The following is a 46,499-nucleotide window of genomic DNA, read 5'->3' as shown; positions in this document are numbered from 1 at the left end:
ACCGGCCCCGCAGGCCGCCCCGGCCGCCGTCGCCACCGCCCCGCAGCCGCAAGCGCAGCCGCAGCCGCACGGCACCCTTCCGCAGCCCGGCGCCACGCCGATGGCCCCGGCGCCCGCCGCGCCCGCGCCGCCCTCGGCCTGGCAGCAGGCGATGGCCAACGCGTACTCCTCGCCCATCCCGATCAAGAAGACGAACCTCGGCCACGCCCTCACCTCGGAGTGGACGAAGATCAAGTCGGTCCGCTCCACGATGTGGACGCTCGGCATCTTCCTGCTCCTGGTCATCGGCATCGGCCTGCTCGCGGTCGCGAACACCGACGCCGAGGACTACCGGGACGTGCCCTTCACCATCCCGGCGTTCTTCGGCCTGATCCTCGGCCAGATCTGCCTGATCACGCTGGGCGTCCTGGTGACGTCGTCCGAGTACGGCACCGGCATGATCCGGACGACCTTCACCGCCTCGCCGCAGCGCTACCGCGTCCTCGCGGCGAAGGCCCTGGTCTTCTTCGTGATCGCCTTCGTGGTCTCCGCGGGCTCCATCTTCTTCGTGGGCCTCGTCGCCTCGGGCGCGCACAGCGGGCCGGGCGTCGGTGAGGTGTCGTGGATCGACACGGTGTTCAAGGGCGGCCTGTACGTCTCGCTGCTCGGCGTGCTGGCGCTCGCCGTCGGCTCCATGCTGCGCCACTCCGCGGGCGCGATCACCACCATGCTCGGCGTGGTCCTCGTCCCCGCGATCCTGCCCGCGTTCCTGGGCATCTGGGACAGCACCCGGAAGCTGGGCGAGAAGATGACCGACTACAACGCGATCAACTCGCTCGCCGAGATCTTCAAGATCGACGCCTCCTTCGCCAACGGCGGCGGCACCGCGCAGCTCGTGCTCCTCGTCGTCGTCACCGCGGCGGCGCTGGGCGGCGCCTTCGCCCTGCTGGAGAAGCGCGACGTCTGACCCGGCACCCCGGCGTCCCTGTACGACGACGGCGCCCCGGCCTCCTGGGCCGGGGCGCCGTTGCCGTAGGGGCCTCACGCGGCCTGGGACACCGTCTCCTGCGACACCGTCTCCCTGGACCCCGCGTCCCGGGACACCGTCTCCCGCAGGGTCGTCCTGCGCGGGGCGAGCTGCGGCTGCCCGAACAGCAGCGCGTACCCGTCCGGCAGCCGGTCGAGGACGCGCTCGGTGAGCGCGGGCCCGGCCAGGCGCGCCACCGCGGGCAGCACCGCCCCGACGTCCCAGCGGGCGGTCGCGGGACTGCCGCCGGTGCGGGCGGCGTAGTCCTTCACGAACCCCCAGCCGGTGAGCGGCTCGACCCGGGGGAGCTCCGCGGCGAACGCGCGCGCCGCCTCCTCGGGCAGCGCCCCCGCGAGCGCCACCCGCTCCTCCCCCGTGACCTGCCGCCCCAGGGCGGCGAGCACCCCGCGCGTGACCTCTTCGGCGCGCTCCCTGGTGGGGTAGGCGCCCTCGTACCGTACGGTCTCCACAAGGCGTTCGAAGCTCATCGGGCGGCTCACGAGGCGATCGAACGGGCCGTGTTCGCCCCGCCTGTGACCTTGATCTTCCGCGGCTTGGCCTTCTCCGACACGGGCAGCCGCACGGTCAGCACGCCCGCCTCGTACGACGCGTCGATGGCGTCGGTGTCCAGGGTGTCGCCGAGGATGAGCTGCCGGGTGTGGACACCGGCGGGGCGCTCGGAGGCGATGGTCTCGGCGCCCTGGGGCGCCGGGGAGCGGCGCTCCGCGCGCACGGTCAGGACGTTGCGCTCGACGTCCAGGTCGATGGTGTCCGGGTCGACACCGGGAAGGTCGAAGTGGGCGACGAGCTCGTCGCCGGTCCGATAGGCGTCCATCGGCATCACGGCCGGATGCGCGGCGGTCCCCAGCATCTGCTGGGCCAGCCGGTCCAGTTCACGGAACGCGTCAGTACGCATGAGCACCACAGGACTCTCCTCTCAGCTCCGCTGCGTGTGCTGCCCTACGGCCTTTTTATATAGCGCGACGACACAAACTTGACAAGGCCGGGCTCAACTCGACGCCCGGCGCCTCCTTGCCGGAAGCGGGTCCTCAGTAGCGCGGCGCGTTGCGGGAGCGCCGCTCCGTGAGGCGGCGCCGGTCCTTCGCCCTCCAGCAGCCGGTGTGCCAGTGCCGCCGCTCGTCCACGCCGGAGTACGCGGACCACGCCACGACGTGCGCGAGACCGGAGGGGATCTCCTGGTCGCAGCCCGGGCAGCGGTAGGTCTTGCCCGCCGCGCTCGCGCCCGCGACGTGGCGCACCTGCCACTCCTCGCCCCGCCAGTCCTCGGAGCGCTGAAAACCGCCGTAGCGGCCGGAGGGTTCCGCGTCCCGGTCCGGCCTGGACTCTCCGGCTCCCTTGGGGCGGTTGCGACGGGGCGACACGGAACAACACCTCACGGAATGGACAGGGGTCGGGGAGGTGCCAAGCCTACGCGCCACCCCTCGGGCCGCCGTCCGTCACCGGCGCCCGCACACCGCCCGGCGGTCCGCTGAAAATCTGCCAATCCGCCTGGCAAGCCGTTCCCTTGGCACGTGTCACGCGTTGTTGCCGGTAGGGGGCAGTGCCCGCGTCGGCGCCAAGGAGGCAGGAAGTTCGATGCGCTTAGGAAGCTTTGTGCTGGCGGCCCAGTTCCCGGGCCAGGGCCACGGGGAGGCGCTGCACCGCGCGGTGCGGTCCGCGGAGGTGGCCGAGGAGGCGGGTCTCGACAGCGTCTGGATCGCCGAACACCACTTCGTGCCGTACGGCACCTGTCCCTCCGCGATCACGCTCGCGGCCCTGCTGCTCGGCCGCACCCGGCGCCTGCGCGTCGGCACCGCCGTGAGCGTCCTGCCCACCGCCCACCCGGTGGCGCTCGGCGAGCAGGCCGCGCTGCTGCACCTGACCACCGGCGGCCGGTTCAGCCTGGGCGTGGGGCGCGGCGGCCCCTGGGTGGACCTGGAGGTCTTCGGCGCCGGCACGGAGGCGTACGAGCGGGGGTTCCCGGAGTCGCTCGACCTGCTGCTGCGCTGGCTGAGCGGCGAGCCGCGGGTCGGGGGCCCCGGCGGCCGCTACGACTTCCGCGAGGTCGCGGTGGTACCCCGGCTGCGCCCGGCGGAGGCGGAGGCGGCGCCGGGGGTTCCGGACCCGCCGCGCGCCCCCGAGGTGATCGTCGCGTGCACGTCGCCGTCGAGCGTCCGCCTCGCGGCCGCCCACGGCCTGCCGATGCTCCTGGGCATGCACGTCGGCGACGAGGAGAAGGCCGAAATGGTGGCCCTGTGGGGCAGGCACGCGCGGGCCGCCGGCCGTACGCCGGACGAAGTGGCCGCCGCCGCCCATGTGTCGGCCGGGGTCGTGCAGATCGCCGACCGCCGCGCGGAGGCGGCCGAGACGCTCCAGAAGGCGATGCCCGGCTGGCTGCGGCAGGGCCTGGAGGCCCACGTCACGGTGGACGGCCGCGCCCGCGCCATGCGCGACCCGTCCGCGTACACGGAACTGCTGTGCGGCATCCACCCCGTGGGCACGCCCCAGGTGTGCGTGGACCGCATCACCGCCACCGCCGAACGCACGGGCATCACCCGCTTCGCGTTCCTGGTGGAAGGCTCCGGAGACCTGACCACCACAGAAGAAAACATCCGCCGCCTGGGCACAGAGGTCCTCCCCCACCTCCCCTGACACCGAGCCCACCCACACAGGAGCGCCCCGAAAGGCCCACGAGAAACAAGCCACCCCAGCACAGGAGCGCCCCGAAAGGGGCGCGGGGTACAAGCCGCGCCAGCACAGGAGCGCCCCGAAAGGGGCGCGGGGAACTGCGCGCCCCCCCCCCCCCCCCCCCCCCCAAAAACCCCCCCCCCCCCCCCCCCCCCCCCCCCCCCCCCCCCCCCCACACCCCCCCCCCCCCCCCCCCCCCCCCCCCCCGGGGGGGGGGGCACCCCCCCCCCCCCCCCCCCCCCCCCCCCCCCCGGGGCCCGGGGAACTGCGCGCCCAGCCCACCCCAACCCGCAGCAAAAAACCCACCACAGAAACGCCCCACCACAGGCACGCCCCACCACAGAAGCGCCCCACACCAGGGAATCGCTCCCCGCCAGGGGAGGCCCCCCGCCAGGGGAAAGGCCCCGCCCCGCCAGGGGCACCCGCACAAGGCGCCCACGCCAGAGAAGAGCTGCCGCCCCGCACCAACACACCTCCCGCGGCGGAGCGGCAGCAACTGCCTTCAGCAGTCCCTGAGTTCGGGCGACTGGTTCAGCAACTGGCCGCGGATCGACGTGAACTTGGCCAGCCTGTCGTCCACCGAGGCGTCCAGTGGGAAGACCGCCACACGGTGGCAGTTCTGGAACGCCAGGCGTACCCCGAAGTGGCGCTGCAGGGCACCGCGGATCGCGTCACTCGCGAGCGCGCGCAGCAGTTGGCCGCGCGCCTGCTCGTCCGGCGGCGGCGTCTGGTTGTCGGCGAACTCGCCGCCGTCGACCTTCAACTGGGCCACCAGGGAGCTGATCAACTCCCACGCGTAAGGCAGGGAGGTCCGGACGCAGTCGACGAAGGCGGCTTCGTCGACCTCGCCTCGCTCGGCCTGTTCCAACAGCGCCGGTGAGACGTCGAGCGACATGGGTTCTCCTCTCGCACCCCCAGAGGGCAGGGGCCTACGGGCAGGGAAGGAGCTCGTATACGCAGCGTGCACGCGCGACGACCTCCCGCTTATACGGTAGGCAACGCCGGTGGAGGGCACCAGGAGATTGGGCGGATAACTGGCCAGGTTCGAAGGGGTCCATCGGCGGACAAGTGGTGCGCCCCCGGGCCGTGCCCGAGGGCCGGGAACGGGTGAATTCGCTGGACCGTCCCGCCGTCGAGTAGCGTTGCCGACCATGCGTCTCGTCATCGCCCGCTGCTCCGTGGACTACGCGGGCAGGCTCACCGCCCACCTCCCGTCGGCCCCCCGCCTGATCCTGGTCAAGGCGGACGGCAGCGTCTCCATCCACGCTGACGACCGGGCCTACAAGCCCCTCAACTGGATGTCGCCGCCGTGCACCCTGAAGGAGGGCACGGGCGAGGACTCCGCCGTGTGGACCGTCACGAACAAGGCGGGCGAGAAGCTCATCATCACGATGGAGGAGGTGCTCCACGACTCCACGCACGAACTGGGCGTGGACCCCGGCCTCATCAAGGACGGCGTGGAAGCGCACCTCCAGGAGCTGCTCGCCGACCGGATCGAGACACTCGGCGAGGGATACTCCCTGATTCGCCGCGAGTACATGACGGCGATCGGACCCGTCGACATCCTCTGCCGCGACGCCGAGGGGCGGACCGTCGCCGTGGAGATCAAGCGCCGCGGCGAGATCGACGGCGTGGAGCAACTCACCCGCTACCTGGAGCTCCTGAACCGCGACCCGCACCTTGCGCCGGTCAGGGGCGTCTTCGCCGCCCAGGAGATCAAGCCGCAGGCCCGCGTCCTGGCCACGGACCGCGGCATCAGTTGCGCCGTCCTCGACTACGACGCGCTGCGCGGCATCGAGGACGACAAGCTGCGGCTGTTCTGACGCCCGCCCGCACGCGCACGGCCGGGCAGCCGTACCCCCGCGCACGGCCGAGGAGCCGTACCGCACGAGGAAGACCAGCCGTACCCGCACCTGTACGAGGAGGGGGCGGGCCCTGTGCAAGGGCCCGCCCCCTCCTCGTACGCCCGCAGATCCTCGTACGCCTCAGATCGCCGGCGAGCCGGGGCCGGTCCCCGAGCTGTCGCTGTTCGCCGGGCTGGACGGGCCGGGGCGGCTCGCGGAGTCCGACGTGTTGGGGGTGGTCGGCGGCCGGGTCGTGGGCGGCACGGTGGTCACCGGCGGCTGCGTCGTCGGCGGCCGCGTGGTCGGCGGCCGGGTCGTCGGCGGCCTGGACGTGGGCGGGTGCGTGGTGGGCGGCCGGCTCGTGGGCGGCCGCGTCGTCGGCCGCTCGCTGGGCTTGCCCGAGGGCGTGCCGCTGGGCGTGGTGGTGGGGCCCTTCGTCCCGTCGCCGCCCTCCGACGGCGTGCTGCTGCCGCGCGGCGGTGTGGGGTCGTCGGAGGTGCCGGGTACGCCGTCCGCGCCGGGGCCGGTCTGCCGCTGCGAGGAGCTCTCGTCCGGCTCGTCGGCGCCGAGGCCGCCGCCGTCGTCGTCCGCGCTCGCCGACTGGTCGGTGCGGACCTTGTCGGGGCGCCCGCCGTCGTCGCCGCGGGAGGTCGCGCCGTGGGGGACCACCGTGCCGAGCACGGCGACGAGCAGGGCGCCCGCCCCGGCGGCGACGAGGTTGCGCCGGGTGCCGCGCAGGACGGCCAGGCGGCCCGGCCGACGCCGGGGCCTCGCGGGCGGGACCGGCGGCGGCGCGGGCGCGGCCTGCGGGGTGACCACGGTCTCGGCCTCGTCGGGCGAGGGGACCGGCGCGGCGGGCGCGGGCGGCACGAACGGGGCGGGCACCCCGCCGGCCGGCGAGGCCGACTCCTCCGACCGGGCGTCCGGGACCTCTTCGCCCGCCGCCGTCCGGCCCCCGGGCAGGACCCCGCCGGAGCGGTCGGCGACCAGGGCGAGCGCGCGGCGCCCCGCGATCATGCCGCGCTTGTCGGCGAGGGCGCCGCGCAGGCCGATGGAGGCCTCCAGCTCGGCGCGGGCCCGGTCGAGCCGCCCGCCGCACAGCGCCAGGATGCCCAACTCGTGGTGGAAGTAGGCCTGTTCGGCCACCTCGCCGGCGGTGCGTGAGGCCTCCTGGCCGGAGCGCAGGGCCCGCTCCCAGGCGCCCCAGTCGAGCCCCGCGGCGAAGGCGGGCGCGACGGTGCGGGCGAGCAGCACCGCGGCCGACGGCTCGTCGGCGGCGCCGGGCCCGGCCGTCCCGCCGCGGGCCGCCACCAGGGCGGTGAGCGCCGCGAGGATCGCGTCCGCCTCGGCGACGACGCGCTCGGGGCCGACCGACGGGTGCCCGGACCACCAGGCGTAGTGCTGGGCCGCGGACTGCGCGTGCGCGGCGGCGTCGTCGGCGTACCCGGCGGCCTCCAGTTGGACGCGGACCCCGGCGGCGAGCCGGTAGTGCCCGCCGACCGGGGTCACGAGGGCGCTGTCGACGAGCTCGGCGAGCGCCGCGTCGGCGTGGGTGTCGCCGACCAGGGCGGGCAGGTGCGCCGGGTGCGGCAGCTCGCCGCCGAGCGCGACGGCGAACCGCAGGGCGGCGCGTGCGGACGGGCTCAGCCGGGCGGCGAGCGGCGCGGCCGGCGCGACGCCGTCGGCGAGGGAGGGCGGCGACGCCTCGGTGGATATCTCGTCCGCGGCGGCGAACGGCGCCGGTCCGGCCGCGGCGCCCCGGCCGTCGCGGGCGGCGTCGTCGAAGGCGGCCGGGTTGGCGCGCAGTTCGTCCTGGAGCCGCAGCAGGGCTCCGGCCTGCGCGAAGCGCAGCGGCAGGCCCTCGGACTCGAACCACAGGTCCCCCGCCCAGTCGGCCTCCTCGTCGGTGAGGACGCGGCCGACGGCGCGCTCCAGGAGCTCCAGGGCGTCGCCGCGGCCGAGGCCGCCGAGGAAGACCTCTTCGAGGTGGGACTCGGGCGCGGGCGCGGCCACGTCGGGCGTCGCGGCGAGCAGGAAAGCGCACTCGGGCGTGGCGTCGAGGAGGTCCTCCAGGGCGGCGCCGCCGAACTCGAGGTCGTCGACGACGACCACGGCGCCGATGCCGCCGACGAGTTCGCGCAGCAGGGCCCGGTCGGGGCGGTGCTCGCGGGTGTCGTGGACGGCGGCGCACAGGTCGTACAGGAGGTCCGTCGGTGCCCGGTGGTAGCCGGAGAGGCGGATCACGCCGTCGGGGGCGAGGTCGGCGCAGTCCTCGGCGACGGCGTCGATGAGGGCGGTGCGCCCGGAGCCCGCCGGCCCGGTCAGGCGGACGGAGCGGCCGCGGGCGAGCAGCCGGACCAGGCGTTCGCGCTCCTCCCGGCGGCCGAGGAGCGCGGTGCGCGGCAGGGCGGGGCCGGGCGGCACGGGCGGCAGCGCGGCGCGGCGCCGTTCGGCGCGCTCGGCGGCGGTGTACTTCCGCGGCGGGTCGGGGTGTTCGCCGGGCGGGCAGGGCTCTATCTCGCTGCCGTCCACGGGGTTGACCGTGAGGAGCAGGTCGCCGGTGACGAGCCGCACGGCGCGGACCGGCGCGGGGGCGGGCTCACCGAGGCCGGGTGTGCCGGGCCCGTGCCCGCCCGCCGGTCCCGGCGGGGGGTCCTGCCGCGGCGGGCGGCTCTCGCGTCCGGTGCCGTCGTGGCCGTCGTGGGCGTCGGGCCGGGCGGCACCGTGGCCGTCACGGCCGTGCCCCTCCGGTCCGTACTCCTCCGGCCCCCGGGTCGTCGGGTCCATGGTCCAAGCCCCCCAGATGCGTCGTGTGCGAAGCCCCCTCCGGCCTTGGGCACACCGCGCTGTCGCTTCTGATCCGGTGCCCCCGTGCGGGTTCGTCGATATTCGTCGGGCGACCGAACCCTAAACCGTCTTCAGTATCTCCGCGGAGGGCGGGGTACCACCCCGCCCGAGACGTCACAGTCTCGTGAGGATTGCGGGTGAAGATCACGTCCCGCACCGCTTGCGCCCCTTGGCCCGCGTGCCGCCGTCGGCGCGCGGAGCCGGGCGTCACACGCGAGGAAGCGATTCGACTCCGATGCCGCCCTCGATGGCGAGGATGCGGTGCAGCCGGGTGGCCACGAGGAGGCGCTGCATCTGCGGCGGCACACCGCGCAGGACGAGCCTGCGTCCGCACCGCCCGGCGCGCCGGTGCGCGCCCATGATGACGCCGAGTCCCGTGGCGTCCCACGAGTCGAGTTCGGAGAGGTCGAGCACCAGGTCGCCGGCGCCGTCGTCGACGGCCGAGTGCAGGACCGTACGGGCGTCCGCCGCGCTGCGTACGTCGAGGCGTCCCCCGACGACCAGCTGGGCCTGGTCGCCCCTGATGTGCATATGCGCTCCCAAGAGTGCGGTGTCGTGTGTGACGCCCGTGCCTCCAGGCGTCTGTGTATGTCACAGCAACTGACTGTCACGTGGGTGAGGAAGTTGCCGTCTGTAAGCGAACCGATACCGAAATCACTCCGAGGGGTGATCCTCGGAGTGATTCCGCACGTCCGCGCCCGTCGTTCCGTCGGCGTTCAGTACCGGTGGAAGCCTCAGTACCGGTGGAAGCCTCAGTACCGGTAGAAGCCCTGGCCGCTCTTGCGGCCGATGTCGCCGGCGTCCACCATCCGGCGCATCAGCTCCGGAGCGGCGAACTTCTCGTCCTGCGACTCCGTGTAGATGTTGTCGGTGGCGTGCAGCAGGATGTCGACGCCGGTGAGGTCCGCGGTGGCGAGCGGGCCCATGGCGTGGCCGAAGCCGAGCTTGCAGGCGGTGTCGATGTCCTCGGCGGTGGCGACGCCCGACTCGTGGAGCCTGGCGGCCTCGACGACGAGGGCGGCGATGAGGCGGGTGGTCACGAAGCCCGCGACGTCGCGGTTCACGACGATGCAGGTCTTGCCGACGGACTCGGCGAACTCCCGGGTGGTGGCGAGGGTTTCGTCGCTGGTCTTGTGGCCGCGGACGAGCTCGCAGAGCTGCATCATGGGCACCGGCGAGAAGAAGTGGGCGCCGACGACGCGCTCGGGGCGCTCCGTGACGGCCGCGATCTTGGTGATGGGGATGGCGGAGGTGTTGGAGGCGAGCACGGTCTCGTCCCGCACGAGCTTGTCGAGGGTGCGGAAGATCTCGTGCTTGACCTCCAGCTTCTCGAAGACGGCCTCGACGACGACGTCCGCGTCGGCGGCGGCGTCCAGGTCGGTGGTGGTCGTGATGCGGCCGAGGGCCGCCTCGGCGTCCGCGGCGTCGAGCCTGCCCTTGCTCACGAACTTCTCGTACGAGGCCTTGATGCCGTCGGTGCCCCGGGTCAGCGCCTCGTCGGTGACGTCGCGCAGGACCACGTCCCAGCCCGCCTGGGCGGAGACCTGGGCGATGCCGGACCCCATGAGTCCGGCTCCGATGACGGCGAGCTTTCGTGCCACGTTACGACTCCCCTTACCTGGCGTCTGTAGGAGCGCTTACCCGCTGTTTACGTATCGCTCCGAACCGGACACTAGCGGTCGCGCGGCGCGCTGTGGCGGTGAAGAGACGCACGCCACGTGCCATTTGACGGACATCACACCGGGGCGCGGGACGAGGGGGGCCGCAAGGGGTCAGGAGGGCTTGCGGACGGCGTAGTTGAGGACCCGTTCGCTCAGCAGCTCCTCCGTCTCGTCGATGAGGACGAGCGCCTCGCGGGAGACCTCGGCGGGGTCGCGGCGCTTGACCATCTCGGCGCCGATCCAGCCCATGACGGTGGCGTGCAGCCAGGCGAGCTGGCCCGCGACGAGGTCGGGCAGGTGGCCGCCGGGGCCCGCCTCCTCGCGGAGGGTGGCCTCCAGGCCGCGCAGGCTCTCCTGCTGCAGGGCCCAGAGCCGGGAGCGCAGGGCGGACGAGTCGGCGATGACCCGCATGAAGTCGGCGTAGCCCGCGAAGAGCCCGACGGTGGGCGAGACGCCCTCGACGAGGGTGCGCAGCTCGCGCAGCACCGCGTCGGCGGCGGACTCGCCGGCGCGCCGGCCGCGTACCCACCGCGAGAGCCGGTCGACCATGTCCTCGCCGCGGTCGAGGAACAGGTCCTCCTTGGCCGGGAAGTAGTTGTAGACGGTGTTGACCGAGACGTCGGCCGCCTCCGCGACGTCGGCGACCGTCACGGCGGCGAAGCCGCGCTCCAGGAAGAGCCCGGTCGCGATGTCCGAGATCCGCTGCCTGGTCTGCCGCTTCTTGCGCTCCCTCAGTCCCTCAGCCATGCGCCCATCGTAGGCCCCCTCCCTATGGCCACTTAAAACTTGGGTGCATTGCAAAGTTTCAGTGGATCTGTTTTTGTGGTCTCCATGGCAATCATCAGTACGGCCGGGCTCAGCCGGACCTTCACGACCAGGAGCGGCCCGGTGCGGGCCGTGCGCGGCGTCGACCTGACCGTCGAGCCCGGGGAGATCCTCGGCTTCCTGGGGCCGAACGGCGCGGGCAAGACCACCACCCTGCGGATGCTCACCACGCTCCTGCCGCCCACCGGCGGCGCCGCCACCGTCGCGGGCCACGACCTGCTGCGCGACCCCGCGGGCGTCCGCTCGAAGATCGGGTATGTCGCCCAGTCGGGCGGCGTCGACCCGCAGGAGACGGTGCGCGACGAGCTCGTCCTCCAGGGGCGGCTCTACCACCTGCCGCAGGCCGAGGCCGCAGCCCGCGCCGAGGAGCTGGCGGACGTCCTCGGCCTGACCGGGCTGCTGCACCGCAGGACCGCCGCGCTCTCCGGCGGCCAGCGGCGCAGGCTCGACCTCGCGCTCGGGCTCACCCACCGCCCGGCCGTCCTGTTCCTCGACGAGCCGACCACCGGTCTCGACCCGGGCAGCCGCGCCGACCTGTGGGACCTGGTGCGCCGCCTGCGGGACACGTACGGCACCACGGTCTTCCTCACCACGCACTACCTGGACGAGGCCGACGCCCTGGCCGACCGGATCGTCGTCGTGGACGAGGGCGTGGTCGTCGCCGGGGGCACGCCCGCCGCGCTCAAGGAGCGGTACGCCGGCTCGCCCGACGCCACGCTCCAGGACGCGTTCCTCGCCATCACCGGGCGCGGCCCGGCCCCCGCCGACACCACGCCCGTCGCCGTCTGAGGCCCGCTCCCCCGCCCCACCCCCGCCCGTCGCCGCCCGGCCCTCCCGTCCCCTTCCGGCCCCGACCGTCCCCTTCGACCTCCGGACTTCGCCATGCTCCTGCACGACACCGCGCTGCTCTTCCGGCGCTACGCCCGCCAGACCCTGCGCTCCCGGTTCCAGATGCTCTTCGGGGTGCTGATGCCGCTGCTGTACCTGCTGTTCTTCGGCCCGCTCCTCACCGACCTGCCGCTCGCGGCCGACGGTGACTCCTGGCAGGTCCTGGTGCCGGGGCTGCTGCTGCAACTCAGCCTGTTCGGCGCCTCGTTCAGCGGTTTCGCGCTGATCCTGGAGAACAACTGGGGCGTGGTCGAGCGGACGCGCGTCACCCCGGCCAGCCGGCTCGCGCTGCTGCTCGGCCGGCTGCTCAGGGACGCCGCGCTCTTCGTCTTCCAGGCGGTGCTGCTGGTGCTCGCCGCCCTGGTGATGGGGTTGCGGGCGCCGCTCGCCGGGATCCTCATCGGCTTCGCCTTCGTGGCCCTGCTGACCGTGGCCCTCGCCGCCCTGTCGTACGCCCTCGCCCTGAAGGTGCGCACCCCGCAGGAGTTCGGCCCGACCGTGAACGGACTCGCCATGCCCGCGATGCTGCTGTCCGGCCTGATGCTGCCGATGTCGCTGGGGCCCGACTGGCTCGACGTGCTCTCGCACCTCACGCCGTTCCGGTACCTGGTGGACGCGGTCCGCGACGCGTACGTCGGCGAGTACGCCACCGCGCACATGCTGTACGGCGCCCTGGTCGCGGTCGGCTTCGCGCTCGCGGCGGTGGCGGTCGGCACCCGGGTCGTGCGCGGCGCCGGGTCCTGAGCGCCCGCGGGCGGCACGGGGGGCGCGCCGGGGGCTCACTAGGCTGGCGGCATGGTCAATCTGACGCGCATCTACACCCGTACCGGCGACCGGGGCACCACCGCCCTCGGCGACATGAGCAGGACCGCCAAGACCGACCTGCGGATCGCCGCGTACGCCGACGCGAACGAGGCCAACGCCGTCATCGGCACGGCCCTCGCGCTCGGCGACCTCGACGCCGAGATCGCGGCGGTCCTCACCCGGGTCCAGAACGACCTCTTCGACGTGGGCGCGGACCTGTCCACACCCGTGGTCGAGGACCCCGCGTACCCGCCGCTGCGGGTCGAGCAGTTCTACGTCGACAAGCTGGAGGCGGACTGCGACCGGTTCAACGAGCGCCTGGAGAAGCTGCGCAGCTTCATCCTGCCGGGCGGTACGCCGGGCGCGGCGCTGCTGCACCAGGCGTGCACCGTGGTGCGGCGGGCCGAGCGCTCCACCTGGGCCGCGCTGGAGGTGCACGGCGAGACCATGAACCCGCTCACCGCCACGTACCTCAACCGCCTCTCCGACCTGCTGTTCATCCTGGCGCGGACGGCGAACAAGGAGAACGGGGACGTGCTGTGGGTGCCCGGGGGCGAGCGCTAGAGCCCGCCCGGGACACCGGACAGGCCCGTCGCGACAGGGCGCGGGACGGGCCGGGGGGGCGCCGCGCCCGGGGCCTCACACCTTGGTGAGCGGGTGCCGCTCGTCGGAGGTCTCGCCGCCCGGTCCCGGCGCGGGGACCCGCTTGGGGAACAGCGTGTAGCTCGCCGCGATGATCACGTTGATGCCGACGGCCCAGAGCATCCGCTGCTGCCAGGCCCGCAGCGAGTCGGTCTCCCCGTCCGGGCCGACGTACCAGATCGCGCCCTGGAGCAGGGCCATGGCGATCGCCGCGGCCAGTATCCAGCGGGCGGCGAGTTTCCACTCGTGCACGGCGCGCGCCCGGCCGTACCTCGGCGTGCGCGGCTTCGGCCCGCCCGCGAAGCGGTGCGCGACCCGGACGTCCACCCACCTGATCGTGTAGTGGCCGAGCGCGACCGAGTAGCCGATGTAGACGGCGGCCATGCCGTGCTTCCAGTCCGGCTCGGCGCCGTTCTTCAGGTCGATCGCGGTGACGACGAACAGGACGACTTCGAGCAGCGGCTCGCACAGCAGCACGGCGACACTCGTCCGGGGCATCTTCGCCCAGTACCGCAGCGCGAGGCCCGCGGCCAGGATCAGCCAGAAGCCCACCTCGCAGATGATGATCAGTGTGACGATCACGGCTCGTTCCTCCCGGGCCCGCTGGTCTTTCCGGTCACTCCCCCAGGCTCGCCCCCCGGCGGCCCGGGATCGTCGTCGCCAGTGACGAAGCGGGGCTGCATCCTTCGATGTACTCGCGCTTCACCCGGCGTAGGGAGGCCGCGGCGGCGCCCGCCGTGTTGGATGGAGTCATGCCGCTGCCGCTCGCCCGCCCCGACGTCGTCGACGTCCGCATCGCCGTCGCCAGCCTGGCCAGCGGCGTGCTCTTCTGGGCGCTGGGGCTGCGCATGCAGACGGACCGGCCGTTCGGCAGCGCCTGGACGCTGCTGCCGCTTGTCGTCATGGCGGCCCTGGAGCTGCTGCGCCGGACCGCGCCGCAGTTCGCCCTGGCCGCGGGCACCCTCGCGCTCGTCGCCGACCAGTTGACGCCCGGGAACCTGGCGACGGTCGTGATGTTCACCGACCTCGTCTACGCCGCCGTGCTGTACGGCACCCCGGCCGCGGCCCGGCGCATCCCCGTCACCACCGGCCTGATCACGGTGGCCATGACGATCGGCTTCCTGGCCTGGATCCGGGCGCCGGAGGCGCTGCTCATCGGTGCGGTCACCGCCCTGGTCTCGTTCGCACCCGCGACGACCGGGGTCCTGGTGCGCAACCACCGGGAGGCCGCCGAGATGGCCCGGCTGCGCGCCGAGCAGACCGCGCTGCTCGCCGAGATGGACCGGGTCCAGGCCGTCACCGCCGAGCGCGCCCGGATGGCCCGCGAGCTGCACGACGTGGTCGCCAACCACCTGTCGGCGATCGCCATCCACTCCACGGCCGCGCTCTCCCTCGACGACGAGCGGACCACCCGGGACGCGCTCGCCGTCATCCGCCAGAACAGCGTGGAGGGCCTGGCCGAGATGCGCCGCCTCATCGGCATCCTGCGCGACTCCAGCGGCGACACCGAGCCGACGGCCGCGCCCACCCTGGACGGCCTCGGCGCGCTGCTCGACCACGCCCGCGCCAACGGCCTCGACGTCACCCTCGACGACGCCCGCACCCCGGACGACTCCCCCCTGCCCGCGCCGGTCGAGCTGGCCGCCTACCGCATCGTGCAGGAGTCCCTCACGAACGCGCTCAAGCACGCCGCTCCCGGCCGGGTCACCGTGGCCCTCCTCCGCGCCCCGGACGCCCTGTGCGTCCGCGTGACCAGCCCGTACGGCGACACCCCGGGCCCCCGCGCGCCCGGGTCCGGCGCCGGGCTCGTCGGCATGCGGGAGCGGACCGCGCTGCTCGGCGGCACGTTCACGGCGGGCCCCGAGGCGCTCGTGGCACCCGGCCCGGACGCGCCCGGGGGACGTGAGGGAAAGGTGTGGCAGGTGGCCGCCCGGCTGCCCGTCGACCCCGCAGACAGAGAGGTGACCGAATGATCCGCGTGCTCGTCGCCGAGGACCAGTCCGCCGTCCGGGCGGGCCTGGTGCTGATCCTGCGCAGCGCGCCCGACATCGAGGTCGTCGGCGAGGCCGCGGACGGCGAACAGGCCGTGGCGCTCGCCCGCGAACTGCGGCCGGACCTCGTCCTGATGGACATACAGATGCCGCGCCTCGACGGCGTCTCCGCGACCCGCCAGGTCGTCGCCGAGGGGTTGGCGGACGTGCTCGTCCTGACGACGTTCGACCTGGACGAGTACGTCTTCGGCGCGCTGCGCGCCGGGGCGTCGGGGTTCCTGCTGAAGAACACGGAGGCGAGGGCGCTGCTCGACGCGGTCCGCACGGTGGCGCGCGGCGAGGGCCTGATCGCGCCCGCCGTGACCCGCCGCCTCATCGCCGAGTTCGCCACCCCCCGCCCGGTGCGCGCCCCGAACGCGCCGGACCCGTCGGTCCTCGACCGGCTGACGCGGCGGGAGCGCGAGGTGCTCTCCTGCCTCGGCGAGGGCCTGTCCAACGCGGAGATCGCCCGGCGTCTGGACATGGCGGAGGCCACGGTGAAGACCCATGTGAGCCGGCTGCTGGCCAAGCTGGAGCTGCGCAGCCGGGTGCAGGCGGCGGTGCTGGCCCAGGAGTTGGGGGCCTGACCGCTGCTCGCGCCGGTCCCGCCGTCGCGGGCGGAGGGCTGCCGTCCCCCCGGCCCCCGCGGCGGCGGCCGACACCCTTGACCGTTGGTCCAGACCTTTCTATTCTCGCCGCACTGCGGTGAGCACAGGAGATGTACACGACATCCACACGGTGCTCACGGGCGTCGCAGGGTTCCACCCCCACCCCCGGAACTCGACCGAGGAGCACACCTTGCGCGTCAGTCACAGGTCAAGACACCGGCTGGTGGCGGGGCTCACCACCCTGCTGCTGCCCTTCGCCACCCTCGTCGCGCTCTCGGGAAGCGCCGAGGCCGCACCGGACGCCCCGCCGAAGGCCGCCGCCGGGGCCGCCGCCCAGGCCACCGCCACGTACACCAAGTCCCAGGACTGGGGCAGCGGCTTCGAGGGCAAGTGGACCGTCAAGAACACCGGCACCGCCGCCCTCAGCTCCTGGACCGTCGAGTGGGACTTCCCGTCCGGGACCAGGGTCACCTCCGCCTGGGACGCCACCGTCACCAACTCCGGCAACCGCTGGACCGCCAAGAACCTCGGCTGGAACGGGACGCTCGCCCCCGGCGCGTCCGTCACCTTCGGGTTCAACGGCACCGGCACCGGCAACCCGGACAACTGCACGCTCAACGGCGAGAGCTGCGACGGCGGCGGCCAGCCCGGTGACAAGCCGCCCTCCGCGCCCGGCGCCCCGACCGCGTCCGGCATCACCGAGACCTCGGTGAAGCTGGACTGGAAGGCCGCCACCGACGACAAGGGCGTCAAGAACTACGACGTGCTGCGCGACGGCGCCAAGGTCGCCACCGTGACCGGCACCTCGTACGCCGACTCCGGGCTCACCAAGGGCACCGACTACTCCTACGCCGTCCAGGCCCGCGACACCGCGGACCAGACCGGCCCGGCCAGCGCGTCCGTGAAGGTGCGCACCGCCGGCGGCGGCGGCCCGGACCCCGACCCCGGTGCCAAGGTGAAGCTCGGCTACTTCACCAACTGGGGCGTCTACCAGCGCAACTACCACGTGAAGAACATCGTGACCTCCGGCTCCGCCGAGAAGATCACGCACATCAACTACGCCTTCGGCAACGTCCAGAACGGCCGCTGCACCATCGGCGACTCCTACGCCGACTACGAGAAGGCCTACACCGCCGACCAGTCCGTGGACGGCGTGGCCGACACCTGGGACCAGCCACTGCGCGGCAACTTCAACCAGCTCCGCAAGCTGAAGGCCAAGTACCCGCACATCAAGGTGCTGTGGTCGTTCGGCGGCTGGACCTGGTCCGGCGGCTTCACCGACGCCATGAAGAACCCCGAGGCGTTCGCCGACTCCTGCCACAAGCTGGTCGAGGACCCGCGCTGGGCCGACGTCTTCGACGGCATCGACCTGGACTGGGAGTACCCGAACGCGTGCGGCCTGACCTGTGACAGCTCGGGCCCGGCCGTGATGAAGACGATGATGCAGGCGTTCCGGGGCAAGTTCGGCGCGAACAACCTCGTCACCGCCGCCATCACCGCCGACGCCTCCCCCGGCGGCAAGATCGACTCCGCCGACTACGGCGGCGCCGCGCAGTACACCGACTGGTACAACGTGATGACGTACGACTTCTTCGGCGCCTGGGACGCCAAGGGCCCGACCGCCCCGCACTCCCCGCTCACCGACTACCCGGGCATCCCGAAGCAGGGCTTCAACTCCGCGGCCGCGATCAGCAAGCTCAAGGCCAAGGGCGTACCGGCCAAGAAGCTGCTGCTCGGCATCGGCTTCTACGGCCGCGGCTGGACCGGCGTCACCCAGAAGGAGCCCGGCGGCACCGCCACCGGCCCCGCGCAGGGCTCCTACGAGCAGGGCATCGAGGACTACAAGGTCCTGAAGAACTCCTGCCCGTCCAACGGCACCGTCGCGGGCACGGCCTACGCCCACTGCGGCACCAACTGGTGGTCGTACGACACCCCGGCGACCGTCCGGGCCAAGATGGCCTGGGCCAAGGAGCAGGGACTCGGCGGCGCCTTCTTCTGGGAGTTCAGCGGCGACACCGCCAACGGCGAGCTGGCCACCGCGATCCACGAGGGCCTGAAGTAGGGCCCCGGTGGTCACCGCCGCGACCCCGGTGACCACCGCCACGGCCGCGGCGGCCACCGCCTGCACCCCGGTGGCCGCCGCGGGCACCCCCGGCCGTGCTCCCGCCCCCTGACACGGCCGGGACCCCGACGAAGCCGGGGAGACGGGAACGCCCCCCGCCTCCCCGGCTTCTCCACGCCCGCCGTCAGCGGCGGACCCCCGAGCCGCGCTCCGGTCCGTACGGCGAGCCGTACGCCTGCTGCTGGTGGGTCCCCGCGTACGAGCCGTACTCCGCGGGGGCGGCCGCCTGGTGGCCGGGCCCGCCGTGGCCGCCGTACCCGCCGTGGCGGCCGTGCGCGCCGCCGGACCCGCGGCCCGCCCGGGAGGGCCACCACGTCGCCCGGCCGAGCATCGCCACCACCGCGGGCACCAGGACGATCGAGAGGACGAGCGACGAGAGGCCGATGCCGAGCGCGGTGACGAGGCCGATCTCCTGGGTGGCCGGGGACGGGTTCACCGCGAGGCTCGCGAAGGAGCCCGCGAGGACGACTCCGGCGGTGACGACGGCCGGGGCCGTGTGCCGCACCGCGGCGGCCACCGCCTGCCGGGCCGTGCCCGGCCGCCCCATCTCCTCCCGGATGCGGTCGCTGATCAGGATGTTGTAGTCGGTGCCGAGGGCGACGACGAACAGGAACAGCACCAGCGGAAGCGTGAAGGACACCCCCGGCCGGTCGAGGAGGTGCTGGAAGACGAGCACGCCGGACCCGAGCGTCGCCGTGAAGCCCAGCCCGATGGCGAGCATCAGGACCAGCGGCGCGAGCAGGCTGCGCAGCAGGGCCACCAGGATCAGGGCGATCAGCGCCGCCGCCACCGGGAAGACCACCTTGAGGTCCTTCGACACCGCCTCGGAGATGTCCGAGAAGATCGCGGCCTGGCCCGACACATGGGCCTCGGTGCCGGGCGGCGCCGCCTGGGAGACCACGGGCCGCACCTCGTCGGAGACGACGTCGCGGGCCCGCTGCGACTGCACGTCCATGTCCAGGTAGAAGTCCACCTTGGCGGCCGTGTGCTCCTTGTTGAGCACCGGCCGCGCCACCCGCCCGACGCCCTTGACGGCCTTCAGCCCCTTGGTGAGCCCGTCGAGTCCCGCCCGGTCGATCGTGACCTCCTTCGACCCCTCGCCCGTGACGTACACGGTGTGCGGGCTGTCCACGCCGCCCGGCAGCGCCTCGGCGATCTCCTCGGCCGTCACCGCCGCGGGTGTGTCGTCCGGGCCCGGGTCCGTGCCGTAGTCCATCTTCATGCCGAGCGCGCCGGCGCTCAGCGCGACCAGGAGACCGACACTGGCGGCCACGAAGAGGAACGGACGCCGGGCGATGCGCTCCCCGAGCCGGGCGCTCATCCCCGCCCGCGGCTGCTTGCGCAGCGACCGCGACGGCCAGAACATCTTGCGCCCCGACACCGCGAGCAGCGCGGGCATGAAGGTGAGGCTGGCGACGAGCATCACCAGGACGCACACCGCGATGGCCGGGCCGAGCACCTTGAACTGCCCGAAGCTCGCGATGCCCAGGGTGGCGAACGCGGCCACGATGGTGAGCGCGGCCGACGCGATGGCCGCGCCGACCCGGCCCGCGCACTCCCCCGCGACGTCCCGCGGGCGCGCCGCCGGATCGGCCCGCAGCAGCTCGCGGAAGCGGAACAGCAGGAACAGGAAGTAGTCGACGCCGATGCCCAGGAGCACCACCGTGATCAGGGACGGCGTCGACGGGTCGAGCTTGAAGTCGAACAGCAGGGCCGTGCAGACCACCGCGCCGGCCGCGGCGCCTCCGATGATCGTCACCGCGAGCAGCGGCAGGAGCGCGGCGAGCACGCTGCGGAAGGCGAGCACGTTCAGGAGCACGATGAGCCCCATGGTCAGGATGCCGACCAGCTTCTCGGTGTCCTCCTGGTCCTCCGCCGTGTCGGCGAGGTCCGCGAGGCCGCCGGTGAACCCGCTGCGCAGGCCGGCCCGGTCGAACTCCTTCTGCGCGTGCTCGCGGAAGTCGCGGAAGAGGTCCTGGAGCGCGGGGTCGTTGTTGTTGCCCTTGAGCGCGACGGAGAGCAGGCGGAACGACTTGTCGGGCGCGTCGGCCACCGGCCGCACGACCGGCCTCTGGGAGTGGTCGTCCAGCAGGAACGACGGCATGTCGTCGGGGTTCTCCATCGTCAGGCGGTGCTTGCCGAGCCCGGCAGCGATCCTGTCGATGCGCGCGCCGTCGGCCGCGGCGAGCCTGCGCCCGTCCTCGCGGGCGACGAGCACGGTGACGGCGTTGCCGTCGGGCTTGGCGCCGAACTTGTCCTCGGCGATCCGCAGGGCGGCCGCCGAGTCGTACGACTTCGGCAGGAAGTTGCCGACGTCGGGCTCGGTGACGCTGTACATCTTGGACTGGCCGACGAGGGTCAGCGCGATGCCGGCCACGGCCCACAGCAGGATGAACTTCCAGGCGTGGCGTGTCGTGCACGCCGTCAGGGATCTGATCACGGTTCCGGTTCCTCCGGCAGGTGGGTGGAGCCCGGTCCCACCGGGCCCTTCCAGAAGATCACCGGCACCCCCGCCCTCTCCTCGCCCGCGGCGACGAAACCGCCCCGGGACCAGGGCCACGGCCCGCCGCCCGACCAGGACCCTGCTCCCAGTCGCGCACTCCGTCGCGAGGATGACGCCGGCGCCCGTCCCGCAGACTGGAATGGACACACACGTCCCCCCGGCAAGGAGTCAGTACGGCATGCTCGCGCGCAGCCACCCGCCACGGCCCGGCGACCGCCGGCCGAGCCGCCGGGACGTCCAGGTGGCGCTCGCCACCCTGGTCCTCGACCTCACCGCCTACATGCTGAACGTGGGCACCAACGGCGTGAACTGGGACGCACGCGTCTTCGCGCTGTACTTCCTGCTCCCCGTCTGCCTGGTCTGGTACCGGCGCCACCCGCTGGCCGCCTTCGCCGCCGTGCTCGTCACCGTGACCGTCATCAGCTGCCTCGCCGCCAACGCGTACGGCCTGTCCCTCTCCCTCGTCGCCGCCCTGTTCTCCGTGGGCCTGTCGCGGCCGCCGCGCGTCGCGGTGGCCGCCGGTCTCGTGGCCTTCGTCGGACTCCAGGTGCCCGGCATCGGCGAGGACGAGGAGCTGGTGCGCGCGCTCGTCGGTGACGTCGTGGGCGTGAGCATGGTGGTCGTCGCGGGCTGCGCGGGCCGCCAGTGGCAGCGGCAGCTCGCCGCCCACCGGGAACTGCTCGCCGCGGGCGCGGTCGCCGCCGAGCGCCGCCGCATCGCCCGCGAGCTGCACGACGTCGTCGCCCACCACATCACCGCGATGCAGCTCATGGCGGGCGGCGCCCGCAAGGTGCTCCACCACGACGCGGCCCTCGCCCAGGACGCCCTGGAGTCCCTGGAGGACTCCGGCCGCCTCGCCCTCAGCGAGATGCGACAGCTCCTGGACGTCCTGCGCACCGACGACGACGCCGAGAACGGCCCGGCTGCGCCCCAGCCGGACGTCGACGACCTGCCCCGGGTGGTCGCCGAGTCGCGCCAGGCGGGCGTGGAGACCGAGCTGCTCGTCGAGGGCGAGCGCCAGGAGCTCGCGCCCACCCTCGGCCTGACCGTGTTCCGGATCGTCCAGGAAGCCCTCACCAACGTCCGCAAGCACGCCGGCCGGGCCCACGCCACGGTGCGCCTCGGCTACGGGCCCGAGCGGCTCACCGTCGAGGTCCAGGACGACGGCTCCGGCAGCGGCGACACCCCGCGCAAGGGCCGCGCCGGACACGGCCTCGTCGGCATGCGCGAACGCGTGGCCCTGCACGGCGGCACCCTGGAGACGGGCCCCCGGCCCGGGGGCGGCTTCCGGGTCCTTGCGACACTGCCCCTGCCCACCGGCGAGCAGACCCCCGCCACCCACCAGAGAGCGACGATCCGTTGACCGCACCCGACAGCTCCCTGACCGTCCTGATAGCCGACGACCAGCCGCTGGTACGCAGGGGACTCGCGCTGATCTTCCACGCCGACCCCGGCGTGCGCGTCGTCGGCGAGGCGGGCGACGGCCGCGAGGCCCTGGACCTCGCGCTGCGGCTGCGGCCCGACGTGGTCCTCATGGACATCCGCATGCCCCGCCTCGACGGCGTCGAGGCGACCGCGGCCCTGGCCGCCGAGCTGCCCGAGTGCCGCGTCCTCGCCCTCAGCACGTTCGACATGGACGAGTACGTGGTCGGCGCGCTGCGCGCGGGCGCCGCGGGCTTCCTGCCCAAGGACGTGTCGCCGGAGGAGCTGGTGGCCGCCGTCCACACGGTGAGCCGCGGCGAGGCGGCGGTGGCCCCGCGGCTGCTGACCCGGCTCATCTCGGCGTACGTCACCACGCCCGCGCCCCGCCCGGCGGCGCAGCACGTCCGCCCCGACCTCACGTCCCGCGAGACGGACGTCTGGACACTGATCGCCAGGGGCTACGACAACACGGAGATAGCCGGGGAACTCCGGATCAGCCCCTCCACGGTGAAGAACCACGTCACAGCGGTCTTCGCCAAACTGGGCACCCGCGACCGCGCCCAAGCGGTGATAGCGGCTTACGAGACGGGCCTGGTCCAGCCGGGTAACAGCCCGTCCGGCGTTTGAGGACGAGGCGCGAAGCGCCAAAAAAGGGGGAAAGGGGCGAAGCCCCAGACGAAGGCGGGGGCCCGGGGGCGGCAGCCCCCGGTTTCGGGAAGGGGCGGGCCTGGGGCGCCCCCGCGAGGCCTACGCCACGTTCACCCGCTGCCCCGGCGGCGCAGCCTCCAGCCACGCCAGAAACCCGGTCAGCGCATCCTCACTCATGGCCAGCTCCAACCGCACCCCCCGGTGCAGACACCCCAGCACGACGGCGTCGGACAGCAGCGCCAGCTCCTCCTCGCCGTCGGGCGCGCGCCGGTCGACGACCTCGATGGAGGCCCGCTCAAGGACCCGCCGCGGCCGGGGCGCGTACGAGAACACCCGGAACCACTCGATCCGGTCACCGTTGTAACGGGCGACGCCGTACCCCCAGCCCTTGCCGGAGGTGTCCGGGGCCTCGTCGGGCCCCGGGGCGTTCCACCGCAGGCTGCAGTCGAAGGTGCCGCCGGAGCGCTGGATGAGTCTGCGGCGCAGTCCGAAGACGAAGAGTCCCAGCAACACCAGTGCGATCAACGCAAGTCCGCACACGAGCAGAACGAGGATCATCGGCACCGACCTCCTCGCCTCACCACAGTCTCGAACGCTTCGAACAAGACTTCCGACACGGACCGAACAACCGCAACCGCACCCGAAAAAGCACCTGCATCGCCTCAGCCGCGACCCGGTCCGGGATATTCCGGACCTGGCCGCGGCTGAGTCACGTTACGCCGCGCGCTGGGGTCAGCGCGCCGCCACCGCACGCAGTCGGACGTCGGCGCGCCGCTCGGCGGAGGCGTCGGCCTCCGACTTGGCACGCTCGAGCGCCCGCTCCGCACGCTGGACGTCGATCTCGTCGGAGAGCTCGGCGATCTCGGCGAGCAACGACAGCTTGTTGTCCGCGAACGAGATGAAACCGCCGTGCACCGCGGCGACGACGGTGTTGCCGTCGCTCGTCCGAATGGTCACCGGGCCCGACTCCAGCACACCGAGCAGCGGCTGGTGACCGGGCATGACGCCGATGTCGCCGGACGTGGTGCGCGCGACGACCAGGGTGGCCTCGCCGGACCAGACGCTGCGGTCCGCGGCGACCAGCTCGACATGCAGCTCAGCAGCCAAGGGTGGCTCCTCGGGTCACCACCCGGCGGTTCAGCCGGGTGTTGGGTCAAATTCTACGGGGCGTGGGGGGAGGGGCGGGACACGGTCCCCGCGAGGGCCGTGCCCGCCCCTCCGCCGAGAGTCACGGGACTCAGGAGACGCCGAGCTCCTTGGCGTTGGCCTTGAGGTCGTCGAGGCCACCGCACATGAAGAACGCCTGCTCGGGGAAGTGGTCGTACTCGCCGTCGCAGATCGCGTTGAAGGCCGCGATCGACTCGTCGAGGGACACGTCCGAACCGTCGACGCCGGTGAACTGCTTGGCGACGTGGGTGTTCTGGGACAGGAAGCGCTCCACGCGGCGCGCGCGGGAGACCACCAGCTTGTCCTCCTCGCCGAGCTCGTCGATGCCGAGGATGGCGATGATGTCCTGGAGGTCCTTGTACTTCTGCAGGATGTTCTTGACCCGCATGGCGGTGTTGTAGTGGTCCTGCGTGATGTACCGCGGGTCCAGGATGCGGGACGTGGAGTCCAGCGGGTCCACGGCCGGGTAGATGCCCTTCTCCGAGATCGGACGGGAGAGCACCGTCGTCGCGTCGAGGTGGGCGAAGGTGGTGGCCGGGGCCGGGTCGGTCAGGTCGTCCGCGGGGACGTAGATCGCCTGCATCGAGGTGATCGAGTGACCGCGGGTCGAGGTGATGCGCTCCTGGAGGAGGCCCATCTCGTCGGCCAGGTTCGGCTGGTAGCCCACCGCGGAGGGCATGCGGCCGAGCAGGGTCGACACCTCGGAACCGGCCTGCGTGAAGCGGAAGATGTTGTCGATGAAGAACAGCACGTCCTGCTTCTGCACATCGCGGAAGTACTCCGCCATGGTCAGACCGGCCAGGGCCACGCGCAGACGGGTGCCCGGGGGCTCGTCCATCTGGCCGAAGACTAGGGCGGTCTTGTCGATGACGCCCGAGTCCGACATCTCCTCGATGAGGTCGTTGCCCTCACGGGTGCGCTCGCCGACACCGGCGAACACGGAGACACCGTCGTGGTTGTTGGCGACGCGGTAGATCATCTCCTGGATGAGCACCGTCTTGCCGACGCCGGCGCCGCCGAACAGACCGATCTTTCCACCCTTGACGTACGGGGTGAGGAGGTCGATGACCTTGACGCCGGTCTCGAACATCTCGGTCTTCGACTCGAGCTCGTCGAAGTTCGGGGCCTTGCGGTGGATGGACCAGCGCTCGCCCGAGTACTGCTCGTCGACGTTCAGCACCTCGCCGAGGGTGTTGAACACCTTGCCCTTGGTGAAGTCGCCGACCGGGACGGTGATGCCGTCGCCGGTGTCGGTCACCGGGGCCTGGCGGACCAGGCCGTCGGTGGGCTGCATGGAGATCGCGCGGACCAGGCCGTCACCGAGGTGCTGGGCGACCTCGAGCGTCAGGGTCTTCTTCGCGCCGTCCTGCGCCGGGTCGGCGACCTCGACGTGCAGGGCGTTGTAGATCTCCGGCATCGCGTCGACGGGGAACTCCACGTCGACGACCGGGCCGATGACCCGGGCGACGCGGCCCGTGGCAACGGCCGTCTCAACAGTGGTCGTCATTACTTGTCACTCCCCGCGGTCGCGTCGGCCAGCGCGGAAGCGCCACCAACGATCTCGCTGATTTCCTGGGTGATTTCGGCCTGGCGGGCCGCGTTGGCAAGCCGGGACAGGTTGTTGATCAAGTCACCGGCGTTGTCGGTGGCCGACTTCATCGCGCGGCGCGTGGCGGCGTGCTTGGAGGCAGCCGACTGCAGCAGCGCGTTGTAGATGCGGCTCTCGACATAGCGCGGCAGCAGGGCGTCGAGGACGTCCTCCGCCGACGGCTCGAAGTCGTACAGCGGCGGGATCTCACCCTTCGCCGGCGACTCCTCGGCCACCTCGTCGAGGCTCAGCGGCAGCAGCCGGCTGTCGATGGCCGTCTGCGTCATCATCGAGACGAACTCGGTGTAGACGATGTGGAGCTCGTCCACGCCGCCGTCCGCCGTGTCCTTCTCGATGGCCTCGATCAGCGGGCCCGCGACCGCCTTGGCGTCCGCGTACTCCGGCTGGTCGGTGAAGCCCGTCCACTGCTTCGCGATCTTGCGCTCGCGGAAGTTGTAGTGGGCGACACCGCGGCGGCCGACGATGTACGTGTCGACCTCCTTGCCCTGCGCCTCCAGGCGCGCGGTGAGCTGCTCCGCGGCCTTGATGGCGTTGGCGTTGAACGCGCCGGCCAGACCGCGGTCGCTGGTCAGCAGGAGCACGGCGGCTCGCGTCGCCGTCTCCGCCTCCGTCGTCAGCGGGTGCTTGGTGTTCGAGCCGGTGCCCACCGCCGTGACCGCGCGGGTGAGCTCGGTCGCGTACGGCGTGGAGGCCGCCACCTTGCGCTGCGCCTTGACGACGCGCGAGGCGGCGATCATCTCCATCGCCTTGGTGATCTTCTTGGTCGCGGTGACGGAGCGGATGCGACGCTTGTAGACCCGGAGCTGGGCTCCCATGAGTCAGGTCCCTTCCCTACGTCACTTGGCGGCGGCCGGAGCGTCCTCGCCGAGAAGCTTCCCGTCCGAGGTCTCGAACTGCTTCTTGAAGTCCGCGATGGCGTCGGCGACGGCCGTGAGGGTGTCGTCCGACATCTTGCCGCCCTCCTTGATGGAGGTCATGAGGCCCTGCTCCTTGCGGTGCAGGTACTCGAGGAGCTCCTTCTCGAAGCGGCGGATGTCGGCGACCGGGACGTCGTCCATCTTGCCGGTGGTACCGGCCCACACGGAGACGACCTGGTCCTCGGTCGGCATCGGCTGGTACTGGGCCTGCTTGAGCAGCTCGACCATGCGCTGGCCGCGCTCCAGCTGGGCCTTGGACGCGGCGTCCAGGTCCGAACCGAAGGCGGCGAACGCCTCCAGCTCGCGGAACTGGGCGAGGTCCACGCGCAGTCGGCCGGAGACCTGCTTCATCGCCTTGTGCTGCGCGGAGCCACCGACTCGGGACACGGAGATACCGACGTTCAGGGCGGGGCGCTGACCGGCGTTGAACAGGTCCGACTCCAGGAAGCACTGGCCGTCGGTGATGGAGATGACGTTGGTCGGGATGAACGCCGACACGTCGTTCGCCTTGGTCTCGACGATCGGCAGACCGGTCATCGAGCCCTTGCCCATCTCGTCCGAGAGCTTCGCGCAGCGCTCGAGCAGACGGGAGTGCAGGTAGAAGACGTCACCCGGGTAGGCCTCGCGCCCCGGCGGGCGGCGCAGGAGCAGGGAGACGGCACGGTAGGCGTCGGCCTGCTTCGACAGGTCGTCGAAGATGATGAGGACGTGCTTGCCCTCGTACATCCAGTGCTGGCCGATGGCGGAACCGGTGTAGGGGGCCAGGTACTTGAAGCCCGCCGGGTCCGACGCCGGGGCGGCGACGATGGTCGTGTACTCCAGGGCGCCGGCCTCTTCGAGCGCACCACGCACGGAGGCGATGGTGGAACCCTTCTGACCGATGGCGACGTAGATGCAGCGGACCTGCTTGTTCACGTCACCCGAGCGCCAGTTGTCGCGCTGGTTGATGATGGTGTCGACGGCCAGGGCGGTCTTGCCGGTCTGGCGGTCACCGATGATCAGCTGGCGCTGGCCACGGCCGATCGGCGTCATCGCGTCGACGGCCTTGTAGCCGGTCTCCATCGGCTCGTGCACCGACTTACGGGCCATGACGCCCGGGGCCTGCAGCTCCAGGGCGCGGCGGCCGGACGTCTCGATCTCGCCGAGGCCGTCGATCGGGTTGCCGAGCGGGTCGACGACGCGGCCGAGGTAGCCCTCGCCCACCGCGACCGACAGGACCTCGCCGGTGCGCTGCACCGACTGGCCCTCCTCGATGCCGCTGAACTCACCGAGGATGATCGAACCGATCTCGCGCTCTTCCAGGTTCAGCGCGAGACCGAGGGTCCCGTCCTCGAACTTCAGCAGTTCGTTGGCCATGGCCGAGGGCAGGCCCTCGACCTTCGCGATGCCATCGCCGGCCAGGGTGACCGTACCGACCTCCTCGCGCGAGGCCGCGTCCGGCTTGTACGCCTGGACAAAGTTCTCCAGCGCGTCCCGGATCTCCTCCGGCCGGATCGTGAGCTCCGCCATCTGGGTTCCCTGCTCTCCTTGTTGGGCCCGAAGTTTCTTTGGGGGATCTGGGGGCTCCCCCCAGAAACTTTGCATACTCTGCACGGCCCAACTCGGGCCGTTGTCTAGCTTGTCGAGTTACTAGCCCGCCATGCGGCGGCGCGCGTCCTCGATCCGGTCCGCGACGGAACCGTTGATGACCTCGTCGCCGACCTGCACCCGGATCCCGCCGACGACCTCGGGGGCCACGTCCAGGTTCAGGTGCATCTGGCGCCCGTAGATCTTGGCGAGCGCCGCGCCCAGTCGCTGCTTCTGCCGGTCCGACAGCGGAACAGCGGACGTGACGACGGCGACCATGCGCTCCCGGCGGTCCGCGGCCAGCTTGGAGAGGGACTCGAGTCCCGCTTCCAGGCTACGTCCACGCGGCGCGGTCACAAGGCGCTCGACGAGACGCTCCGTGACGGCCTCCGCCTTGCCGCCGAGCAGGTTGCCCAGCAGCGCGCTCTTCGCCGGGGCGCCGGCGCCCCGGTCGGTCAGCGCCGCCCGCAGCTCGGTGCTGGAGGCGACGATCCGGCCGAAGCGGAACAGCTCGTCCTCGACCGTGTCCAGCGCGCCCGACTTCTGCGCGGCGGTCAGGTCGGCGACGTTCGCCAGCTCCTCCAGGGCGTCCACCAGGTCGCGCGAGGCGGACCAGCGGGAGCGGACCATGCCTGCGACCAGGTCAGCGGTCTCGCCGCCGACCTTGCCGCCGAGCAGGCGCCCGGCCAGCTCGGCCTTGGCCTCGCCGGCCTGCGCCGGGTCGGTCAGGACCCGACGCAGCGAGACCTCCCGGTCGAGCAGCGCGGTGACGGCGGCCAGCTCGTCCGCGAGCTGCCGGGCGTCGACCGCGGTGTTGTCGGTCAGCGCGTCGAGGCGCTCGCGCGCGGCGGCCAGCGCCTCGCGGCTCGCTCCATGCGCTGTCATCGAGTCGCCTCGGCCTTCGTCGCCTTCTCGTCGAGCTCGTCGAGGAAGCGGTCGATGGTGCGGCTCTGGCGCGCGTGGTCGTCCAGGGACTCACCGACGAGCTTGCCGGCCAGCTCGGTGGCCAGCAGGCCCACGTCCTGACGCAGCGCCTGCGCGGCGGCCTTGCGGTCGGCCTCGATCTGGGCGTGACCGGCGGCGACGATCTCCTCGCGCTGCCGCTGGCCCTCGGCCCGCATCTCGGCGATGAGCTGGGCGCCCTGCTCCTGCGCCTCCTGGCGCAGACGCGCGGCCTCGTGCCGGGCCTCGGCGAGCTGAGCCTTGTACTGCTCGAGGACGCTCTGGGCCTCGGTCTGGGCGGCCTCGGCCTTCTCGATACCGCCTTCGATCGCCTCCCGGCGCTCTTCCAGAACCTTGTTGATGTTCGGGATGAGCTTCTTCCAGAAGAAGAAGAAAACGATGGCGAAGGCGATGGCGCCGACAAGCAGCTCGGGACCCGGGGGGATGAGCGGGTTCTGCTCTTCCCCATGCTCGGCCGCCAGCTGAACCAGGTTGGCGATCACATCAGTGCCTTTCGTCGAACGGGGCTATTCGTCTGCGGCACTCAGGAGCCGTAGACGAACGGCATGACGATGCCGATGAGGGCGAGGGCCTCACAGAAGGCGAAACCAAGGATCTGGTTGGCACGGATCAGACCGGCAGCCTCGGGCTGACGGGCGAGGGCCTCGGTGCCCTTACCGAAGACGATGCCGACGCCGATGCCCGGGCCGATGGCCGCGAGGCCGTAGCCGATGGAGCCGAGGGCCTTGATGTCGCCCTGGAGGGCGGCGAGCTCGAGAGTCGCGGACATGCCGTTACTTCCTTCTCTTTGCATGGACCGGTGGGGGTTGGCCACCGGGCGCTTGGGGGTTGCAGAGGGGCTCAGTGGTGCTTGGCGAGAGCGCCCTGAATGTAGGAGCAGGCGAGGAGCACGAAGACGTACGCCTGGACGGCCTGCACGAAGAGTTCGAAGCCGATCATGGCCACGGTCATCACGAAGGAGACGCCGGCGGCCGGGATCATCCAGCTGTTCAGCAGGTACCAGGAGGCGACGGTGAACATCACCAGCATCAGGTGACCGGCAAACATGTTGGCGAAGAGTCGCACCGCGTGCGTGAAGGGACGCACCAGCAGGTTCGAGAAGAACTCGATGAACGACACGAGCCACTTGATGGGACCGAGCGAGTTGTCGTAACCCGTGATGTTCTTCCAGCCGCCGACGAACCCGTGGCGCTTGAACGTCAGGGGCACCCAGACCAGGTAGACGATGCCCGCGAGCACGAACGGGTAGGCGATGACCGACGACACCGGGAACTGGGCCAGCGGGATCACCGACCAGATGTTCATGATCCAGATGAAGAAGAACAGCGAGACCATCAAGGGGACGTACTTCTCGCCGTCCTTCTTGCCCATGGTCTCGTAGACGATCCCGCGGCGGACGAAGTCGTAACCCGCCTCACCGATCATCTGCAGCTTGCCCGGTACGAGCTTCGCCTTGCCGAAGGCCGCGTAGAAGAACGTGACCACAAGCGCTGTCGTGATCAGGGCGAGGAGCATGACCTTGTTGAACTCGAACCCGCCGACCTCGAAGATCGGCTTGAAGAGGAACGAGTGCAGGCCGGGGGCCGGGAAGCCGCAGCCGTCTTCGCCGTCGCCGGACATGATCCGACAGCTCCAGTCAAAGGCGAGCTCAGTTTGTTCAGCACTCACCGCGGGCTCCTTCGGCGTGAAGCATGGGTACGGCAACCTCGTTGTCGAGTCGGCGCGGCGCGCAGCCGCGGATCGGCACCGGACTGGTGTTTCGGATGTGGGGGCGGCGTTCAGGCAACGAGCCTCGCGATGGTGCAGGCGTCAGCTCAGATGCCCGCGCCCGCAGTGCCGCAGTTGGCACCGGACGATAGCAGGATCTCGAACGGGCATTTATCCCGGCCCTACCTCTCACGTCTCCGACCCCGGCTTCTCCGGCTTGCCGCTCTTCTGGGAAGAGGAAGCCGAGGAAGGTTCGGGTTCGGGTTCGACGTAGAGGATCTTGGCCTTCATGTGGGCACGAGCCTGCGCCGCCATCCAGACGACCGTCGTCACGGCGAGCGCGAGCGCGAAAACCTTCGGGTTGAACAGGGTGGTGTCCTTGAACAACGCCATGAAGATGAGGAGGAGCAGAAGCTGGGCGACGTAAAGCATCATGCCCATCGCCTGGAACAACTGCGGAAGCGATTTTGCCGTCCGCTGCAGGACGAGCATGCCGAGCCCCATGAACGCGATGACCACGACCGTGCCGATGACAGCACCGAGCGCCCCCTTGCCGCCGGAGACCACACCACTGACGACGGCGATGATCGCGCCGACGGCAGCGGTGGGGACGGCGGACCGCAGGAGAGTCCGGGTGTCTTGAGACGGCATGGCGGCAACTCCGCTTACAGATGGGGGCAGGGTGTCGTCATGGACGAGCGTAGACCCGAGCCGAGCGGCATCCTCCGGCCGACGGACCGTCGCACTACGGTCCCTCGGCTCTGTCGCCGGGTCTCGTGAACCGTATCACAAACTATTTGATGAGGTCTTTACCTGCTCGGTGTGCTCGGTGTCACACATGAGAAGTAAGCCGCGCGTCTGTGCACGTACGCGACCCCTTTGTCTGGTAAAGGGGCGGTTTGCCGCGGGGCGTCAACGCGACGAGCCCGCCTTGAGCCGGTCCAGGAAGCGCGGGCGGGTGCCCAGCGCCGTAGCTCCGTTGACGCCCGCGCCCACGGCCGGGCGGTCCGTCGGGGCCCCACCGTCCCCATCCGCCTCGCGCGTCTCGTACGTCCCGTCCCGGCCGGCCCCGTCGGAGGCGTCCGGTGCCGCGGCGGCCAGGGCGGCCCTCCTGCGGCGGTAGCGAGGCGGGACGAAGCCCTCCGCCCAGCGGGGGGCGTGCGGGGTGAAGCGGGGCAGCAGGAGCAGGACGAGGCCCACGGCGCTGAGGGCGACGATGAGCAGCAGGATCCACATGTTGGTCGAGTGGACCGAGTACGCCACGGTGCCGAAGGCGATGAGCGCCGACCAGAAGTACATGATCAGCACCGCGCGGCTGTGCGAGTGGCCGACCTCCAGGAGGCGGTGGTGCAGGTGGCCGCGGTCGGCGGCGAACGGCGACTGCCCCTTCCAGGTGCGGCGCACGATGGCGAGCACCAGGTCGGCGAACGGGATGGCGATGATCGTCAGCGGCATCAGCAGCGGGATGAAGACCGGGAGCATCGCGTGCGTGGCGTCGCGGGAGCTGCCGCCGAGGTTCAGCTTCATCGCGTCCGGGTCGACCTGCCCGGTGATGGAGATGGCGCCCGCGGCGAGCACGAGCCCGATCAGCATCGACCCCGAGTCGCCCATGAAGATCCTGGCCGGGTGCATGTTGTGCGGCAGGAAGCCCAGGCACATGCCCATCAGGATGGCCGCGAAGAGGGTCGCGGGGGCGGCGGCCTCGATGCCGTAGCCGTACCAGATGCGGTACGCGTACATGAAGAACGCCGCGGCGGCGATGCACACCATTCCGGCCGCGAGGCCGTCGAGGCCGTCGACGAAGTTCACGGCGTTGATGGTGAGGACGACGAGGGCGACGGTGAGGAGCGTGCCCTGCCACTGGGTGAGCGAGACCGTGCCGACGCCGGGGATGGGCAGCCACAGGATCGTCAGACCCTGCATGACCATGACGCCCGCGGCGATCATCTGACCGCCGAGCTTGATGAGCGCGTCGATCTCGAACTTGTCGTCGAGGACGCCGATCAGCCAGATCAGGGCGGCGCCGGAGAGCAGCGCGCGCGGCTCGTTGGACTTGGTGAACACCTCGTTGAGGTTGGGCAGGTGGTCGGCGACCAGCAGGCCCGCGCAGAGGCCGAAGAACATCGCGATACCGCCGAGCCGGGGTGTCGGTTCCCGGTGCACGTCGCGCGCGCGGATCTCCGGCATGGCGCCGGCCACGATCGCGAACTTCCGCACCGGGCCGGTCAGCAGATAGGTCACCGCGGCCGTGATGCAGAGCGTCAGCAGATATTCACGCACGGGCTTCCCCACAGGTATCGCTGGCCATCTCAGCACCACACCCTAGCTTCGCGCACCTCCGGGACGAGCACGCGTGCAACTCGGCAGTCCCTGCTCCTTCTATGTCAGAAGGTAGCTGGCTTCCCTCGCCCCAGCCCGCGCAGGTTGACGATCGCAGTCGACCGATACCTCCCAGAGCCGTGTTCTCAGCGCCACCGTACTCACCGTCGAGCATGCGGTCCCGCGGTCGAAGCGCTCGAACCGCAGCACAGGAACTTGGTGCGGACGACTGCCACTCACGAGGACAACTCACGAGGACAACGGGTGCGGTGGTGCGCTGCTCTCAGGACGCCTTGAGGCGTGACCGTACCGGAGGCACCGCGACCGTTTACAAGATCATAGGACCGCACCGAACACCGACACGCCGGAAGCCGCCAAAAACACGCCAACTGTCCGCAGCGGATCCTGGACGCATAACCGGAATCAAACGACGCACATGGGTGCGACCTGGAGGTTCGGGAAATCACCCCGCCCAGGAAACACCCGGGCACGCGAATGACCAGTCACTTTTGGGACGCTGGTTACGCATTTCAGATATCAACAAAACTAGCGCGTTGATTGCGTTTGCGCATGCACGATAGAAAGGACGAGCAAACGGGGGTCGACACGGGCGCAGCCCTATATCCGTCGACACCTTCTCACCCACTGACCAAGGGAGAAGAATGCGCAAGACAATAGGAGCGTGCGTCGCCGCAGTGGCGGTGGCGGGCTCACTGAGTGTGGCGGGACAGGCTTCCGCCCAGGACGCTGATGCGCCGGCCCGCAGCACCGTCAGAACAGCGACCACAACCGTTTCCGCGGACGCGAAGCTCGACGCCGAGCTGCAGCGCCTGCGGTGCGGCGGCACCATCAAGCGCCTGAGCAACGGGCCGGGGATTTTCGGCAACAAGCGCTGGGACATTTATTTCAAGAACTGCAGCAACCGCACCGTCGAGCGCAAGGTCGACATCAAGCGGAGCAGGGACCTCGAGTGCAAGAAGATCAAGGCCCGCAAGACAGTGAAGTGGCACTATGAGACCGGCCATTTCGGTCCGGACAGCCCTCGTAAAGTGAAGAAGTGCTGAGCCGTCCAACGGGATAGCGGCCGCACAGGAACCGCCCGGGTTCATGCCCGTACACCGGTAGCTGTTCCATCATCCTGTCCAGAAGGGCGGGTACGTGTTCACCAACCGGTGGACACGTACCCGCACGTCGGTCACTGCGGCCAGGCCTTGGCAGCGCCCACCTCCATCGCGCTGCCCCGTACCGTCTACCCGTACCCCATGCCCGGCGAGGGACGGCAGTCGTGCCAAGGCACGCGCTGCGACCGCCGATGAGCCGGGGGCATACGCCCCGTCGTAGCGCAACGCGCAGGTACCCGAACTCCGCACCGGCCCGCAGCCGATCGGCCCACACGCACCGCGCAGAGAGCGCCGAGGCCTCACCGGATTTTCGAGTTCTTGCAGCGATAACGAGCTCCCCCTCACCTGCCTGCCCATTTCCAAGGGCCTTTCCTGCCCGTATGGCCCGGGACAGGCAGAGAAGTGGAGCACGCCGGGCGGTACGGCGAGATTTCGAGGTACCACCTTGGTTCTCCGGACCACAAAAGGAGAGACATGCGCAAGAGGTTAGGAACTGCTGCGGCAGCAGTAGTCGCCCTGGGATCCTTGGGGGCGGCAGGCATGGCTTCAGCGACTGAAGCAAGTGTCGACGCTCGCACTGTCGGCAAAGCAAGAGCAAACCTTGTGCACAACAACAGCGGTAGCGGCGACACCTTACAGGTAAGGTGCGGAACCACCATACGGGCAGTGGCGGACTCCACCCCCGGGGTCAAGCGCTGGAACATTTACTACAAGAACTGCAGCAACGTCACGGTGAAGCGCAAGGTCGACATCCGCCCGGGACGAGACCTGCCATGCAAGACGATCAAACCGAATAAGACGGCGTTGTGGAAGTTCAAGACCAGTGGCTCCGCACCTGTCTCCATGAAGGTGCGCACGTGCTAGCCAGCACGTCGAATTAGGTCCTACGCAGAAGACTGCCCGGCTTGAAGGTAAGGCACCTTCAGGCCGGGTTCACCGCTGTCGCCCACTCCCGTACGGTGGAAACATTCGAGCAAGTTCGCAGGTGTGCGCTCGCACTTCGGAGAGGCTGCCGCCGTCTCTGACGGCACTGGCCATGAGCGCCGCCACCCGTGCCATCTCGCCCTCGCGCATGCCCTGGGTGGTGACGGCGGCCGTGCCGAGGCGGAGGCCGCGGGCCTCGGTGGCGGTGGCGGCATGGGGCAGGGCGCAGGTGTCCAGTACCAGGCCGGCCGCGGCGAGGCGGCCGCGGGCCGTGCGGGCGGTGACGCCGTGCGGGGACGGGTCGACGAGCACCAGGTGCGTGTCCGTGCCGCCGGTGCTGACGGCGAACCCCTCCCCCGCCAGCGCCTGCGCCAACGTCCGCGCGTTGGCGACGACTTGGTGGGCGTACGCGGTGAAGGCGGGGGTCGCCGCCTCGCCGAAGGCCACCGCCTTGGCGGCGATGGTGTGCATCTGCGCGCCGCCCTGCGTGAACGGGAACACCGCCCGGTCGACCCGCTCGGCGAGGTCGGCGCCGCACAGGATCAGGCCGCCGCGCGGGCCGCGCAGCACCTTGTGGGTGGTGGCGCAGACGATGTCCGCGTACGGCACCGGGCTGGGGGCGGCGCCGCCCGCGACCAGGCCGATGGGGTGGGCGGCGTCGGCGATCAGGTAGGCGCCCACGTCGTCGGCCACCTCGCGGAAGGCGGCGTAGTCGAGGTGGCGCGGGTAGGCGATGGAGCCGCAGACGATGGCTTTCGGCCGGTGCGCGCGGGCCAGGGCACGCACCTGCTCGTAGTCGACGAGCCCACTGGCCGGGTCCAGGCCGTAGCCGACGAACGTGAACCAACGGCCCGAGAAGTTCGCGGGCGAGCCGTGCGTGAGGTGTCCTCCGTACGGGAGACCCATCGCGAGGACCGTGTCCCCCGGACGCAGGAGCGCGGCGTACGCGGCCAGGACGGCCGAGGAGCCCGAGTGGGCCTGGACGTTGGCGTGCGCGGCGCCGAAGAGGGCCGTGGCGCGGTCGGTGGCGAGGCGCTCGGCGACGTCCACGAACTCGCAGCCGCCGTGGTGGCGGGCTCCGGGGTAGCCCTCGGCGTACTTGTTCGCCAGCGGGGAGCCGAGGGCCGTCAGGACGGCCTCGGAGGTGAAGTTCTCGGCGGCGATGAGCTGGAGCGAGGTGGACTGGCGCGTGGTTTCGCCGAGCAGGACCTCGGCGAGCTCGGGGTCCTGGCGGCGCAGCGCCGCGTACGCCGCCGGGGCGGCGGCTCTTGCGGGGCCCACCGTCGTCATCTCTCCACTGTAGGCACGGGCCTGCGGATGCGCGCGGCGGTGCCCTCGCGGGGCGCCCCAGACCCGCCCCTTTCCCGAAACCAGGGGTCTCCGCCCCCTGGACCCCCGAAATCGCGCTGACGCGCTCGTCCTCAAACGCCGGACGGGCTGAGACTCTCCACCGCGGCCACGGCGGAGACGTTCAGCGCGGCCACGCTGAAGATTCCAGCCGCGCTCGGCGGAAAGTTCCAGCCCGTCCGGCGTTTGAGGACGAGGCCGAAGGCCGATCAAGCGGGGTCCAGGGGCGGCAGCCCCTGGTTCGGGAAGGGGCGGGTCTGGGGCGCCCCCCGCGAGGGCTACAGGCGGGCGGCCGGGACCCCCGTCAGGGCTGTGACCACCGGGTCCAGGGCCTGCTGGATCTCGCCGCCCACGGAGCGGAAGAAGGGCAGGGGCGCGCCGTAGGGGTCGTAGACCTCGTCGGCCTCGACGCTGGGGGCGAGCAGCCACCCGCGCAGGGCGGCGGCCGCCCGCACCAGGGCACGCGCCCGCTCGACCACCCCGTCCGCCCCGTCGGGGTCGGGCAGCGTCGCCGGGTCTATGGCCCGCACCAGCCGGGTGAACTCCTTGAGGGTGAACGTGCGCAGCCCGGCCGAGTGCCCCATGGAGATGACCTGCGCCCGGTGGTCGCGCGTGGCGGTGAGCACCAGGTCGGCCCGGATGACGTGGTCGTCGAGCAGCTCCCGCCCGACGAACCCGGAGGGGTCCGCGCCGAAGTCGGCGAGGACGGTCTCCGCGTGCGTCTCCATGGGCGCGCCCTCGTGGCCCCAGGTGCCCGCGCTCTCCACGACGAGCCCCCCGGCGCCCGGGTCGCCGAGCCGGTCGGCGAGGGCGTGCCGGGTGAGCCGCTCGGTGATCGGCGAGCGGCAGACGTTGCCGGTGCTGACGTGGAGGATGCGGAAGGTCCCGGGGGCCCGGCGGGCCGCGTCGTCCGCGGCCGGGCCGGGGAAGCCCGCGTGCTCCGGGGGCCCCGCGGGGGCCCAGGGACCCGCTATGCCACGCCCCGTCTCAGGGGCTGTCAATTGGCCACCTCGAGGTCGGGTACCACCTTGCGGAGCTCCTCCGCGTCCAGCGCGCCCGCGCGCAGCAGCACGGGCACCTTGCCGGTGACGTCGACGATGGAGGACGGGACGATGCCGGGCGTCGGGCCGCCGTCGAGGTAGACGGAGATGGCGTCGCCGAGCATCTCCTGGGCGGCATCGCAGTCCTCCGGCGCCGGGTGCCCGGTGAGGTTGGCGGAGGAGACGGCCATCGGGCCGACCTCCGTCAGGAGCTCGATGGCCACCGGGTGCAGCGGCATCCGGATGGCGACGGTGCCCCGGGTGTCCCCCAGGTCCCACTGGAGCGACGGCTGCTGCTTGGCGACGAGCGTGAGCGCGCCGGGCCAGAAGGCGTCGACGAGTTCCCAGGCCGCCTCGGAGAAGTCCGTGACGAGGCCGTGCAGGGTGTTCGGGGAGCCGATGAGGACGGGCGTGGGCATGTTCCGGCCGCGCCCCTTGGCGTCCAGCAGGTCGGCGACGGCCTCGGGGCTGAAGGCGTCCGCGCCGACGCCGTACACGGTGTCCGTGGGCAGCACGACCAGCTCGCCGCGGCGGACGGCGGACGCGGCCTCACGCAGACCCGTCGCACGGTCGGTCGCGTCGTTGGTGTCGTATCGCCGTGCCATCTAGCGGGCCTCCTCGTACACGTACTGGTCCACGTACTCGTCGTGCCGGTCGTGCTGGTCGTGCTGGTCGGTCTGGTACTGGTGCTGTTGCCGGTTCCGGTGCTGGTGGTGCTGGTGGTGCTGGTGGTACGCGGGCCAGCGCCCCTGTGCGTGCCGGTGCGCGGCCGGTCCGGCGGGGGCGGTCGCGCCCGCCGTGCTCGTCGTCGCCGCCGTCGTCACGGCATCGCCTTGCGGGCGGTCGCGAACCGCGGCCGGTTGTTCAGGTCGGGGTGGTCGGCAGCGTCGGCCCAGCCCCGCTCCTCGGTGAAGATCCATGGCACCTGGCCGCCCTGGGTGTCGGCGTGCTCCACGACGACGACCCCGCCGGGCCGCAGCAGCCGGTGCGCGGTGCGCTCGATGCCGCGGATCAGGTCCAGGCCGTCCTCGCCGGAGAACAGGGCGAGCTCGGGATCGTAGTCCCGGGCCTCCGGCGCAACGTACTCCCATTCGGTGAGCGGGATGTACGGGGGGTTGGAGACCACCAGGTCGACCTGCCCGTCGAGCTGCGGAAGGGCCGTGCGGGCGTCACCCGCGTGCAGGGTGACGCGGGAGCCCTCGACGTTCTTGCGGGTCCATTTCAGCGCGTCCTCGGACAGCTCCACGGCGTGCACGCGCGAACGCGGCACCTCCTGGGCCAGGGCGAGCGCGATGGCCCCGGAGCCGGTGCACAGGTCGACGATGAGCGGCTCGACGACGTCCATCGCGCGGACGGCGTCTATGGCCCAGCCGACGACGGACTCCGTCTCCGGGCGGGGCACGAACACGCCGGGCCCGACCTGGAGCTCCAGGTACCGGAAGAACGCCCGGCCGGTGATGTGCTGGAGCGGCTCACGGGCCTCCCGCCGGGCGATGACCTCCCAGTAGCGGGCGTCGAAGTCCGCGTCCTTGACGGAGTGCAGTTCGCCCCGTTTCACGCCGTGCACGAAGGCGGCGAGCTCCTCCGCGTCGTTGCGCGGCGAGGGCACGCCGGCGTCGGCCAGCCGCTGGGTGGCCTGGGCCACCTCCGCGAGCAGCAGGTTCACGCTGGTCCTCCGGGGGCTTGAGCGGTCCGTACGTCGGCGGGCTTACGCGGCGGCGAGCTTGGCGGCGGAGTCCGCGTCCACGCAGGCCTGGATGACCGCGTCGAGGTCGCCGTCGAGCACCTGGTCCAAGTTGTACGCCTTGAAGCCGACGCGGTGGTCGGAGATGCGGTTTTCCGGGTAGTTGTACGTGCGGATCTTCTCGGAGCGGTCGACGGTGCGGACCTGGCTGCGGCGGGCGTCCGCCGCCTTGCTCTCCGCCTCCTCCTGCGCCGCGGCGAGCAGCCTGGAGCGCAGGATACGCAGCGCCTGCTCCTTGTTCTGGAGCTGGCTCTTCTCGTTCTGGCAGGAGGCGACGACACCGGTGGGGACGTGCGTGATGCGCACCGCGGAGTCGGTGGTGTTCACGGACTGGCCGCCGGGCCCGGAGGAGCGGTAGACGTCGATGCGCAGGTCGTTCGGGTTGATCTCGACGTCGATCTCCTCGGCCTCGGGCGTCACCAGGACACCGGCGGCGGAGGTGTGGATGCGGCCCTGCGACTCGGTCGCGGGCACGCGCTGCACGCGGTGCACGCCGCCCTCGTACTTCAGCCGGGCCCACACGCCCTGGCCGGGCTCGGTGGCGCCCTGGCCGCCCTTGGTCTTCACGGCGACCTGGACGTCCTTGTAGCCGCCGAGCTCGGACTCGGTGGCGTCGATGATCTCGGTCTTCCAGCCGACGCGCTCGGCGTACCGCAGGTACATGCGCAGCAGGTCACCGGCGAACAGGGCGGACTCGTCACCGCCCGCACCCGCCTTGATCTCGAGGATGACGTCCTTGTCGTCGCTGGGGTCGCGCGGGACGAGCAGCAGCCGCAGCTTCTCGGTGACCTCCTCGCGGCGCTCGGTCAGCTCCTTGACCTCGGCGGCGAAGTCGGGGTCGTCGGCCGTGAACTCGCGCGCGGTCTCGATGTCGTCGCCCAGCTGCTTCCAGGTGCGGTACGTGGCGACGATCGGGGTCAGCTCGGCGTAGCGCTTGTTGAGCTTGCGCGCGTTGGCCTGGTCGGCGTGGACCGACGGGTCGGCGAGCTTCTGCTCGAGATCGGCGTGCTCGCCGATCAGTTCCTCGACCGCCTCGAACATCGGGGGCTCCTGGTCTTCCGGTACGTCTTCCGGTACGCGTGTCGGTGCGCGGGCGGGGGCTCGCGCGGGGCTTTCCGCGGCCGCTGGTGCGACAGACGGCAAACGCCGGTCCCGGCCACCCCCGTGGACGAGGGCGGTCGGAGACCGGCGCAGGTGGCTCGCTACTTCTTGGCGGAGCCGGCAGCCTTGCCGAAGCGGGCCTCGAAGCGGGCCACACGGCCACCGGTGTCGAGGATCTTCTGCTTGCCCGTGTAGAACGGGTGGCACTCGGAGCAGACCTCGGCGCGGATGGTGCCGCCGGGGATCGTGCTGCGGGTGGTGAACGACGCGCCACAGGTGCAGCTGACCTGCGTCTCGGCGTACTCGGGGTGAATGTCGCGCTTCAAGGTGTCTCCTAGTTTCGGGAGGGCGCCGGGTCGCACGCGCGGGATGCGGGTGCGTGAACCGGGGCCGACGGACCAGTTTGCCAGGACCGGCCGCATCTGCCCAAACCGGGGTGGGTCCCGAAGTATTCCCCGGGCCGCCGGAAGGGCCCGTGCGGGGCCGGGACCGGGCCGGGCCGAGGGCCCTCCCCCGGCCTGTCCCGGGGGCTCAGTCGCTGGTCACGACCTTGCCCGCGGCGCCCTTGTCGCCCGCGGACTTGTCGGTGGCCGACTTCGGGATGTCCTTGTCGGCCAGCAGGGCGTCCCAGACCTGCCGGTCGGCCTTCTCCAGGGGCAGGACGCGGTTGGGGTCGGCCGAGTCGTACTGGATGGGCAGCGTGACCATCTTCATGTCCTTCGACCCGATGCCCTTGAGGCCGTTCGCGAAGCCCGCCAGGTCCTTGACCGAGTCCAGCTCGGAGTCCGTGGTGATGGCGCTGGTGGCGGAGTCCGCGAGGTCGTAGAGCTTCTTCGGACTGCCGAACAGGTTGACGTCCTTGACCTGCTCCATCAGGGCCTTGATGAAGGCCTGCTGGAGCTGGATGCGGCCGAGGTCGCTGCCGTCGCCGACGCCGTGCCGGGTGCGGACCAGGCCGAGGGCCTGCTCGCCGTCGAGGGTGTGCTCGCCGGCCGGCAGGTCGAGGTGGCTGTCCTTGTCCTTGATCGGCTTCTTGGTGGTGATGTCGACGCCGCCGAGGGTGTCGATGAGCTTCTTGAAGCCCGTGAAGTCGACCTCGACGTAGTGGTCCATGCGGATGCCGGACATCTTCTCGACGGTCTTGACCGCGCACGCCGGGCCGCCGACCTCGTACGCCGTGTTGAACATCTGGCGCCGCCCGCCCGGGTCGGTCCCGCCGTCCTTGGCGGGGCACTCGGGGCGGGTGATGAGGGTGTCGCGGGGGATGGAGACGACGCTGGCCTTCTTGTGGCCCTTGTAGACGTGGACGATCATCGCGGTGTCGGACCGGGCCACGCCCTCGTCCTTGCCGTACTTGGCGTTCTTGCCCGAGCGCGAGTCGGAGCCGAGGACGAGGATGTCCTGGGAGCCGTTGTCGACGTTCTCAGGGCGGTCCGTGCCGAGCGCGGCGTTGATGTCGACGCCCTTGATGTTGCCGTTGAGCTTGAAGTAGACGTAGCCGAGGCCCGTGCCGCCGAGGACGGTCACACCGGCGGCGGTCCAGGCCGATATGACGAGGGCCTTCTTGCGCTTGCTGGGCGGCTTGCGGCGCCGGCCGCGCTTGCCGCGCTGCTTCGGCTTCGCGTCGCCGGGCCTGCTGTCGTCCGTCATGCGCTCCTCAGTCCTCGTGGTGCGGTCGGCTACCCCCTGCTTTCAGGGTCAGGCGTGGCTTTTCGTCACTGGTCAGACGTCAAAACCGAAGGAAGGGTTGCATAGCGCCCTGTGTGCGCCCCGGGGTCCGACGGCTACGGAGCGTCCGCGGCGGTCCCTGTTTGTGGCCCTCCACCTGGGCTTTCGCGGCAGCCGACGCACTGCGCGGCCCGGTGAGAATCTCTTATCCGTGTGACCAAGGTCGCGTGGCCGAAAACCGCCTATACGCCTTCAGGGCCGCCCTCCGGCGCCGCGGCATGCGGAAGGGGGCCGGTCCCGTCGTCGACGGGACCGGCCCCCTTTTGTGCTCACCCGCTCGGGGCGACCACGCCGGTCAGTCGTTGCCGTTGCCCGGCGCCGGCGTCGTCTTCTGGATCTGGAGCAGGAACTCGGCGTTCGACTTCGTCTGCTTCATCTTGTCCAGGAGCAGCTCGATGGCCTGCTGCTGGTCGAGGGCGTGCAGCACCCGGCGGAGCTTCCAGACGATGGCGAGCTCGTCGCTGCCGAGCAGGATCTCCTCCTTGCGGGTGCTGGACGCGTCGACGTCCACCGCCGGGAAGATGCGCTTGTCCGAGAGCTTCCGGTCGAGCTTGAGCTCCATGTTGCCGGTGCCCTTGAACTCCTCGAAGATCACCTCGTCCATCCGCGAGCCGGTCTCGACCAGCGCGGTGGCCAGGATGGTCAGCGAGCCGCCGTCCTCGATGTTGCGCGCGGCGCCGAAGAACTTCTTCGGCGGGTAGAGCGCGGTCGAGTCGACACCACCGGACAGGATGCGGCCGGAGGCCGGGGCGGCGAGGTTGTACGCGCGGCCCAGGCGGGTGATCGAGTCGAGCAGCACGACCACGTCGTGGCCGAGCTCCACCAGGCGCTTGGCGCGCTCGATGGCGAGCTCGGCGACGGTGGTGTGGTCCTCGGCCGGGCGGTCGAAGGTCGAGGAGATGACCTCGCCCTTGACCGACCGCTGCATGTCGGTGACCTCTTCCGGACGCTCGTCGACGAGGACGACCATCAGGTGGCACTCGGGGTTGTTGTGCGTGATCGCGTTCGCGACCGCCTGCATGATCATGGTCTTGCCGGTCTTCGGCGGGGCCACGATCAGACCGCGCTGGCCCTTACCGATGGGCGAGACGAGGTCGATGATGCGGGTGGTGAGGATGCCCGGGTCGGTCTCCAGGCGGAGCCGGTCCTGCGGGTAGAGGGGCGTCAGCTTGCCGAACTCCGGGCGGCCGCGGCCGTGTTCGGGCGCCATGCCGTTCACGGAGTCCAGGCGGACGAGCGCGTTGAACTTCTCGCGGCGCTCGCCGTCCTTGGGCTGACGCACCGCGCCGGTGACGTGGTCGCCCTTGCGCAGGCCGTTCTTGCGGACCTGGGCGAGGGAGACGTACACGTCGTTGGGGCCCGGCAGGTAGCCCGACGTACGGATGAAGGCGTAGTTGTCGAGGATGTCGAGGATGCCCGCGACGGGGATCAGGACGTCGTCATCGGAGACCTGCGGCTCGTTCGCGAAGTCGTCGCGGCCACGGCGGCCACGGCGGTCGCGGTAGCGCCCGCGGCGGCCACGGCGGCCGCCCGCCTCGTCGTCGAAGTCGTCCTGCGGACCGTTGTCGCGCTGCTGCCGGTCCTGCCGGTCCTGACGCTCCTGGCGGTCCTGACGGTCCTGGCGGCCGCCCTGCTGGTCCTTGCGGTTGCCGCCGCCCTGCTGGTCGTCGCCCTTGTTCCGGCGGTCGCGGTCGCGGCCCCGGCCCTGGCGGTCGCGGCGGCCCTGGCGGCCCTCGCCCTGCTGGTCGTCGCCCTTGTCGGACCGGTCGGCCCTGCCCTCGGACTGCTCGCCCCTGGCGGCCTCGGCCTTCGGCTGCTCGCCCTGGCCCATGGCCTCGGCCTGGACGGTCTCGGGGCTGCCGGCCTCGGCGGTGGCCCGACGGCGGGCGCGGCCCGGCTTCTCGTCGAGGGGGGCGCCTCCCTGCTCGACCGGGGCCGAGAGCTTGGGGGCGGGCTGGCCGGGGATGTCGATCTGCTGCTGGGCCGGGGCGGCCGGGGCGTGCTCGGCCGGGGCCTCGTCGGCCTTGGCGGCGGGCTTCTCGGCGGTGTCGCCGGTGCGCGCCTTGGAGGTGGCGCGGCGCTTGGGCTTGGCCGGGGCGTCCGCGGTGTCGGCGCCCTTGGCCGGGGCGCCGCCGGCGGCCTGCGCCTCCTTGATGACCTCGATCAGCTGGCTCTTGCGCATCCGCGCAGTGCCCTTGATCCCGAGGCCCGAGGCGACCTGCTGCAGTTCCGCCAGCACCATGCCCTCGAGGCCGGTGCCGCGGCGCCGCCGGGATCCGGCCGAAGCACCGGTGGCAGGCGCCGCAGGGGCGTCCGTGGCGGGCGTGTCGGCAGTCACGCCCATCAGATCGGTGGTGTCGCTCACGAAGGGTCCTTCCCTGGAGCGGACGTCGGCCTGTCTGGCTCGGCGACCGGTTGTGCTGTCCGGCGGTCCCTGGTGTGTGGACCATGCCGGGGCGGTGGTCCGCCTACGCGGCGGAAGAGTTCACAGATGTGGCGTTTCCCGATGCCGGACCACTGATGTGCGGTGGTTACTCGGCTTGGTCACGCCGGTTCCGGAGCGTGCTCGGCACTGCTCAGTGCGGGGCACAGAGCAGGTTGGGAGGCTCCCGGAAGGATGGATGTCCCGGACGGGGACACAAAGCACCTCGCCATGGTGAGGTCGGGTGCAGACTTGAGGTTAACACTACCGGATCCAACAAACATTCCCCCTCTCCAAATCCGGACACCCCGAACGCGCTGCCCTCCCCGGTCAGGGAGCGAGCGGCAGCACGCTCGTGCCCGCGGAGTCGAGCGCCAGGCGGTTGGCCGCCCACCCCTCGCCCGCGAGCCGCGCGACCTTGTCGGCCGCGCTGTCGTCGACCAGCGCGAGGACCGTGGGTCCGGCGCCGGAGATCACCGCGGGCACGCCGTCGGCGCGCAGGCGCTCCACCAGGGCGGCGCTCTCCGGCATGGCCGGGGCGCGGTACTCCTGGTGCAGGCGGTCCTCGGTGGCGGGCAGCAGCAGCTCGGGGCGCCTGGTCAGGGCCTCGACGAGCAGCGCGGCCCGGCCCGCGTTGGCGGCCGCGTCCACGTGCGGGACGGTGCGCGGCAGCAGTCCGCGGGCGGTTTCCGTGAGCACGGGCTTTCCGGGGACGAAAACCACCGGAACGATGGAATCGACGGGCTCCATCCTGATGGCGCGGGCCACGGAGCCGTCCATCCAGGAGGCGGTGAAGCCGCCGAGCAGGCAGGCGGCCACGTTGTCGGGGTGGCCTTCGATCTCGGTGGCCAGCTCCAGCAGGGCGGTGTCGTCCAGCCTGGCCTCGCCGCCTATGGTCACCGCCCGGGCGGCGACGATCCCGGCGCAGATGGCGGCGGACGACGAGCCCAGGCCGCGGCCGTGCGGGATGCGGTTGGCGCACACGACCTCCAGGCCGCGCGGCTGCCCGCCGAGCAGGTCGAAGGCGGTACGCAGGGAGCGTACGAGCAGGTGCGACTCGTCGCGCGGGAGGGTCTCGCTGCCCTCGCCGGCGATGTCGACGTGCAGGCCGGAGTCGGCGACGCGCACGACCACGTCGTCGTAGAGCCCCAGCGACAGACCGAGGGCGTCGAAGCCCGGGCCGAGGTTGGCGCTGGTGGCGGGGGTGCGCACCCTGACGGCGGCGGCGCGGAACGCGGGACCGGCCATCGCTCGATGACTCTCCTTGAGCTGCGAATTGTGGAGGACTTGCCGCCTCGGCCGGTCTCGACCGGCTTCCACCAGCCTTGACCAGGGACGGACGGCAGCACCCGAAGGCCGCATCGCGAGCGGCACCGCGCGGCATATGCGGCGGGGTGGGTTCGCTACAGCCTATCGAAGGAAGGTTCTGTGGCGACATAGGGCGCACAGGAGGCGCACGATGCGTGTCGCGAGCCCCCTGTGCAACCCCTGTGGGGAGTTGAGAGGTTTGCCCGGCCGGGCCCGGCGCGACCCGGCCCGGCCCGGTAAGGCCCGGCACAGCCCGCCCCAGCCCGGCGCGCCACGGCGGGCGCGACCGTGCCCGGCGGTCCGGGCGCCGGGCCGCCGGCTGTTACGCCAGGCCCAGCCGCTCCGCCGCGGCGGCGGCGTCGACCGGGACCGTGACCGGCTGCGGGGCGCCCGCGACCGCCCAGTCCGGGTCCTTGAGGCCGTTGCCGGTGACGGTGCAGACGATGCGCTGGCCCCGGTCGACCTCGCCCTGCTCGGCGGCCTTCAGCAGACCGGCCACGGACGCGGCGGACGCGGGCTCGACGAAGACGCCCTCCTGGGACGCCAACAGCTTGTAGGCGCGCAGGATCTCACGGTCCGTCACCTCGTCGATGCGGCCGCCCGACTCGTCGCGCGCGGCGAGCGCGTGCTGCCACGACGCGGGGTTGCCGATGCGAATCGCGGTGGCGATCGTCGAGGGGTCCTTGACGACCTCGCCGCGCACGATCGGCGCGGAACCGGAGGCCTGGAAGCCCCACATCCGGGGCGTACGGGTGGCCGGGCCCTCGGCCTCGTACTCCTTGTAGCCCTTCCAGTACGCCGTGATGTTGCCCGCGTTGCCGACCGGCAGGACGTGCAGGTCCGGGGCGTCGCCGAGGGCGTCCACGATCTCGAAGGAGGCGGTCTTCTGGCCCTCGATGCGGAACGGGTTGACGGAGTTGACCAGGGCCACCGGGTAGTTCTCGGACAGGCCCCGGGCCAGGTCCAGGCAGTCGTCGA

General features: G+C 71.6%; 45 protein-coding genes (1 of these 45 only partly in view). 13 read left to right on the top strand and 32 right to left on the bottom strand.

All coding sequences use genetic code 11. From position 1 onward, the window contains the following. Positions 1–151 precede the first annotated feature (151 nt). Positions 152–946 carry an ABC transporter permease subunit gene (locus tag QK440_RS03375; protein WP_282791414.1) on the top strand — a complete coding sequence of 265 codons (795 nt, stop codon included), beginning with the start codon at positions 152–154 and terminating at the stop codon, positions 944–946. A 74-nt stretch (positions 947–1,020) separates the two neighbouring features. On the opposite strand, the gene QK440_RS03370 is transcribed toward QK440_RS03375, so the two are convergent. The 3 genes from QK440_RS03370 to QK440_RS03360 form a co-directional block, all read right to left on the bottom strand. Next, positions 1,021–1,506 carry a DUF2267 domain-containing protein gene (locus tag QK440_RS03370; protein WP_349239260.1) on the bottom strand — a complete coding sequence of 162 codons (486 nt, stop codon included), beginning with the start codon at positions 1,504–1,506 and terminating at the stop codon, positions 1,021–1,023. Beyond that, positions 1,503–1,928 (bottom strand): Hsp20/alpha crystallin family protein, encoded by a 426-nt coding sequence (locus QK440_RS03365; protein ID WP_282791401.1) that lies wholly within the window; start codon positions 1,926–1,928, stop codon positions 1,503–1,505. The genes QK440_RS03370 and QK440_RS03365 overlap by 4 nt, the downstream gene beginning before the upstream one ends. A gap of 127 nt (positions 1,929–2,055) precedes the next feature. Then, positions 2,056–2,388: an ATP/GTP-binding protein gene (locus tag QK440_RS03360; protein WP_282791400.1), complete on the bottom strand. Its 333-nt coding sequence runs from the start codon at positions 2,386–2,388 to the stop codon at positions 2,056–2,058. A gap of 214 nt (positions 2,389–2,602) precedes the next feature. Between QK440_RS03360 and QK440_RS03355 the strand changes: the two genes are divergently transcribed. Continuing rightward, a complete protein-coding gene (locus QK440_RS03355; RefSeq protein WP_282791399.1) occupies positions 2,603–3,658 on the top strand; it encodes an LLM class flavin-dependent oxidoreductase in 1,056 nt (351 codons plus the stop codon). Positions 3,659–4,196: 538 nt separating this feature from the next. Here QK440_RS03355 and QK440_RS03350 read toward each other — a convergent pair. Beyond that, positions 4,197–4,589: an SCO5389 family protein gene (locus QK440_RS03350; protein WP_282791398.1), complete on the bottom strand. Its 393-nt coding sequence runs from the start codon at positions 4,587–4,589 to the stop codon at positions 4,197–4,199. Positions 4,590–4,845: 256 nt separating this feature from the next. Here QK440_RS03350 and nucS point away from each other — a divergent pair, with 256 nt between their 5' ends. Continuing rightward, positions 4,846–5,517 (top strand): endonuclease NucS, encoded by a 672-nt coding sequence (gene nucS / locus QK440_RS03345; RefSeq protein ID WP_282791397.1) that lies wholly within the window; start codon positions 4,846–4,848, stop codon positions 5,515–5,517. Between the two features lie 162 nt (positions 5,518–5,679). Here the strand turns inward: nucS and QK440_RS03340 are convergent, their stop codons facing one another. The 4 genes from QK440_RS03340 to QK440_RS03325 form a co-directional block, all read right to left on the bottom strand. Then, positions 5,680–8,325 carry an ATP-binding protein gene (locus QK440_RS03340; protein WP_282791396.1) on the bottom strand — a complete coding sequence of 882 codons (2,646 nt, stop codon included), beginning with the start codon at positions 8,323–8,325 and terminating at the stop codon, positions 5,680–5,682. 267 nt (positions 8,326–8,592) lie between these two features. After that, complete coding sequence (locus QK440_RS03335) at positions 8,593–8,916, bottom strand: STAS domain-containing protein (RefSeq protein WP_030361223.1); 324 nt, start codon at positions 8,914–8,916, stop codon at positions 8,593–8,595. Between the two features lie 221 nt (positions 8,917–9,137). Continuing rightward, positions 9,138–9,986 carry a 3-hydroxyacyl-CoA dehydrogenase family protein gene (locus QK440_RS03330; protein ID WP_282791395.1) on the bottom strand — a complete coding sequence of 283 codons (849 nt, stop codon included), beginning with the start codon at positions 9,984–9,986 and terminating at the stop codon, positions 9,138–9,140. A gap of 171 nt (positions 9,987–10,157) precedes the next feature. Next, complete coding sequence (locus QK440_RS03325; protein ID WP_282791394.1) at positions 10,158–10,793, bottom strand: TetR/AcrR family transcriptional regulator; 636 nt, start codon at positions 10,791–10,793, stop codon at positions 10,158–10,160. A gap of 84 nt (positions 10,794–10,877) precedes the next feature. Between QK440_RS03325 and QK440_RS03320 the strand changes: the two genes are divergently transcribed. The 3 genes from QK440_RS03320 (at position 10,878) to QK440_RS03310 (ending at position 13,127) form a co-directional block, all read left to right on the top strand. After that, positions 10,878–11,660: an ATP-binding cassette domain-containing protein gene (locus tag QK440_RS03320; protein WP_282791393.1), complete on the top strand. Its 783-nt coding sequence runs from the start codon at positions 10,878–10,880 to the stop codon at positions 11,658–11,660. Between the two features lie 93 nt (positions 11,661–11,753). Next, a complete protein-coding gene (locus tag QK440_RS03315; RefSeq protein WP_282791392.1) occupies positions 11,754–12,503 on the top strand; it encodes an ABC transporter permease in 750 nt (249 codons plus the stop codon). Positions 12,504–12,554: 51 nt separating this feature from the next. Then, complete coding sequence (locus QK440_RS03310; protein WP_282791391.1) at positions 12,555–13,127, top strand: cob(I)yrinic acid a,c-diamide adenosyltransferase; 573 nt, start codon at positions 12,555–12,557, stop codon at positions 13,125–13,127. A gap of 75 nt (positions 13,128–13,202) precedes the next feature. Here QK440_RS03310 and QK440_RS03305 read toward each other — a convergent pair whose 3' ends face one another. Then, on the bottom strand, positions 13,203–13,787 hold the full coding sequence (locus tag QK440_RS03305) for a hypothetical protein (protein WP_282791390.1): 585 nt from the start codon (positions 13,785–13,787) through the stop codon (positions 13,203–13,205). 170 nt (positions 13,788–13,957) lie between these two features. Between QK440_RS03305 and QK440_RS03300 the strand changes: the two genes are divergently transcribed. From QK440_RS03300 to QK440_RS03290, 3 genes are all read left to right on the top strand, one after another. Further along, entirely contained in the window at positions 13,958–15,178 is a 1,221-nt protein-coding gene (locus QK440_RS03300) for a histidine kinase (protein ID WP_282791389.1), read from the top strand. Beyond that, entirely contained in the window at positions 15,175–15,822 is a 648-nt protein-coding gene (locus QK440_RS03295) for a response regulator transcription factor (protein ID WP_282791388.1), read from the top strand. The genes QK440_RS03300 and QK440_RS03295 overlap by 4 nt, the downstream gene beginning before the upstream one ends. Before the next feature lie 211 nt (positions 15,823–16,033). Further along, on the top strand, positions 16,034–17,905 hold the full coding sequence (locus QK440_RS03290; protein WP_282791387.1) for a glycoside hydrolase family 18 chitinase: 1,872 nt from the start codon (positions 16,034–16,036) through the stop codon (positions 17,903–17,905). A gap of 184 nt (positions 17,906–18,089) precedes the next feature. Here the strand turns inward: QK440_RS03290 and QK440_RS03285 are convergent, their stop codons facing one another. Then, positions 18,090–20,405, bottom strand: a complete 2,316-nt coding sequence (locus QK440_RS03285; RefSeq protein ID WP_282791386.1) for an MMPL family transporter — start codon at positions 20,403–20,405, stop codon at positions 18,090–18,092. A 241-nt stretch (positions 20,406–20,646) separates the two neighbouring features. Here QK440_RS03285 and QK440_RS03280 point away from each other — a divergent pair, with 241 nt between their 5' ends. After that, on the top strand, positions 20,647–21,831 hold the full coding sequence (locus QK440_RS03280; protein ID WP_282791385.1) for a sensor histidine kinase: 1,185 nt from the start codon (positions 20,647–20,649) through the stop codon (positions 21,829–21,831). Next, on the top strand, positions 21,828–22,517 hold the full coding sequence (locus QK440_RS03275) for a response regulator transcription factor (protein WP_282791384.1): 690 nt from the start codon (positions 21,828–21,830) through the stop codon (positions 22,515–22,517). Before QK440_RS03280 ends, QK440_RS03275 begins: the two co-directional genes overlap by 4 nt. A gap of 120 nt (positions 22,518–22,637) precedes the next feature. Here the strand turns inward: QK440_RS03275 and QK440_RS03270 are convergent, their stop codons facing one another. The 11 genes from QK440_RS03270 to QK440_RS03220 form a co-directional block, all read right to left on the bottom strand. Then, positions 22,638–23,096: a DUF2550 domain-containing protein gene (locus QK440_RS03270; protein ID WP_282791383.1), complete on the bottom strand. Its 459-nt coding sequence runs from the start codon at positions 23,094–23,096 to the stop codon at positions 22,638–22,640. 174 nt (positions 23,097–23,270) lie between these two features. Continuing rightward, complete coding sequence (locus tag QK440_RS03265; protein ID WP_282791382.1) at positions 23,271–23,645, bottom strand: F0F1 ATP synthase subunit epsilon; 375 nt, start codon at positions 23,643–23,645, stop codon at positions 23,271–23,273. A gap of 130 nt (positions 23,646–23,775) precedes the next feature. After that, positions 23,776–25,212, bottom strand: a complete 1,437-nt coding sequence (gene atpD, locus QK440_RS03260; RefSeq protein WP_282791381.1) for a F0F1 ATP synthase subunit beta — start codon at positions 25,210–25,212, stop codon at positions 23,776–23,778. After that, on the bottom strand, positions 25,212–26,129 hold the full coding sequence (locus tag QK440_RS03255; RefSeq protein ID WP_282791380.1) for a F0F1 ATP synthase subunit gamma: 918 nt from the start codon (positions 26,127–26,129) through the stop codon (positions 25,212–25,214). The genes atpD and QK440_RS03255 overlap by 1 nt, the downstream gene beginning before the upstream one ends. A gap of 21 nt (positions 26,130–26,150) precedes the next feature. Continuing rightward, entirely contained in the window at positions 26,151–27,740 is a 1,590-nt protein-coding gene (gene atpA, locus QK440_RS03250) for a F0F1 ATP synthase subunit alpha (protein ID WP_282791379.1), read from the bottom strand. Between the two features lie 120 nt (positions 27,741–27,860). Further along, entirely contained in the window at positions 27,861–28,682 is an 822-nt protein-coding gene (locus QK440_RS03245) for a F0F1 ATP synthase subunit delta (protein ID WP_282791378.1), read from the bottom strand. Then, positions 28,679–29,242 carry a F0F1 ATP synthase subunit B gene (locus QK440_RS03240; RefSeq protein WP_282791377.1) on the bottom strand — a complete coding sequence of 188 codons (564 nt, stop codon included), beginning with the start codon at positions 29,240–29,242 and terminating at the stop codon, positions 28,679–28,681. Before QK440_RS03240 ends, QK440_RS03245 begins: the two co-directional genes overlap by 4 nt. 41 nt (positions 29,243–29,283) lie before the next feature. Beyond that, positions 29,284–29,529, bottom strand: a complete 246-nt coding sequence (gene atpE / locus QK440_RS03235; protein WP_016643250.1) for an ATP synthase F0 subunit C — start codon at positions 29,527–29,529, stop codon at positions 29,284–29,286. 71 nt (positions 29,530–29,600) lie between these two features. Further along, positions 29,601–30,380, bottom strand: coding sequence for a F0F1 ATP synthase subunit A (gene atpB / locus QK440_RS03230; RefSeq protein ID WP_282791412.1), 780 nt, complete (start codon positions 30,378–30,380; stop codon positions 29,601–29,603). Between the two features lie 276 nt (positions 30,381–30,656). After that, the gene (locus QK440_RS03225) at positions 30,657–31,118 is read right to left on the bottom strand and encodes a hypothetical protein (RefSeq protein ID WP_282791376.1); all 462 of its coding nucleotides are present in this window, start codon (positions 31,116–31,118) and stop codon (positions 30,657–30,659) included. A 261-nt stretch (positions 31,119–31,379) separates the two neighbouring features. Beyond that, on the bottom strand, positions 31,380–32,747 hold the full coding sequence (locus tag QK440_RS03220; RefSeq protein ID WP_282791375.1) for an MraY family glycosyltransferase: 1,368 nt from the start codon (positions 32,745–32,747) through the stop codon (positions 31,380–31,382). Between the two features lie 701 nt (positions 32,748–33,448). Between QK440_RS03220 and QK440_RS03215 the strand changes: the two genes are divergently transcribed. Together QK440_RS03215 and QK440_RS03210 are read left to right on the top strand one after the other, a co-directional pair. Continuing rightward, positions 33,449–33,850, top strand: a complete 402-nt coding sequence (locus QK440_RS03215; RefSeq protein ID WP_282791374.1) for a hypothetical protein — start codon at positions 33,449–33,451, stop codon at positions 33,848–33,850. Positions 33,851–34,573: 723 nt separating this feature from the next. After that, positions 34,574–34,771: a hypothetical protein gene (locus tag QK440_RS03210; protein WP_282791373.1), complete on the top strand. Its 198-nt coding sequence runs from the start codon at positions 34,574–34,576 to the stop codon at positions 34,769–34,771. 69 nt (positions 34,772–34,840) lie between these two features. Here QK440_RS03210 and glyA read toward each other — a convergent pair whose 3' ends face one another. The 11 genes from glyA to thrC form a co-directional block, all read right to left on the bottom strand. Further along, entirely contained in the window at positions 34,841–36,121 is a 1,281-nt protein-coding gene (glyA, locus tag QK440_RS03205; RefSeq protein WP_282791372.1) for a serine hydroxymethyltransferase, read from the bottom strand. 335 nt (positions 36,122–36,456) lie between these two features. Then, positions 36,457–37,053: a protein-tyrosine-phosphatase gene (locus QK440_RS03200; protein WP_282791411.1), complete on the bottom strand. Its 597-nt coding sequence runs from the start codon at positions 37,051–37,053 to the stop codon at positions 36,457–36,459. A 122-nt stretch (positions 37,054–37,175) separates the two neighbouring features. Next, on the bottom strand, positions 37,176–37,823 hold the full coding sequence (locus QK440_RS03195; RefSeq protein ID WP_282791371.1) for an L-threonylcarbamoyladenylate synthase: 648 nt from the start codon (positions 37,821–37,823) through the stop codon (positions 37,176–37,178). After that, positions 37,824–38,042, bottom strand: coding sequence for a hypothetical protein (locus QK440_RS03190; RefSeq protein ID WP_282791370.1), 219 nt, complete (start codon positions 38,040–38,042; stop codon positions 37,824–37,826). Then, entirely contained in the window at positions 38,039–38,884 is an 846-nt protein-coding gene (gene prmC / locus QK440_RS03185; protein ID WP_282791369.1) for a peptide chain release factor N(5)-glutamine methyltransferase, read from the bottom strand. The genes QK440_RS03190 and prmC overlap by 4 nt, the downstream gene beginning before the upstream one ends. A 42-nt stretch (positions 38,885–38,926) precedes the next feature. Beyond that, positions 38,927–40,003, bottom strand: coding sequence for a peptide chain release factor 1 (gene prfA, locus QK440_RS03180; protein ID WP_282791368.1), 1,077 nt, complete (start codon positions 40,001–40,003; stop codon positions 38,927–38,929). A gap of 161 nt (positions 40,004–40,164) precedes the next feature. After that, complete coding sequence (gene rpmE, locus QK440_RS03175; protein ID WP_282791367.1) at positions 40,165–40,389, bottom strand: 50S ribosomal protein L31; 225 nt, start codon at positions 40,387–40,389, stop codon at positions 40,165–40,167. Positions 40,390–40,594: 205 nt separating this feature from the next. Then, positions 40,595–41,713 carry an LCP family protein gene (locus QK440_RS03170; RefSeq protein ID WP_282791366.1) on the bottom strand — a complete coding sequence of 373 codons (1,119 nt, stop codon included), beginning with the start codon at positions 41,711–41,713 and terminating at the stop codon, positions 40,595–40,597. Between the two features lie 373 nt (positions 41,714–42,086). Next, positions 42,087–44,156 (bottom strand): transcription termination factor Rho, encoded by a 2,070-nt coding sequence (gene rho / locus QK440_RS03165; RefSeq protein ID WP_282791365.1) that lies wholly within the window; start codon positions 44,154–44,156, stop codon positions 42,087–42,089. Between the two features lie 387 nt (positions 44,157–44,543). After that, on the bottom strand, positions 44,544–45,461 hold the full coding sequence (gene thrB / locus QK440_RS03160; RefSeq protein ID WP_282791364.1) for a homoserine kinase: 918 nt from the start codon (positions 45,459–45,461) through the stop codon (positions 44,544–44,546). Between the two features lie 382 nt (positions 45,462–45,843). Further along, a protein-coding gene (gene thrC / locus QK440_RS03155; RefSeq protein WP_282791363.1) for a threonine synthase crosses the window boundary here: on the bottom strand, positions 45,844–46,499 show its 3' portion. 403 nt of this gene lie beyond the right edge of the window; the window shows 656 of its 1,059 coding nt (coding positions 404–1,059); its start codon lies beyond the right edge, outside the window — the gene reads right to left on this strand; it ends in the stop codon at positions 45,844–45,846.

The organism is Streptomyces sp. CC224B, from assembly GCF_030010595.1.
GTDB classification, from domain to species: domain Bacteria; phylum Actinomycetota; class Actinomycetes; order Streptomycetales; family Streptomycetaceae; genus Streptomyces; species Streptomyces longispororuber.
This window is presented reverse-complemented; position numbering and strand designations above follow the sequence as displayed.

Excerpts from the sequence above, each read along its gene's own strand:
- QK440_RS03375 (WP_282791414.1), top strand. The coding sequence starts at position 152 with ATGGCCAACGCGTACTCCTCGCCCATCCCGATCAAGAAGACGAACCTC.
- QK440_RS03355 (WP_282791399.1), top strand. The coding sequence starts at position 2,603 with ATGCGCTTAGGAAGCTTTGTGCTGGCGGCCCAGTTCCCGGGCCAGGGC.
- QK440_RS03350 (WP_282791398.1), bottom strand. The coding sequence starts at position 4,589 with ATGTCGCTCGACGTCTCACCGGCGCTGTTGGAACAGGCCGAGCGAGGC.
- nucS (WP_282791397.1), top strand. The coding sequence starts at position 4,846 with ATGCGTCTCGTCATCGCCCGCTGCTCCGTGGACTACGCGGGCAGGCTC.
- QK440_RS03340 (WP_282791396.1), bottom strand. The coding sequence starts at position 8,325 with ATGGACCCGACGACCCGGGGGCCGGAGGAGTACGGACCGGAGGGGCAC.
- QK440_RS03335 (WP_030361223.1), bottom strand. The coding sequence starts at position 8,916 with ATGCACATCAGGGGCGACCAGGCCCAGCTGGTCGTCGGGGGACGCCTC.
- QK440_RS03325 (WP_282791394.1), bottom strand. The coding sequence starts at position 10,793 with ATGGCTGAGGGACTGAGGGAGCGCAAGAAGCGGCAGACCAGGCAGCGG.
- QK440_RS03320 (WP_282791393.1), top strand. The coding sequence starts at position 10,878 with ATGGCAATCATCAGTACGGCCGGGCTCAGCCGGACCTTCACGACCAGG.
- QK440_RS03315 (WP_282791392.1), top strand. The coding sequence starts at position 11,754 with ATGCTCCTGCACGACACCGCGCTGCTCTTCCGGCGCTACGCCCGCCAG.
- QK440_RS03310 (WP_282791391.1), top strand. The coding sequence starts at position 12,555 with ATGGTCAATCTGACGCGCATCTACACCCGTACCGGCGACCGGGGCACC.
- QK440_RS03300 (WP_282791389.1), top strand. The coding sequence starts at position 13,958 with ATGCCGCTGCCGCTCGCCCGCCCCGACGTCGTCGACGTCCGCATCGCC.
- QK440_RS03295 (WP_282791388.1), top strand. The coding sequence starts at position 15,175 with ATGATCCGCGTGCTCGTCGCCGAGGACCAGTCCGCCGTCCGGGCGGGC.
- QK440_RS03280 (WP_282791385.1), top strand. The coding sequence starts at position 20,647 with ATGCTCGCGCGCAGCCACCCGCCACGGCCCGGCGACCGCCGGCCGAGC.
- QK440_RS03270 (WP_282791383.1), bottom strand. The coding sequence starts at position 23,096 with ATGATCCTCGTTCTGCTCGTGTGCGGACTTGCGTTGATCGCACTGGTG.
- atpD (WP_282791381.1), bottom strand. The coding sequence starts at position 25,212 with ATGACGACCACTGTTGAGACGGCCGTTGCCACGGGCCGCGTCGCCCGG.
- QK440_RS03255 (WP_282791380.1), bottom strand. The coding sequence starts at position 26,129 with ATGGGAGCCCAGCTCCGGGTCTACAAGCGTCGCATCCGCTCCGTCACC.
- atpA (WP_282791379.1), bottom strand. The coding sequence starts at position 27,740 with ATGGCGGAGCTCACGATCCGGCCGGAGGAGATCCGGGACGCGCTGGAG.
- QK440_RS03245 (WP_282791378.1), bottom strand. The coding sequence starts at position 28,682 with ATGACAGCGCATGGAGCGAGCCGCGAGGCGCTGGCCGCCGCGCGCGAG.
- atpE (WP_016643250.1), bottom strand. The coding sequence starts at position 29,529 with ATGTCCGCGACTCTCGAGCTCGCCGCCCTCCAGGGCGACATCAAGGCC.
- atpB (WP_282791412.1), bottom strand. The coding sequence starts at position 30,380 with ATGTCCGGCGACGGCGAAGACGGCTGCGGCTTCCCGGCCCCCGGCCTG.
- QK440_RS03225 (WP_282791376.1), bottom strand. The coding sequence starts at position 31,118 with ATGCCGTCTCAAGACACCCGGACTCTCCTGCGGTCCGCCGTCCCCACC.
- QK440_RS03215 (WP_282791374.1), top strand. The coding sequence starts at position 33,449 with ATGCGCAAGACAATAGGAGCGTGCGTCGCCGCAGTGGCGGTGGCGGGC.
- glyA (WP_282791372.1), bottom strand. The coding sequence starts at position 36,121 with ATGACGACGGTGGGCCCCGCAAGAGCCGCCGCCCCGGCGGCGTACGCG.
- QK440_RS03195 (WP_282791371.1), bottom strand. The coding sequence starts at position 37,823 with ATGGCACGGCGATACGACACCAACGACGCGACCGACCGTGCGACGGGT.
- prfA (WP_282791368.1), bottom strand. The coding sequence starts at position 40,003 with ATGTTCGAGGCGGTCGAGGAACTGATCGGCGAGCACGCCGATCTCGAG.
- QK440_RS03170 (WP_282791366.1), bottom strand. The coding sequence starts at position 41,713 with ATGACGGACGACAGCAGGCCCGGCGACGCGAAGCCGAAGCAGCGCGGC.
- thrB (WP_282791364.1), bottom strand. The coding sequence starts at position 45,461 with ATGGCCGGTCCCGCGTTCCGCGCCGCCGCCGTCAGGGTGCGCACCCCC.